This is a genomic window from Verrucomicrobiota bacterium (assembly GCA_016871535.1).
Taxonomy (GTDB): Bacteria; Verrucomicrobiota; Verrucomicrobiia; order Limisphaerales; family SIBE01; genus VHCZ01.
The window spans coordinates 1-43949 of the sequence record VHCZ01000021.1; the positions used below are offsets into that span (position 1 = coordinate 1).

Below are 43949 nucleotides of genomic sequence, written 5' to 3' on the forward strand. Positions count from 1 at the left end.
CCAGCCGCTTCACCACCGCCTCCACCTTCTCAGGTTTCACGGCCCAGATTGGTTCCGCTGCAACGCTCATGGCAAATAATGTGGCAAATCCCGCGTTTTCTGGCCATCCCTTCTTTTTGGCCTTAAATCATCTCAGCTTGCACCGGCCCGACCGCCTTCTGCTCCGTCACCAGGCGGATTAGGTCAGGCCAGCTCTGCACGAGGCCGTTGTAGGACAGCGCCTCGGTCGCGCGTTTGTTGCGCTCGCAGAGGGTGTAAAGGCGGTAGGCCAGCTCGCGGGCCGTCTCGGCTTTGGAGCCCAGCTTCGACACCAGCTCCGATGCGGCGCTCTCACCGCCCGTCGCGAGGACGCGGATGAGATGATGCACGGTCTCCCAGTGCGTGAGCCGTGCGTCCGTCGCGGGATCCCAGCCGTCGGGCAGTTCGTCGGGCTTGAGCAGCCTGACCTGGCCCCGGCTGGACTTCAGGATGCCGGCTTCCTCCAACCCGCTCACGCTCGTGTTCTTCGCTTTGCTCAAAATCGCCCAGGGGCGGAGCCAGCCGGCGATGTCCCACGTGTCAAGCCCTGCCGTCAAGACCTCGGTATTGGCCGGTATTGGCCTGCACGCCTTCCTTATAGACGGCGGTGGTCATGGCGGCGCCGTTGTAGGTGTAGGCCACATACGTCCATCGGCCAACGATCACATTCGTCACGCCGCCCCAACCGATGTCGGACGCGTCCCAACGTCCTTCATAGCATCGGACGCATTGGCGGGATTCAGGACGGCGCTATAGCGGCGCTCGAACCAGTCCGGGATTCCGTCGTTGTCTGTATCACCAAGCCGAAACGTGGCTTTCTCTTGATCGAATTTGGTCTGGATCGTCGCGCCATCCAGGGTGGTATCATGCACGCGAATTTTGCGCCGGTCGGCACCGAAAAGTTGCCCACGGTCGCGGCGCCGTTTGTCCAGGTTGGAAGCGGCCCCGTAGGAAGCTGAGATTTGAGATCTGAAAAGTCACTCCTTCGGCAGCAACGATCCATCCGGCTGCGCCAGAAACGCGAGCAAGTCCGCGATGTCCTGCATCGAGAGTCCTTGCTCCAATCCGTCCGGCATGAGCGATTTCCCGTCGGCGCGCAGCTCCTGGATCTGACTTCGCGGAATCGTTTCATCCGGCAAGCTTTGCCGCCGCAAAGTGACGCTGGCAGAAGTTTCAGCCACAAGCAGCCCGGTCACAGACTCTCCGCGCGAGGTCGTGACCGTGTAACTCAGAAAATCCGGCGTCACTTGCCGGCTCGGATCCAGGATATCAATGAGCACGGTCTCGGGCGGGCGGCTCGCGATTCCGGACAAGTCCGGGCCGATCTGTTTTCCGCGGCCTTGAATCGTGTGGCAAACAAAGCAGGTTTTGGCGAACACCTCCGCGCCGCGGCCCGCCTCCCGGTCGAGGGTCAGCGCCGGTTTGAACTTGCGCAAAACCTCTTCGCGATCGGCGGCGACGGTGCTTCGAAAAAGTTTCGTGGCGCGCATTCGTGCTTCGGCGTCGGGAACCTTTTGCAGCGACTGGCGCGCCGAAGCGTCCATTTCAATCGACGGAATCCGGTTTTGTTCGAGCGCATCGAGGAGAGCGACCGTGAGCGCAGGGGAACGCGATGCCACGTTCGCCAATTGCCGCCGCGTGCCTTGCGCATACTCCGCCCAGTTCGCGAAAATCCGAACCGCCAAGTCGGTGTCGGCCACTTTCACCAAAGCATGAATCGCGGCAGATTGGAGTTCCGAAGCCTGTCCGGGCCGCAGCCAATCGAGCGCGACGGCTCCAGCCTCCGGCGCGCGAGATTCAACCAGGACTCGAATGCCGGCCAGTCGCAGGCGTCGCCGTTCTGATTCTGATCTGACCAACCTCAGCGCACGTTCGAGGAAAGCCTGCGGAGAGTCCGCTGGAGTTCGGGCCGTTTGGCGCCGGCGCTCGATCCAATCGCGCAAAGAATGTCCGCGTTGTTCCAGTCCGTCTGCCATTCCCGCGAGAAACACGAGGCGAGCAGGCAGCGTCGCCTCGGAACCGGCCGCCATCGCCCAGGATAAGGACCTTTCCAGATCCTGGCCATCCGGGATCGATCCAATGAGGCGCGCGCACTTCTCGACAAAATAAACCGTGTCATCGTTCGGCAGCGTTTGCCAGGGTCTTTTACCGATCGTCCAATTCGCTCCGACCAATCGGGCGAAAAAGCCCCACGGCCGGGAATTCAAGCTGCTCAGAATCGCCAGGGTCTGCCAGCGATCTGCGACTCCTCGCCGAGCCAACTGCGCGAGCAAATTCTCTCTCTCTGCTGCGGCAAGTCCTCCGGCCGCCAAAGCGAGTTCAAGGCGGACTCGCGCATCGGCATCACCGGCCAGCCGGGTCACGCCTCTCTTGAGCTGCGCCGCGTTGGGCGAGTTTCCGAGGAACCGTTCACTGAGACGCACGGCGTGCTCCCGAATGCGCGGGTCCTTGTCGCGGAGCGCCGACAAAACCGTCCTTTCATCAAGCGCGCCAAGGCCGTCGAGCGTCCACGTCGCGTGCAGACGAGCCAGTGGGATTGCGGATTGCGGATTGCGGATTGCGGATTGCGGATTGCGGATTGCGGATTTGAGGAGTGAGATGGCGGCGCGATCCTGGCGTTCGACCAGAAGCCGCTGCGCCGTATCGCGCCACCAGCCGTTTGGATGGCCCAGCCACTGGACGAGTTCGGCCGTCGAAGCGCCACTCAAAGTAGGACAGGCTTCCAGCCTGTCTGACTTTGTGGCCGCCGCTTTTCCTCCGGAAGTTTGCGTTGCTTTTCGCTTGATCCGCCAGATGCGCCCGTGCTCCGCTCCCGTCCGCCAGGGAATCCGTTTTTCGACGCTTGGGTTATGGACGTACTCCGGATGCTCCACAAACTGGCGGTAAAAATCGACGACGTAAAGCGCGCCGTCCGGTCCCGTGGCGAAGTTCACCGCGTGGAACCAGGGATCGCTCGAAGCCAGAAACTCCTTCCCTTCCTCACCCCGGCGCGCCACGAAAGTCACCCCGTTCGGTTCCAGCACGCGGCGGTGGACGAGATTCCGCAGCGACTCCCCCATGAACGCATTGCCACAGTATTTTTCCCCGAGTGCGTCGCCGCGATAAATCGTCAACCCGGCCAGCGCGTTGAAATGACTGGATGACTCTTTGTTGAAGACCAGCGGCGGCGGCGTGAGCGGAAACACACGGCCGGTGTCGGCCGGCGCGAGGATATCGAGCACGCCTTCGTCCGGCCGCAGTTGCGGATTGCGATTCAAGTAGCGCTCTTCGATGACGACGTGCCGGACCGGAATCGTGTTCCACGACAGAAAGTGGTTTCCCCAATCGTCCCGCGCCCGGCCAAATTGGCTTCGCCCCGCGATGACCTCGAATTCGCCGGTGTCGGGACGGAAGCGCAAATCATGGTTGCGCAGCGACACGCCTTTCGCGGCTGGCTCGTCCGGTCGGCGGATATCGCCATCGCTCCGGCCATTCGCGGCGTAAATCCAGTTGTCGATCCCCCAGGTGAGCCCGTTCACGCGCAACTGCTGGTTGCCTTCGCGAAACCCGGTGAGGATCACGCGGCGTTCGTCGGCTTTTCCATCTCCATTGGTGTCTTTCAGGAACCAGATGTTCGGCGCAGACGTGACCAGGAGGCCGTCCTTCCAGGGCAGGACGCCGTTCGGAAAGGAAAGTCTGTCGGCAAAGACGGTGGCCTTTTCGTACTGGCCATCGCCGTCCAAATCTTCGAGCCGGCGAATCTGGCCCGTGCCCGGGCCCAGAGGATAGTCGATCATCTCCGCGACGAACAGGCGTCCGTCTGCGTCCCAGGCAATTGCCACGGGGCTGATCACGTTGGGTTCAGCGGCGACGAGCTCAACGGTCAGATTCGCATCCGCGAGGCAAAGGGTGGCGAGTTCGTCGGAGGGACTCAGCGGACGGCTTGCTTGACTCGCGGCCACCGCCGTCAGCCCGATGAGATAGAGCCACACTCCAAGCAAAGCGGGTTCTGCCCAGATTCCAATGACTAACAACCTGGTTGTCGGGGAACCACTTTTCCACTCACTCCGGCCCTCTCCCTTATGGCCCTTAGAGCCTGCCTGAAAATTGTCTTCTGGGTGGAACAGGCCACCGGCCTGTTGCGGCGGGCTACCAGCCCGCCGGGCCTTTTGGCGGCAGGTTGCCGCCAAACACAGGCTGGTAGCCTGGCTGGTAGCCCGTTCCACCCATTTTTCAGACAGGCTCTTAGGGAGAGGGAGCCTCGATCTAAGGATTTCGTGGGGTCGAGCGGCGCAGGTCGATCCTCGATCAGGATGGTCTGTTCCCTCCCCATAAACCTGACTCAACCGCGGATAACACGGATCACGCGGATAAGACCCTTCTCTATCTGCGAAATCCGCGGAATCCGTGGTCAAAGAATCTGTTCGGGGGGTCAATATGCGAGCTTCGATCGGAGAATTCTCCCCCTGAGAGAGAGGGCCAGGGTGAGGGGGAACGCGGTAACACAGTCGTTGGAGGCCGTCTGGCATAGTGTGGCGCAAGATCACAGGTCGCGGACTCTCGTCAAGGCTGGAGAGTGTTAGACTGCGAACGAGGCATCCAAAGTTTATCAGCGTCGGTGGTTCGCCGATGTTTTGGGACTGCGGTGGCAGAGCGCAGCGGCGACACCGAGAAGCTTGGCCAGCGCGGCCAAAGCGGCGTGGCGCTTCGCTTCCCGCCGCAGTCCAAAAAGCGAGATCAATCCGGCAAGGGTTGGTTCCTGGTTTCGGGAAGAAACAGAATGATAATCAGCCCGAGACTGAACAGAAGGCCCAGCAGGGTGACCGCCAGGCGCAGGTCCATTCCAGGAAGCGACTTTAGCCAGCCGGAAAACCAGAGCATCGGCGCCGCGAGAATGCGCCCGCCGTTGAAACAAAAGCCCGTGCCTGTGGCGCGCAAGTGCGTCGGGAAGAGCTCCGGAAAATATATCGCGTATCCGGCGTGCATGCTCAGCGTGAAGAATCCAAACACCGGGAGCAAGATCAGCAGTTGAAAATAATTCCGCGGGAGATAGCACGTGATGGGCACCATCGCCAGCGCGGCCAGGTGCAACAACGCGAAGGTTCGCTTGCGGCCCAGGCGGACGCAAATCGGCCCGAACGCCAGCAAGCCCAAACCGCCGCCCGCAGTCTCAACGATTCCGTAGGCGAACTTCGCCCTTTCTGCGGCGATCTTTTCCGCCACCCCGCCGTTGAGCATGATTTGTTTCGCGAGGTCTTGTCCGGCGACGGTCACTCCCCAGAATGTCGCCAATCCCACCGCGGCCAGGAGCATGCCCAGAAACGCCCGCGGCCCCCATTGCGGATGGAGGAGCAGTTCCCGAAAGCTGCCGAGCTTGACGGATTGCCCGCCTGCCGCCCGGTCGCTCCAACTTTCCGATTCGTTGACGCTGGCGCGGACCCAAAGGACGAGCAGCGCTGGAAGCACCCCAATCAGGAATGCGTAGCGCCATTGCGCGCCCACGGCCAGACCGGCCAGGGCTGCCATCCACGTGCCGAAGATGCTGGTGGCATGGAAAATCCCCGAGGCATGGGCCCGCGCAGATTTGGGAAAAACTTCAGCCACCAGACTGGCGGCGACCGCCCATTCGCCGCCCACGCCCATCGCGACGAGAAACCGCAGCACCGCCACTTGCCACAACGATTGCGCGAAGAACGTCAGTCCGGAGAAAATCGAATACATGAGGATCGTCACGATCATGGTGGGCCGCCGGCCGAAGCGATCGGCGAGCGAACCGAAAAGCAATCCGCCCGTCGTCCCGCCCACCAGGAAGATGCCGAGGAAAGCATCGCCGTACCGTTTGATGGCCGGATCGCCCGGGCCGACGTTCAGGATGTCGGCCAGGAGTTGGTTGCGGGTGATGTTGAAGAGCTGGCCTTCAAAGGTGTCGAAAGCCCAGCCGGCTGAGGCAATGGCGAGGACGAGCCACTGGTAGCGCGTCACGCCGGTGTACCAACGCGAGGCTTTCTCTTCGGTGGCGGCAAACATGGGGTCCGGGTTCGGGCGCAAGAACAACAGCCCTGCCTGCGACGGTCAAACTCAAAAGCCGGCGTAACGGCGCTAAAATGTTAAATGGGTTGAATCGTTAAATCGGTTAAATGAGCCTTGCACCTTCTTGCGGCAGATCGAATCGCTGCTGATGGCTGTCGTCAGGAGCGCAAATTCGTGAAATTCGTGTCGCTCGAATTTAACGCGCCGGCACAGCGAAGAATTCCGGGTAATGTTTGGCGAGAGAAGAAAGGAGCGCCAGGGCCACGCAAACGCCGAGGATGAATCCGATCAGCCAGAGCCAGAATCGAGCGGGGATGTAGAAGGGGGCAGCCGGGCTTCCGATTTCTTTTCGAGAGTACACACGCTGGCCCAGCCACAAGGCGCCCGCGCCCGCCACGAGCAGGAGCGGGAAAGAAAAAAAGCCGGTCAGCGATTCCCAGAGGTGTTGCTCGTACCAAAAGCCCAATTGCACGAGAAACAAGGCGGTCAGCGCCGCCCAAAACCACGCGGTCATCACCAGGGTCCGCGAATGGGTGTTGGCCGCCAGTGCGAACGAGAACGCAAACACCGCGAAGGGCAGGGCGCCCACCAGGCCGTAAAGCAACCCAGGCTTCAGAATCGGCAAAGGTTTGATGATGCCCGTGCCCACGTAGAAGCGTGCTAGAATCTGCGGCAGGTCAAATCCCAGCGCGAAGAGGTTCATCGCCGTCAGCAGGAGAAGCGTTCCGCCGCCCACGGTCGCGCGCGCCCAGTAGCGGGCGGAGCGGCCGGCGGGCAAGGCAAAGGAGAATTCCTCGCAGCCTTCCAGGACGTCTCCGCCTCCGTAAGCCGGGCCCGCCAGCAACGCGTACACCCCGCCCAGCAGAAGAATCCAGCCGGGACTGATGAAAAGCGGAGAGCCCCAGACCCCGATCAACCACAACGCCAGAAAGAAGAGCAATAGCTTGCTATGCGCGAACCACTCCGCCCAGAGCAATCCCCGCAACGGAGAACTTCTCGCGCGGAGACGTTCGCTCACCGCGCGCGCCGCTTCCACGCTCGCGCTGGCAAGTTTTGAGGAGAACAGTTCTTTACTGATGTGGTCCAGCATACATCAAGCATCCAGGTAGGGCGAGCCTGTCCCCAGCGAGCCGATCCGGACGTGTTCCAAGCCCGTGGAGCGGCTCGCCGGGACGGCTGGCCCTACCTTGAACCCGACGGTAGGGCTGCGTTCCCGCGCAGCCGCGTTTTTGACGATGCGGCGGCGCAGCAGCGCCGTCTGTGTTAGCCGTAGCGCAGATTTTCAATCTGCCGTATCGCGCATTCCGCAAGCGGCCCCAAGATCGAGCGCTCTGGAACTTGCCTGAACGCCGCCGATTACAAATCGGCGATACGGCAGAGTGCAACTCTGCGCTACAGCGGACACCTCGCTCACACATCCCCACCGCCGCCCGACCCTCGATGGGATCAGCCGATCTTTTCATACGCCGCGATGAATCAGGGACGCGCCCAGTCGCGCGTCCCTGATTTCGTCTTTTTGGACGCCCCACACGGGTGTCCACTCGTGTTTTCCCGCAAGATTGATACACCGGATTCACGGCACGGATTCGTCCGTGAACAAGCGCCACGGATAACTGCTCGGCGCGGGGGACATGGCCGGTGCCGCCTGCGGCGCCGTCAAAGCCGGGCCGGCCGCAAAAGCCGACGGCGGCGCCGCGGCGACCTCGGCGTCCACCACGCTTCTGGACTCGATGTTCGCTACCGGTTCCCAAAAGACCTGGCGTTTGACGACCGCCCCATCGCGTTGCGCGCGCAGGAGCAAGCCCTGGAAGTCGCGAATGCTGGGGGAATTCAAGTTTGGTTTTCCCAGCCCGTGAAGCTGACAGGCAGCGATGCCCGCGCTGGGATCCGCTTTGGCGAGGCGATTCCACGCTTCGTCATCCCAGGACAACGGGTGCAAATAGGAGTAAGGAATCTCCCGTATTGGGTCCGTGTGGCCCGCGACTTTCAGCGCTTCGGTTGCGGGAGCGGCTTTGAGCAAGGAAGTGGGTTCGCCAAAGCGCGATCCTTCCACCAGGCCGCCCCAGTTCCGAGTTTTGTCTTCGGGACAAAGCAGCACGGCGGGAGCGGGAAGGTATTTGGCCGTCACCAAAGCGCCCAGGTAGTTCGGACGCTTCTGTTCGTCGTCCAAATACATGTTGAAGGCGAGGCTGACTTGCCGAAGGTTCGAAGTGCAGGCCACCTGCCGGGCTTTTCGCTTCGCCGAACTCAGCGCGGTTGAGAGCAACGTGGCGAGCACGGCGATGATCGCGATCACCGTCAGCAATTCGACCAGCGTGAAGGCCTGAATCTTCCGGCCGCGCCCGGAGCCGACTCGAGGTCGAGTTTGCCTGGAAGGTTCCAACGGGACATTCGCCGAAGGCCGGCCTTGGGCGGCGCTGAGGATTTCCTTTTCTGCGCACCTCAAGTCGGGCGTCCAACCGCTCGCCTCGAACCGACCCAGCGGGATGGTCAGGCGCGGAGCTCTTTCCTGAACGTCCCGCTCATCCGTCCTACGGACACCCTCTCCCCCTCCGATGGGGAGAGGGACAGGGTACAATGCCATTGAATTAACTCTGTGGAGTTCTCCTGCTCCTAATCCTAATCCTAATCCTAATCGTTCAGAGACAAGCGCTCTTCGAGTAAGAGTAAGAGTAGGATTACGATGAAGAATCACGCTCAAAGTCCAATGCGCGAAGCCCTTCGCGGGATTCTCTCCTCGTTCTGGATGGGAATCAAACATGGATCAGGTCCAGCCTGGGGTAAGGCAGACCCGAAGGTCTGCCCTACCGGACCGTCGTCATTGATTGATCGCAATGCGCGTGACGCCGTATGGGCCCAGCGGAATCCACAGCCCGCGATCCCGCGTGCCGGTCGCGAACTCCAAATTGTAGCCGATGCATCCGAGCGGCGCGCCGGTTGCGCGCAGCTTCAACTCCGACGGATTGGAGGCGTCGTACAACTGGATCTTGTTGTTCACTTGCGCGGCCAGCAGATCTCCGAACTTCCGCAAATCGTTCGCCGGCGAGGTCAAGGCCGTGGAACTCAGCCGGGTGAATTTGCCCGTGTCGGCCAGGGTCCAGACTTCCAATGAGCCGGCAGTGCTTCCGGTGCTTCCCGGAGCGGGCGCCGGCTTCGTCGCGTCCACGACTTTCGGTTCCGTTGTCGGAGCGCTGGCGGCCCGGACATCGAGCACTTGCCCGATGAACAGATTCGCATCGTTTGCGAGCACGGGGTGCGGCCAGGTCTGAGGCAACTGAATCGAATCGACGCCGTGCGTCGCGACGCCGTCGTAAGCCACCGCATCGAGGTACTCCCTCATGTCCGTCCATTTCTCAACGTCCGTGTAACGATAGCCCTGCGTGTAGAGCAACTGGCCTTTGTGCGCGACGCCGATGAGCGCGCCCGGAAGGGCGACAGGTTTCCGCACGCTCGGCTCTTTCGGATCGGCGTAGTTGATCACGTCGAGGAAATAGCGCTGCGCCCAGACCCCGGGGGCCGGTTCGATCGTTGGTTTTGTGCTATCAATCCAATGCGGCGGCTTGAGGTAAGGCAAGTACTCCGAGGCCTGGTGACTGAGGTAAACCAGGCCATCGACCGCGAACGCTTTGCTGAAGCTCCACCAATAGTTGGTTCCGTTGACTTTGACTTCCGAGAGGAAGGCCGGCTGACCGGCGTTCGCCACGTCGTAAGCCACGAAGATCGCTTCGGAACTGCCCCGCCACGGCGCAAAGCCAATGCGTGAATCGATCGGGGCGGCGATCCTGGGCGAGCCGACCGCGGAGTCCTCAGCCAGAATCCGCCACGGTCCGCCGTAGCTGCTCGTATTCCAAACGAGCACGCCCGGTTTCGGCCAGAGCGCGGTGAGCGAAGACCAATAGCGGTTTTCGAATTGGGTTTTGGTTTGGCTCAGCAGCGTTACCTCCGGCAGTTTCGAGAGATCGTAAATCGAGAGGGTCAGAGCGGCTTCATTCGTCCTCACGAGACGCCAGGAGCTGGCCGCCGGATCTTTTTCCCACACGTATTCCGTGGACTTGCCTTGCGCGACGTAGAGGCGCTGGTGGCGGGCTGCTGCTCCCAAGAACGGCACGTCCGACAGGCTCACATGTTTCAGGACCTTGGATGGATCATCGGCCTGAACCACGCGCAGCGACACTGGGGTATTCCATTGCGAACTGATTTCGATCAGGTGTTGCCCTTCGAGATAAACTCGGTCCGCGGCCCAGGAGAGTTCCGTCGAGGAAACCACGCGCGGACGATCGCGATCCGTGGCATCAACGCTCAACAGCTCTTGCCCGGAGACGGAGAGGATGCGGTCCCGGTGAATGGTCGCGCGGCGGGGTTGAAGTTCGTGCTCGATCGCGCCGCGCTTGCGAAGCGTGTCGCGTTCCAGGTCGATCAGGTGAACGCCTTGGAAATAGCCGTCCGCTCCGTAAGTGGAGTAGGGCACCAGCAGCAGCTTCTCCTCCGGCAGGACGCCGAAAGCTTTCTCATCGTAGTTCGCCTCGCTGGATGAATATTGCTCGCCGAGGATGACTTTGCTCAGAAGCGAAGGTTTGGCGGGATTTTCAACGTCGAAAAGCTGGACGGCCGTCCGCCAGCCCGCCGTATTGTCCAGCCCGATGGTCACGAGCCGGCCATTCAGCGGCTGGATGTAGGTCGAGTAGCCCGGAATCTCCAGCTCGGAAACCTTCTTGGGATTGGCCGGATCGGAAAGATCGATGATCCAGAGCGGGTCGATCCGGAAAAACGTGACCGCGTAGAGCAAATCGCCGTCGAAGCGCGTGGCGTGCAGTTGCTCGCGCTCGATGATCTTGAGGACGGCCAGGTGCTTGGGGGATTTGGGATCGGCCAGCGAATACGTTTCGACCTGGGTGGAGGGATTGTTCCGCGTTAAATTCCAGGTCTCCGTGACCGCCGAGAACGTGGTGCCGTCGAGGTTCATCTTGAACTTGTCCTTGACCTTGCCCGTGGCCGGAATGCTCGAAAGCTTCCGCATCGTGCCGTCCGGCGCGGAGATGTCGAAGACGTGGATGAGAGAGTTTCCGTTCCAGGAATTCTGATTGGGCGCCGGGGCGGCCACAAAAAGGTATTGGTCGGTGGCCATGATGGCATTGATGTTTTGATACATCCCGCTTGAAACCCATTCCTTGGATTTGACGGCCGGTTTGGCGAAGTCGCTGAGATCGAAGGAAGTCACCTGGCTGCCCCATTCCCACGCTTCTTGAGGTCGGCCGCCAGGTTTAGCGGGCAGCAGCATGGGCTGGTAGCGTTCGGACACGACGTAGAGCGCGGTGCCGACGAGGCGGCTTTCGCGGATTTGTCCGGAAATGGCGAGTTCGGCGACGGGCGCGGGCTGTCCATCCTTCACTTCCAGGAGCATGAGTTCGCTCTCGGCGGTTGGGCCCCAATTGCAATTGTCTCGCGCGAGCAAAACCACCTGGCTCGATCCCAGCAGGTACATCTGCTCGCCGGCCGCCGGGAGGTTGAACGTCCCGCGAACCACCGGCTTGTCCGGCTGCGCAATGTCGATGACCTGAAGCCCGCGGTACTGATTGAAAAAGTAAAGCGTGTCACCGTTGAGCTTCCAGATGTCCGATTCGACGACGCTGCGCGCGGCCGACCCTGACGCGTTCTCAGCGGGGGCAGCCACTTTGGCGCGATCATCGAAAGCCGTCGCCATCGGCGGCGCGGCGGCGAGATTGTTGTTCCCGACGCCGCTAACCGCGAACTGGATGGAATTCGTGCCCTTGAAAAATGTGGCTGGGATGGTCTCGGTAGTGTCGCCGCGGGCGCGAATCAACTCCATCGTCTCGGTGCGCGGGATGCGGAAGGTGACCGCCTTCACGGGCGTTGTGAACTCGGACATGCGCTGGATCGCGCGTGGATCCCACGCGCCGCTGCCGACGCGAAGCCGGGATTCCAACACGACGGTTTTGACGTCAGCCGACACATCGACCGTCACCACGATATTCGTGCCGTCGAGCCGGATGGATTGGATGGCCACCAGACTGCCCGGGAGAATTCCTCCGGGGTTGCTGCCAGGCGTTTGGCCCTGGACGTGCTGAGCGGACTGAAGTGCCAGTCCGAGGAGCAATGCCAGGATTGAGTTTTGGAATTTGGTACGTCTCATATGCGATTCGGTTTGAATTAAGACTTCATCAACTACTCACAGTGGGATACCGCCAAAGGAATGGACGCGAAACCGAAGCGGCAGTCCCTGCGTTTGATTCGCGTGCATTGGCGTCCATTCACGGTTGAACCGAAAGATCTCTGCTGGCGTTTTCATCAGGAATCCGGTCGCTTCATCTTCGGTGTCACCTTCACTCGACTCGGGCCGCTTCAAAGTCCTCCCGCGTGTTTTGCCCGACGACCTCGATGAAGATTTCTTCGAGGCTCATGGGAAAAATCTGCACCCGCACACCGGGCCTGGTTTTCAGAGATTCAAAGTATTGATGGTCCGCATGCCGAGTAATCGCGGTCACGACTGGTCCTGCCGTTTCGGTTCTTGTCGCGCCGGGGATGGACAAATTCTGCGGTGGAGAATCACCCGGGAAAATGATTTGAACGCGCCGGGTGCTGGCCTGCAGTTCATCCAGCCGGGCGCTCAGCAACAGTCGCCCTCGATCCATAAACCCGATGCACTCCGCGATCCGTTCCACATCCGCCGTGACGTGCGTGCTGAAAAGCACGGTGCAACCTTCGCCCCGGCTGATCACGCTCACCAACTCTTCGACCAATTCCCGCCGCGCGATCGGATCGAGTCCGGCCGCCGGCTCATCCAGGAGCAACACTTCCGGTTGCGGGGCCAAAGCCAGAGCAATGGCGGCTTTTCTTTGTTCGCCGTTCGAAAGCCGGCCGACCGCGCGATTCCAGGGCAATAACCAGCGGCGCGCCAGGTCGGTGATCACGTCCTGATTCCAGCGCTCGTAGAAATGCGACACGTACCGGCAAAGTTCACCAAGGGTCATCCAACTGGGAAGCTGTTCGGTTTGGGAGACGTAAGCGATCCGTGATCTCGACCCGCGAGGCGCGTTCCAGAGATTCGATCCAAGAAGCAGAGCCGTCCCGTGGTCCGGCCTCAAGAGACCCATCAAGAGGCGCAAGGCGGTCGTCTTTCCGGCCCCATTCCGCCCCATGAGTCCGAACACAGCGCCGCGCTCGACCTGGAGATCCAGACCGCTGACCGCAACCGCACCGCCAGGGAATGCCTTGGTCAAATCGATCGCTTGAATGGCGTAGTCCTTCATCGCGTTTCAGCTTCTGTTATCGCCGCGTTTTTGGGCGAAGGTTCCCAGGTCCCGGCCTGCGATGTCGTTAAACTCTTCATTGAGCACGCGCAATACCACTTCCGGTGTAGCGCCCATCTGGGCGGCCTCGACGGCAAGCTGCCGGGCCAGGCGGCGCAACGCTTTTTCGCGTTCGCGGTCGGAAAGGCGGGTCGAGCCTTCGGCCACGAAGGCTCCTTTGCCGTGACGCATTTCGATGACTTGCTCATGTTCGAGTTCCGAGTAAGCCTTGACCACCGTCGTTGGATTCACCGCCAGCTTCTGCGCAAGTTCCCGGATCGAAGGCAACTGATCGCCCGGGCGCAACGTGCCAGACGCCACGTAATATTTGATCTGATCCATCACCTGCCGGTAAACCGGCAAACCGGAGTGCGGATCGATCTGGAAATGGAGCATGGTTGCCTTTTCTCAGTCCGTTGAGTGTATGATAACACCCATACAGTAAGTGTCAACTGGAACTTTTTTTGCCCCCCTGATCCTTGTTGTCTTGTCGGCAGCGTGAGCTTGAAACTGACAAACGACGGAGTTCTGCCTGGTGGCAGCGTGACGCCGAATCTGAATTTCGGAGGGCTGCAAGTGCCGATCTCATTCCGGGTGAGCTCAAGCGGCGTCGCTTCGTTCTCCGGCAACAAATCGGTCGATTCCGGCTGGGTGAGGTTCTGCGACTCGCCCGCGCCCTCGGCATCGTTCTTCAATCAGAACCCGCCGAATCCGCCGGAAGGCGACCTGGTGAATGCGTTCCTATCTGTGTGAATCCGTGTGATCCGTGGTCAAATTTCAAATCTCTTTCGCTAGGTTTCAGCCCTGACAGAGCGCTCAATCGCCATGCCAGAATGTCATCTGCATGGCCCGTGAACAGTGTGAGCCTCGAAAGTCGGTGAAGTTGAGGGAGCAGATTGTCGTCTTTGATCCCCAACTCGGCGAGCTCCACTCCGATTACGCGGACGTCCTGGAATGCCGGCCTGCTAATCGGACGGCCTCTGCGACGGCCGCGCGCGGCACTCGGCCACGCCATTCCTTCACGATCTTATCGTTTCATAGGACGACGCAAAGGATGCGCGCGACAAGCGGCGAAGGCAAATCGCCTTCGCGGCTGCCAGCAATTCTGCCCTTGAACCGGAGTGCCGGTCTCCGATCCGGCAAGGTTCCGCTTCGAGTCGTGCCGGGCCGGAGGCCGGCACTCCAATCCCGGTTCTGGAGTACCCTCCTAAAGTCCGTTTCGTTGCCGTAAGTCGTTGCTCACTTCGGAACGTTGTCCTAAGTTCGCGTCCCGATGCGCCGATCCGTCCTCAACGTAGGACAGGCTTGCAGCCTGTCTCACCGAGTTTCGCTCTTGGGACGCGTTTGGCTGAGCTTGTTGACGGTCCTGCCTTCGACTTGGGGTCAAACAGAGCCGGCCACCACGCGTGAATTTCAGCGAGGCAAGGAACTGGCGCAACGGTACTGCGCTACCTGCCACCTTTTTCCCGACCCAAATCTCCTGGATCGATCCACCTGGCAGAAAGGCACCATGCCGTTCCTGCGAGGCCGGCTGGGCATTGACCGCCTCGACCCAACCGATCCGGATCACCGCGTCGTCTTGGACGAATGGCAACTCGTCTGGAAGTACTACTTCGCCGCCGCGCCGGAGAAAGCCTTGCCGCTAGGACCGCGCGCGCCCATTCAAATGGACCTGAAGAGATTCTCCGTCGTGAATCCCGGATACCGGCCCGGCCAACGTTTCGTCACGCTCACGCAAATCGATCCGGCAACCTGCCGGATTTACGTCGGCAACGCCCAGACCAAAACGCTCGATGTGCTCGACGCCAGTGGGAAACTGCTTTCGTCGCTCGCGGTGGAAAGCCCTCCAGTTGGACTGGCGCGGCGTTCCAGCGGCTGGTTTTGCACGTTGATTGGGCGTGTGCCGCCGCACGATCAGCGATTGGGCAAAGTGATTCAGCTCGACAACAAAGGCGACACATTTGCCTGGCGCGCCGACGCGCTGGCCAACCTCGGGCGGCCCACTCACTCCGCATTTGGTGATCTGAACGGCGATGGCCGCGAAGACCTCGTGGTTTCTGGTTTTGGAAACATCATGGGCGAGTTGGCGTGGTACGAGCAGCGAAGCGACGGCGGGTACATTCCTCACGTGATCTATGATCGCCCGGGCGCCGTGCGCACTGAGCTGTTCGATTTCAACAAGGATGGCCACCTGGACATCCTCGTCCTGATGGCTCAGGCGAAGGAAGGCATTTACCTGTTGCTGAACAACGGCCACGGCCAATTCACCGAGAAACCCGTCGTGGAGCAGCACCCGGTTTGGGGCTACGCGGGATTCCAACTGGTTGATTTCAACAAGGACGGTTTCATGGATGTGCTGACAGCCAACGGCGACAATGGCGAATATCCGTCGTGCCTGAAAAATTACCATGGCATCCGGCTTTATTTGAACGACGGGCAAACTCGTTTTCGGGAAGCTTTCTTCTACCCGCTCAATGGCGCGTTCAAAGCCGTGGCGGCGGATTTCGACCTGGACGGCGACTCCGACATCGCGGCGATCTCGTATTTTCCGGACTACGAATCGTCGCCGGAAGAAAGCTTCGTCTATCTCGAAAACAAAGGCGGCCTGAAGTTTGACGCGTTCTCATTTCCGGAAAGCGTTTCGGGCCGCTGGCTCGTGATGGACGCCGGGGATGTCGATGGCGACGGCGATCCGGACATCGTGCTCGGCGCGGCCAACCGCACGCCGTATAAAGTGAACCCCGCGCTTTACGAGAAATGGCAGAACGACGGCCCTTCCATTTTGATACTGAAGAATGAAGTCATTTCAGGACGGCGTTCACCAGCCCGGCGGATCGATTGCGGTCTCTGATCGAGCCGGGCCGGAGGCCGGCGCTCCAGTGCCATGAAACGTCCACAACGGGAGCGATTCAGCTTTCGGTTCCCGTTCCGCCAAGTCGAGCCGGCAAAGGTTGTCGGAAAAATAGTTCGCGACATAGAGCCGCGAACCAGCCACAGCAACGGCGCGGGGACCTTGGCCGGAAAGCGGCACTCGTTTGCGGACGCGAACCGGGTGCTGGGGCGGCCGGGAGATGTTGCGTCCGTCATTGGCGTAGGCGCCGATTCTGAGATTGAAGAAGCTCGCCATCAATCACACACGGTTCCACGCCCCGCCGCCCCGCCGCCGTTTGGGCTCCTGGAGGACAAACTGGAGCCTTCTGTGCGTCCGAGCGGCCTTCAGGCATCGTTCAGGAATTGCGCAATGCGAAATCCGGGCCGTTACTTCACCTTATTGACGGGCTGATCCGGATGCGCGGGGTTGGGGATGACTCGGTTTCGCGCGCAGTCCATCCTTCTGTTCAGCGGTTTTCATGACGCCGGTATTCTCGCTCGCCTGAATCAAAACGCCAACCGTCAAGTGATTTGTTCAAAATCCAAGTCCACCGTGGTCTGCATTCGCAATGCGGTCGGGAGTTTCTCGCCCCTCGCACAACTTCAAGAACTCCTGTTCGTCCAAGATTTTCACGCCGAGCTTCTGCGCTTTCTCCAACTTGGAACCCGCTTCCTCGCCCGCAACAACGTAATCGGTTTTCTGGCTCACGCTGCTGCTGACCTTGCCGCCGAGGGCTTCGATCTTCGCCGCGGCTTGCTCGCGCGTCAGCGATGGCAGCGTGCCCGTCAGGACAAATGTCTTCCCCGCGAACCGGCCGCAAGCCGCTTGCGGTCGGTAAAGCGACGATTGGAAATTCAATCCCGCCGCCCGCAGCCGCTCGATCAAGTCCTGATTCCGCTTTTCGTCGAACCATTGCCGCAGGCTTCGCGCGATGACGCTGCCGACATCCTGGATCTCATTCAACTGTTCCAGACTGGCCCGGCGCAAATCGTCGAGCGTCGCAAAGCCGCGGCCCAGCGCTTTGGCCACTCCGGCGCCAACGTGCAAGATGCCCAGGCCGAAGATCAGCCGCCAGACATCGCGGCTCTTGCTCGCTTGAATGCCGTCGAGAAGGTTTTGCGCGGATTTTTCTCCCATGCGCTCCAGCGCCACGATTTGGCCGAGCTTGAGCGAGTAGAGGTCCGCCACATCGCGAACGAGGCCGCTTTTCACCAATTGTTCCACGAGCACCTCGCCCGCGCCTTCGATGTCCATAGCCCCCCTTGCACACCAGTGCCCGATGCGGCCGCGAACCTGCGCCGGGCAATCCGGATTCGCGCAGCGCAAGACCACGCCCGGATCGCCCACAGCCAGGCCGGTCGAACGCGAGACGGGCGCGCCGCATTCAGGGCACGTCCTGGGAAACTCGAAAACCTTCTCTCGCCCCGTCCGCTTATCCAACACCACGCCCACGACGGCGGGAATGACCTCGCCGGCTTTCTCGATGATCACGGTGTCGCCGGCTCGAATATCTTTTCGGCGCAGTTCTTCCTCGTTGTGCAGCGTCGCGCGGCTGATGGTGCTGCCCGCCAGGAAGACCGGCTCCAGCTCCGCCACCGGCGTCAGAGCGCCCGTGCGTCCGACCTGGATCGTAATCGCTTTGAGTTTCGTCTCGGCGCGTTCGGCGGCGTATTTGTAAGCGATGGCCCAGCGCGGCGCTTTGGAGGTGTAGCCAACCCGCTCGCGGAGCGTGAAGGAATTGAGTTTGACTACGGCGCCATCCGTTTCGTAAGCGAACTTCTCTCGTGCGCGATCCAGTTCTTCGATGGCGTGGAGCAATTCTTTCGCAGAACGGCAATGCCAGACTCTCTCCGGCGTTTTGAATCCAAGGGATCTCAACCCGGCCAGCAGTTCGACTTGAGAAGCGGGCTTCCAGGCCCCATCGATTTGGCCCGTGCCGTAAAGCACCACGTCGAGCGGCCGTTTGGCGACAAGTTTGGGATCGAGTTGCTTCAAAGATCCGGCCGTGGAGTTGCGCGGATTGGCGAACGGTTCCTCTCCCGCGGCTTCGCGCTCGGCGTTCAGCTTTTTGAAACCGGCGAGGGTCATATAAACTTCGCCGCGCACTTCAAGAAATTCCGGCAGCCGATGCGCGCCCGTCTTCAGCTTCAGAGGAATGCTGCGGATGGTTTTCAGATTGGCCGTGATGTCATCGCCGCTCACGCCGTCCCCGCGCGTGGCGCCCACCGTCAACACGCCGTTCTCGTATCGCAGACTGATGGCGACGCCGTCCACCTTGGGTTCAACCGTCCAGTCCAACGATTCCTTCGGCACGAGCTTCTGCACGCGATTCATGAATTCCTGGACATCCTCCTGCGAATACGTGTTGTCCAGGCTCAGCATCGGCGTGAGGTGATGAACCGACTTGAATTCGTTCAAGGGCTGTCCGCCGACGCGCCGGCTCGGAGAATCGGGCGTGATGAGTTCCGGAAACGTTTTCTCCAGCTCTAGCAACTCGCGATAAAGCTGGTCATATTCCCGATCCGTAACGACCGGCTTGGCCAGGACATAGTACGCGTAATCGTGGGCGCAGATTTGTTCTGACAATTCCGCGTGGCGAGTTTGCGCTTGGTCGAAAGTCATCGAAGAGATTCTCTACCACGCGCCGCAGATCGTTTGGAGCGGATTCTTCCGGCTATTGCCGCACGAATTCCTCGTAAAGCTTCGCGTAGTGGCCGCCCTGCGCGATCAGTTGTTCGTGATGGCCGCGCTCAATGATCCCGCCGCCTTTCAGAACCAGGATTTGATGCGCGTTGCGCACCGTAGAGAGCCGGTGCGCCACGACGAAGCAGGTGCGGCGCTCGAACAGCTTTTCCAGCGCGCGCTGAATCAGTTGTTCCGTGTGCGAATCCACCGCGCTGGTCGCCTCGTCCAGGATGAGGATCCGAGGGCGGGCCACCATCGCGCGCGTGAAGGTGATTAATTGCCGCTCGCCCGCGCTCAGGTTGTTTCCGCGCTCGGCGACCTTGGTTTCGTAGCCCTTTTCCAATCGCGAAATAATGTCGTGCGTGCCGAGGGTTTGCGCCGCTTCGATAACTTCCTGGTCGGTCGCGCCGGGCCGGCCAAACTTCAGGTTCTCCATCACCGTGCCCGTGAAGAGAAAATTCTCCTGCGTCACAATGCCGATTTGCGAGCGCAACGATTCGACCGTCGTCGTCTGGAGATCGACGCCATCCATCCAAATGCGGCCTTGCTGCGGTTCGTAGAAGCGCGCGATCAAACTGATGATCGTGGTCTTCCCCGATCCGGTGGCGCCGACCAGCGCGACCGTCTCACCGGGTTTTGCTTCCAAGCTCACGTCGCGCAGCACCCAGTGGTCCGGCGGCGTCGTCTCGTAGCGGAACGAGACGCGCTCGAACACGATATGTCCGCGCACCGGCGGCAACGCTTCGGCGTTAGGCCGATTGATGATTTGCTGTTGGGTATCGAGCAATTGGAAGATGCGCTCCGCGCTGGCCGCGGCGGACAACACCGAATTGTAAAGATCGCCCATCGTTTGGATCGGCCCGAAAAACATGCCCAGATAAAGAATAAAGGCCGCCAATTCTCCCACCGTGATCTCGTTGCGCAGGGCCAGCGATCCGCCGTAGCCCAGGATGATCGTGGTGCCGAGGCCCGACAGCAGCGCGACGAACGGCATGTAGGTGTGAAAAATGCGCGCCGCGGCCCGCACGGTCTCCGCGTAGAGCAGGTGAATCTTCTCGAAGCGCGCCAGGTTCTCCTCTTCGCGGGAAAACGCCTGAACGACGCGCACGCCAGAAATGTTTTCCGCCAGCGCAGAAGTCAGCCGGGCGCCTTGTTCGATCATTTTCCGATAGGCGCTCATCACGTGGATGTGAAAAAGCCGCGTGCCCACCGCGAGGAACGGCAGGACGGAGCCGACCGCAAGGCACAAGCGCCAATCATACTGCACCAGGATTACAATGGCGCCTGAGAGCGTCAGCACGCTGGAAAGCAGTTGATTGCCGCCCCAAGTCAGCACGTTATCCAGCGCGCTGATATCGCTGTCGGCGCGGCTGATGATGCGGCCTTGATGCGTCCGGTCAAAATAGTTCAAAGACAATCGCTGGATGTGCTCGAAGACCGCGAGCCGCAAATCGTTCATGGCGCGCTGGCCGATTGCGATCGCGCTTGTGACCTGGGCGATGGAAAGAAACCAGCCCAAGAGAAGGTTCCCCAGGTAAATCAAGCTCACCACGAAAATTCCTCGGAAGGCAGCCTGGGCAGAGGTGAACGAGGTCAGATGTCGGTCAATCCCGATCTGGATCAATTTCGGGCCGAGCAGCGAGGAGGCCGTGGCCAGGACCGTGAAGAGCAGATTGAGCGCAAACCGCCTTCGGTACGGCCAGATGTAGCGCATCAGCCTCAGAAAGGTCGCCTTCGTCATTCGCCTCTGAGCGAACTGTTCTTCGATGGCGAGGTTGTGAGCCATGAAACGTAAAACGTAAAACGTAAAACGTGATTAGGGCATCGGCATCTCTTCAAGCATCCAAGCGGTCGGCGCTCCTGGATCGATGCGATCGGAACTCGGAATTCGGTATTCGGGGGAATTCTCCTTCAAGACACTCTCTCGCTGCTGGGGTATCATGGCGAGAAGGAGACGAATCAATTGGGTCGTCAATCTTGTTCGGTGGTTCGTCACCGTGTCTGTCAGTACGTAGCGAGCTTTGTAATACCAATCGCGAGCTTCCCTCGCGGATCCCAGCGCGTACTCATAGAAACGAGATCTATCTCTCCCTGTCCCTCTCGAATAACCCTCGGCGAGATTGGCCGATATCGATCCCACTGACCGAAACAATTGCCCGGACAAGTCTTGGGTCCTCTTGTCCTGTATTAGTTTCGTAGCATCGTGCCACGCGAGATCAGAGAGAAACAAACCGAGTCGATACGCTTCCATCTTCCAGAGGGAATCAGCCGTGATCTCGGCTGGAACTGTCGCGAGCCATTCTTGGTAATTCATAAAGTTGTCCTGATAGAATCACGTTTCACGTTTTACGTTTTACGTTTCACATTTACGAATCTGCTGCTCAAAAATTTCACAATAGAAGCCCTGGCGCTGAATGAGCTCGCCGTGCTTCCCGCGCTCCACGATCCGGCCTTCTTTCAACACAAGTATCTCGTCCGCCCGTTGCACCGTGGAAAATCGATGCGCAATAATGAACGTCGTTCGGCCCGCGCTCAACCGCCACAGCGCTTCTTGAATCAGGCGTTCGGTCTGGGAATCGACGCTGGAGGTCGCGTCGTCCAAAATCAGAATGCGCGGGTTCATCAGAAAGGCGCGGGCGATGGCAATGCGCTGCTTCTGGCCGCCGCTCAAGGTCACGCCGCGCTCGCCAATGATCGTTTGGTAGCCTTCCTCCAGCCCCAGAATGAACTCGTGCGCCTGGGCCGCGCGCGCGCATGTTTCAATCTCCTCCCGCGTGGCCTCGGGCCGGCCATACGCGATGTTTTCCGCCACCGTCGCGCTGAACAGAAACGTTTCTTGAAAGATAACGCCGACGCTCCGGCGCAGTTGTGTCAGGTTCATCTCCCGCACATCGATCCCTTCTACCAAAACCCGTCCGCTCGCAACGTCATAGAAACGCGGGATCAAGTTCACGAAGGTCGTTTTTCCGGAGCCGGTCGGTCCCACGATGGCGTACGTGCGTCCCGGCTTGGCGTCGAAACTCACGTCCGTGAGCGAGGCCTTGCCGTCGCGGTAATTGAAACTCACGCTTTCGAAGGCCACCGCGCCCGGTCCGGCCGGAAGGTCGCGTTTGCCGCTCTTGATCGTTTGCGGCTCGTGGATGATTTCGAGAATTCGCTCGGCGCTGGCGCTGGCGTTCTGAAGGATATTTGTGAACTGGCCCACCATGCCGACGCGATGGCCAATGGCCATCAGATACAAAACCACCTTCGCCAGGTCGCCGATCAGGAGGTCGCCTCGAATGACGGCCTGGCCCCCGAGCCAAAGCGCGAGGGGCATGCTCAGGCCGTAGATGAATTGGGCGACCGGCACGCGCGCAGCCCAGTAATTGATGGCGTCCAGCACCGTGGTGACCAAGGTGTCGCGTTTCTGGATGAATTTGCTGATTTCATCCGACTCCTTGGCAAAGGCCTTGACGACGCGGACGCCGGCGATGTTCTCCTGGATCACGGTCATCATCGCGCCGTGCAGGTCGTGAATTTTGCGCCAGCGAGGCTGGAGTTGGCCGCCGAAATAAATCAGCAGGCCGATCGTCGGCCCCATCGTCCCGACCGCCACGATTCCGAGCGTGGGATCGATGGCGAAAATCAACCCGATCGTGACGATCAACGAAACCAGAATGTCGAAACTCAACAGCAAGCAGGCGAAGAAGAAATCCTGCAGCTTCGAGACATCCGACGTCGAACGGGAAATGAGTTCACCGGTGCTGGACTTGTCGTGGTACTGAAACGCCAGCCGCTGAATCGCATTGTAAATCGCGGCCCGGACATCCCCCAGCGTGTATTGAATCAGCCGATTCCGCGCGGGACCCAGAATGTGCGCCAGCCCGGCGCGAATGAAGACCAGCGAGCCGAACAACCAGACGAAATTCCAATGATCGAACGCCGCGCCCCATTCCAGGCGCCAGCGCAAATGGGTAATGGCGTTTCCAATGATTTGCGGCAACGTCAGGTCGATGCTGATGATGGCCAGCAGCAACGACACACAGAGCGCGACTCGTCTGGGATACTTTCCGAGGAACTGGAGGACGCCGATCAGATTGCGCGGTTTGACGCGCCGTTTGTCCGCAGACGGCTCAGCCATGCGCGCGGAGGATAAAGCTCAGGTTTTTCATGGGGCGATTGATTTCCCAAACGCCGCCGGATTTCCACCAAAAACTTTACCCACAGCCCACTCGCCAGTATTTTTTACCCATCTAACCCGTTCGCCCGTTTAACTGATTTAACGATTTAACGTTGTAACGCATTAACGACCTCGGTCGCGGCTTCGTCGCGTTGCGCGATTCGCGGTCTGAAGGTTCCGTCTTGAGAGTTTGCCATGACTCCCCAGAGCTATCAGATGCGCCGGGCGACGATTGAGGATTTGGACAGGTTGCGTTCTCTTTGGGCGCAAACGGCCGGCGCCAACTCCGGCCTGGAGAAGTCGTTGACCGAGTTTCAGGTCGCCGAAGCCGTCGATGGAACCCTGCTGGCGTGCATCGGACTGCAACTGGAAGCGCAGCAGGGCCGAATTCACGCCCCGTGCTTTCGCACCCCCGAATGCCGCGTCGAACTGGAGCAAGCCCTTTGGGAGCGCGTGCAATCCGTTGCCCGAAACCATGGTTTGTGGCGGCTCTGGACTCAAGACCCAAGCCCGTTCTGGCGCGCACACGGCTTTCAGGAGGCAGATGCCAATGCCCTCGAGAAACTCCCGCCGCGCTTTGGCCGGCAAGACAACGGTTGGTTCACGCTGCAGTTGCGTGACGAAGTGTCTCCCGAGATGTCGCTCGAGCACGAATTCGAGATGTTCAAGCAATCCCGGCAGGAATGGACACAGCGGAAGCTCCGGCAGGCGCGCGTTCTGAAGGTGCTGGCCATCATGGTCGCGGTGGCGCTCTTCGGCGTGGCGGGTTGGTTGCTGTTGCAGCTCATGCGAGGCCTGCCGACCGGCCCGAAGCCCAAACCAAAGCCGGCCCGGGAGCAGCCAAAACCGGGCAGAAATGAGGGGAAAGCAAGGGAAAAATAAAGATTGCGACGGAAGTTGGCTTTGTTATGTTGCCAGCCCTTTTCGCCGGGTTGGCCGAGGTTCGGACACCCGCGAACTGAGGACATAACGGCCCGAAATGACCTTCGTTCGAGTGAACGAGGCGGCCACAACAACATCAAATTGAATCCCGTGTTCCGCGGGATGGTTTGCGCAAAGGCAAACTAAGAACAAAGGAAAACTTGTGCTGAGCATTGGCATCAAAGAACTGTTGGACGCGGGCGTCCATTTCGGACACCAAACCAAGCGCTGGAACCCAAAGATGAAGAAGTTCATCTTTGATGCGCGCAACGGAATTTACATCATCGATCTGAGCAAGACGCTCGCTCAACTGGAAGCGGCTTGCGATTTCCTCGGAAAGACCATCGGCAAAGGAGGACGAGTTCTCTTCGCGGGCACCAAGAAGCAGGCCCAGGAATCGGTCAAGGAATCGGCGAAAGCTTGCGGCCAGTTTTACGTTACCGAGCGGTGGCTGGGCGGCACGCTGACCAATCTCAAGACGATCAAACGTTCCGTCGGCCGGTTGAAGCAGATCGAGAAAATGGAGACCGACGGGACAATCAACAATTACGTCAAACAGGAGCAATCCTCGCTCCGCCGCGAAGCCGCCCGCCTCATCAAGAATCTCGATGGCATCCGCGCCATGGACAGCCTGCCGGACGCCCTGTTCGTCGTGGACATCAAACGCGAGCACAACGCCGTGGCCGAAGCGCGACGCTTGAAGATTCCGATTGTCGCCATTGTCGATACGAACTGCGACCCCGACCTCGTCGATTTTCCGGTCGCCGGCAACGACGACGCGATCCGTTCCGTACGTCTCATCCTGAGCGTCATCATGCAGACCATCATCCAGGCTCGCGCAGAGTACGACGCGAAATACGGACGGCGGAAAGAAAGCGAGGCGGCGTCCACCGAAGCTGCCGCTGAGGCTCCTGCGGAGTCCGCGCCCGCTCCCGCTCCTGCGACGGAGTCTGTCGTGACGGCCTAGCGCGCCACATTCCGTGCCGTTTCTTCTCCGGAGAGATACGGTGGAATCCCTGAACCATTATCTAGAACTGATCCTTTATGTCTGAAATCACAGCAGCACTTGTCGGCAAACTCAGAGAAATGACCAACGCGGGCCTGATGGACTGCAAAAAGGCGCTGACCGAATCCAAAGGCGACCTGAATCTCGCCGTGGATATTCTGCGCAAAAGAGGCGTTGCGGCCGCCGCAAAGCGAGCCTCCCGCGAGACGAAAGAAGGGATTGTGGCGCAATACATCCAGCCTGGGGCCCGCCTCGGCGTTTTGGTGGAAGTGAATTGCGAAACGGATTTCGTGGCGAAAAATGAGAGTTTCCGCGCGTTCTGTGATGAAGTCGCCAAAACGCAGGCCGGCGATCCCGCTGCCGATTGCGAAGCGCTGCGGACTGCGGTCGTGGCCAAAACCGGCGAGAACATCAAAATCTCCCGATCGCAACGCCTGGAAGTCACTGGCAATGGTTTGATCGCCGGCTACATCCATACCGGCGCCAAAATCGGCGTCCTCGTCGAGGTCGGCGCGGGAAAGGAAGCGACCGTAGGGAACGACGACTTCAAGCAGTTGGTTCGTGACATCACGCTGCAAATCGCGGCGGCGAGCCCGATCGCCGTTTCGAGAGAGCAACTCGATCCGGCCGTGGTCGCCAAAGAAAAAGAGATCGCCGCCGAACAGGCCAAGAACAAACCTCCGCAGGCCGTGGCGAAAATTGTCGAAGGCAAGCTGGAAAAGTTTTACCAGAGCTTCTGCCTGCTCGATCAAGGCTTCGTGAAGCAGAACTCCGAAATCACCGTGAAGGAACACGCCGCCGCCGTGGCCAAACGCGTGGGGGACGACGTGGCCATCCGCCGATTCATCCGGTTCCAGGTGGGCGAAGTTTTTTCGGGATAGCGCAGGTCATTCGCAGATCCTAATCTCAGAGAAGGTGGGGCGAGCGTCCTCGCCAGTCACCATCGACACACGGCTCGGCGGGAGTCTCGCTCCATCGCCGTTCACAGACAGGCGTTGCGCAAGGCAATTGGACACCGTTGACTTGCCGGCAACAAATCGGAGAATACCACCAGTATGGCAACACCCGCCGTCAGCGAAATCGAAAGCGAATTCGCGCGCCTCTCGCCCGAAGCTCAGCTCACCCTTCTGAATTTCATGCTGAACTTCTATTCCTCTTCGGCTGGAAAAGCAACTTTGCCTTCGGTCTCATGGTCGATCGTGATGATTTTCCTTTTGGGAGTGCCGCACCGCCTGGCTTTCATTTGACGGGGGCGAGGCCGGTTGCTAGAACCTCCCGCTAATGTTGCTGGCCACCAACCGCCCCTTCGAGCTGAGGGACGCGCTTTCCCCATCGAACCCAGACACCCTTTCACGCCATGAAACGTGAGAACAAAGCCAGATACCGGCGGATCTTGATCAAGCTCAGCGGCGAAGCGTTGGGCGGTGAAACCGGCGTGGGCATCTGCCCCGAATCCATCCATGACATGGCCAAACAAATCCAGCAGGTGCGCGCGCTCAACCTGGAAGTCGTGATCGTGGTGGGCGGCGGAAATATTTTTCGCGGCGAACAAGGCAGCGAACGCGGGATCGACCGCACCACCGGAGATTACATGGGCATGCTGGCCACCGTGATCAACGCCCTGGCCCTGCAGGATGCCCTTGAAAAACTTGGCGTCGCCACGCGCGTCCAGAGCGCGATCAGCATGGCGCAAGTCGCCGAGCCGTTCATTCGGCGCCGGGCCATCCGGCATCTGGAGAAGGGGCGCGTCGTCATCTTCGGAGGCGGCACGGGCAATCCTTATTTTTCCACCGACACGACGGCCGCTTTGCGCGCCAATGAAATCGGGGCAGAAATCATTCTCAAAGCCACGAAGGTGGACGGAATTTATGACAGCGATCCCAAGAAAAACCCGGCCGCCAAACGCTATACGCGAGTCAGCTACATGGAAGCCTTGCGCAAACGGCTCAAGGTGATGGATTCGACCGCGTTCTCGCTCTGTATGGACAACAAAATGCCGATCATCGTCTTCGATCTGTTCAAGCCCGGCAATCTGAAGCGAGTCGTGCTGGGGGAGAATGTCGGGACACTGGTGAGCCATTAGATTTCGCGTAACTTCCTGGGACACTTCAGAGTCATACCCGGTGACGATGATTTGACGAACTCGGCTAAATCCCGCACTCTCGCTGCCCCATGCATTTGACCCGAATCCTTTCCTTGCTGGCCTTGATCAGCGCCGGCGCCGTTCAGGCCCAGAATCCGCCCGCCAAACCGAGCCGCGAAATCACCCTGGCGGAGGCCATTCAGATGGCGCTGGAGAACAACCTGGACGTAAAGATTCAACGCTTCAATCCGTTGATCGCCGAGCACAACTTGCGCAGTTCCTACGCGATCTACGAACCGGGAATCACCCTGCAAGGGTCGCACTTCTTCAGCTCCCAGCCCGGCGGCGTCGATCAGTTTGGCCGCGACATTGGGAATCGCGAATTGGAAGTGGATACCCTGCCCGGGATCAACTTCGGACTCGGCGCGATCTTGCCCACGGGAGCCCGTTACTCCATCACCGAGAGCCTTTCCCGGACCACCAGCCTCGTCGGCACGAATGAGAATTCAAACTACAACGCAAGTTGGTCGATCCAGCTCTCGCAACCGCTCTTGCAAAACTTCTGGATCGATCCGGGCCGCGCGACGATCCTGATCAACAAGAAAGTGCTCAAGCTTTCGGAAACGATGCTCAAGGGCCAAATCATGACCACGGTGCACAGCGTGGAGCAGGCGTATTACAACCTCATCTTCGCGCGTGAAAATGTGAAAGTCGTGGAAAAGGCGCTCGAACTGGCGCAGCGCACCCTGTTCGAAAACAAGAAAAAAGTGGAACTCGGCGCTCTGGCTCCGCTCGACGAAAAGCAAGCGGAAGCTCAGGTCGCCGCCAGCAAAGCCGACCTGATCGCCGCCCAGCAGAATCTCGCCTTTCAGGAGAACGTCCTGAAATCGTTGCTCACCGACAAATATGAGAGCTTCCATGAAGTGGAACTGATCCCGGCGGAAAAGCTCGTGCCAGTGCCGGTGGCCTTCAATTTGCAGGATAGCTGGCAGCGCGGCCTGGCGATGCGCCCGGACCTTCAGCAAGCCAAGTTGGACCTGGAACGGCGGGACATCACGCTCAGGCTCCAGAAGAACCAGATCCTTCCTTCCCTGGATGTGTTTGGCCGGTACGGAGTGAGCGGCAATCGGCTCAACACGTCGTATGGCGATGTCCTCAGCGATCTCACGCGCGACCGAAATCCCAGCTATTCTTTTGGAGGTTCCTTGACGATTCCGTTGGGAAACATCGGCGCCCGCAACCGCTACAAAGCCACCCGCGCTGAAAAGGAGCAGGCCCTCCTGCAACTCAAGAAACTCGAACAGGACATCATGGTCCAGATTGACGACGCCATCAAAGCCGTCCAATCCGCTTTCGAACGCGTGCAAGCGACGCGCGAGGCGCGTGAATTTGCGTTCACTGCGTTGGATGCCGAACAGAAGAAGCTGGAGAACGGCAAGAGCACCACCTTTCAGGTCCTCCAGCTCCAGCGGAATCTCACGGCCGCGTCGTTCGAGGAAATTCGTGCGCTCGCGGAATACAACAACGCCCAAGCTTTGCACGCGTTTCGCGAAGGTTCCACCCTCGACCGCCACCGCCTCAACTTGAATCTGCAGCGTTGATTCCGCGCCACACCCACGGCGGTGATTCGTCGCTACTTTCTGAGGCCACAGCCATCGGTAGTTGAACGCTTCGTGCCCCCTCACCTGGCCCCTTCCATGAACCTGACGGTAGGGCGAGCCTGTCCCCAGCGAGCCGGGTCGGACGTGTTCCACGCACGTCGAGCGGCTCGCCGGGACGGACTCGCCCTACCAGCGACGGGTTCATGGGCTGCGAGCCTGAGTCTGAAACCAAGGGAACTTCCCATGAACCTGACGGTAGGGCGAGCCTGTCCCCAGCGAGCCGAGTCGGACGTGTTCCACGCACGTCGAGCGGCTCGCCGGGACGGACTCGCCCTACCGGGTTCATGGGGAGAGTGCATGGTTCCGAGACCAAGGGAACTTGCCACGAACCTGATTCAACCACGGATGACACGGATGACACGGATAAGACCGCTTCCGCATCCGCGAAATCCGTAGAATCCGTGGTCAAGAAGATATGAGACACGCCCCCATTGATCCCCAACAATTCCGCGATACGGCAGATTCCAAATCTGCGCTCCGAGACCCTCAGCACCCGCCCTCATGCGGCGATACGGGCACCGCGCGCCGTGTGCATGCGTGATCTTGCGATGGTAGCCAATCGTGACGCCAAGACCTGTCACCAGGTAAAGAGCCAGGAGCAAAAAGAATCCTTCCCAAGTTGGGAACGCCACGCCTAGAACCAGGGCCAGGAGATGAACCGTGCCGAGAAAGATGACAATGAGGGATCCAAGGACTTCAAACCTCCCGGGGGACCTCGAGTGGCACGATCATCATTTTGTGTGTCCCGGTAATGAAGACCTCGCGTGGATCAGGGAGCATTCCGGGCGGTAGCGGGAAGCCCGGTTCATTCACTGCGGCGCTTCTGCAATGTAACAAGGAAGGCGGCGTGCTCGGCGCTGCTCAGGCCTTCGTGCAGCTTGGCCATCAGCTTCGCCCCGTCTTCGGCCAGGAGGGCCAATGCGTCCAGCCAAAGCCCTGGGAAACACCTTGCTGCGTAAAACCCCGCTCGGATCGGCGGGAAGCGGGCGATATTCGTCCTCTTCGAGCGACCACCAATCCACGGCTTGGTCCTCCGTTCGCCAAACCAGGTACTCGCGAACGCCGGCTCACTCCGGAATCTAACTTTGCCGCGGGTCACTGTCGAGAATGACCAGCAATTCTTAGTTCGACTGGTAGGGCGAGCCTGTCCCCAGCGAGCCGCCTCCAGCGCTCCCACACGTCGGACACGGCTCGCCGGGACGGACTCGCCCTACCGTGGAAACGTTCCCTTCTTGGAAAGCAGTCCATAACGAGAGTCGCTGGCCATTAGCCCAGGTAACGCGACAACGCGGCAACGACTTTAGTGCGCTTCCAGCCAATTCTTCCCCAGGCCTATTTCGACCGCGATCGGCACCTCCAGCGGAATCGCGGTTCCCATGCCTTCCTCGATCAGGGCTCGGACTTGTTGTTCCTCCGGTTTGAACAAGTCGAAGATGAGTTCGTCGTGAACCTGGAGCAGCATGCGTGTCGTCAGTCCGCGCCGCGTCAATTCCCGATGGATCTGGACCATCGCGATCTTGATCATATCCGCGGCGCTGCCCTGGATCGGGGCATTGATCGCGTTGCGCTCGGCGCCGCCGCGAACGGTCGCGTTCGACGACCGGACATCCCGCAGGTACCGGCGCCGCCCGGCGACCGTTTGCACGAAACCCTGTTCGCGCGCAAACGCGATCGTGTCCGACATGTATTTCCGGATGCCGGGAAACTGATGGAAGTATTGCTCGATGATCGCGGCCGCTTCCTGGCGTGCGATGCCCAGGCGCTGCGCCAGGCCGAAGGCGGAGATGCCGTAGATGATGCCGAAGTTCACCATCTTCGCCTTGCGCCGCATTTCCGCGTTCACCTGGTCGAGCGGCACGCCATAAACTTTCGCCGCCGTCGCCGTGTGAATGTCGTGGCCGCTGCGGAAGGCTTCGATCATCGCGGTGTCCCGGCTGAGCGCGGCGATGATGCGCAACTCGATCTGCGAATAATCGGCGGAGAGCAAAAGATGATTCTCGTCGCGCGGCACGAAAGCCTTCCGGATTTCCTGTCCCAGTTCGGTGCGGATCGGAATGTTTTGGAGATTCGGGTTTTGCGATTGCAGCCGGCCAGTCGCGGTCGCGGCCTGTTGGTAAGTCGTGTGGACGCGGCCCGTTTTCGGAAAGATCGCCGTGGGCAACGTATCCGCGTAGGTTGATTTCAATTTCGTCATCGCCCGGTATTCGAGGATGCGCGGGACGATTTCGTGTTCGCCCGCCAGCGCCAGCAGCGTCTGTTCGTCGGTGGCGTACTGGCCGGTCCGCGTCTTTTTGGGTTTCGCGGCGATCTTGAGACCGTCGAAGAGAATTTCCCCAAGCTGCTTGGGAGAATTCAAATTGAATTCGGTTCGCGCCAGGCGGTAGATCGCTTTCTCGCCCGCGTTGATCTCCTTGGACAACTGGTCGGCGAATTCGCCCAGGACCGCGGCATCCAGGCGGACGCCTTCGCATTCCATGGCCACCAGCACGGGCAAGAGCGGCGACTCGATTTCGTAAAACACGCGTTCCTGGCCCTTCTCTCTCAGCAACGGGGCCAGGACCGCGCGCAATTGCCAGGCGATGTCTGCGCCTTCGGTGGCGTAATCGGTCAATTGATCGAGCGGGACATGGCTCAAGCTGAGTTGCTCGGCTTCTCTCCCCCTGAACGGCCCCCTCTCCCGTCCTACGGACACCCTCTCCCCCTCCGAGGGGGAGAGGGGGCCGTTCAGGGGTTCAATGGGCGAAGTCGGTCGGAGAATTCCCTCTCCGATCAGTTTGGTGACGGGCACCGGACTGTAGCCCAGATAAACCTCGGCCAGATAATCCAGCGCGTGCCGCATGTCCGGCTCAATCAAGCTGTGCGCGAGCATCGTGTCGAACAGCTTCCCGCGCGCGGTCACGCCGCGCCATTGGAGAAGACTCAACTCGAACTTCAGATTGTGGCCGACTTTCTCGATCCGGTCGCTCTCGAACAGCGCGCGGAATTCTTCGAGGATTGCGCGCGCTTCAATTTCGTCCTGCGGCACGAGGACGAAATAACCGCTGCGCGGCGCGAAAGAAAAAGCGATCCCGATCCACTGCGCCTCTTTCGGGTCGAAGCTGGTCGTTTCGGCGCTGAAGCAAAAGGACGGCTGATTGCCGAGCGTTTGAATGAGTTTCGCGCGCTCTTCTCGAGTGCGGATCAACTGATATTCATGCGGAACGTCGGCGATGGTTTTGAGGTTCGAGGCGCTGGGCGCTGGGCGTTGGGCTTCAGCCTCGTGGACAGGGCCGCTCCCTTCCCCCTCACCCTGGCCCTCTCCTTCAGGGAGAGGATTTTCCGAAACGCTTCGCACATTGGATCCTTGAACAGACTTGTTAACCACGGATTTCGCGGATGGAGAAGCGGTTTTATCCGTGTAATCCCTGGTTGAATCAGGTTCGTGGGGAGGGGAGGATTGATCCTGCGTTGGAGCAAATCGAGTTGCCCTGGCTTTACCAGAGCGTGGCGACAGACTCTCCCTCCCTCTCTCTCCACGGGAGAGGGCCGAGGTGAGGGTAAACAGGTCGCCAGTTTCCCCCACATCGACAAGCTTTGGCGGAATGCCTCCGGCTTTCGTCTGTGATTCACCCGCGAAACCGCGACCGGCTTTGAATTCGTCCCCAAGCAACCGGCGTCCGATGGAATTGAACTCGAACTCGACGAAAAGACTCTTGAGCCTGGCTGCGTCCCATTCCCGCCGTTGGAGCGCGTCGAGGTCGATCGCGAGCGGGACGGCGCAATCGATTGTGGCCAGGCGTTTCGAGAGGAGTGCCTGGTCGCGATTCGCCTCGAGCGATTCCTTCAGCTTGCCTTTCAACTCCGCGGTGTGCGCGAGCAGATTTTCCACGCTGCCGTATTCCGAGATCAATTTGCCGGCGGTTTTTTCGCCGATGCCGGGCACGCCCGGAATGTTGTCCGTCGCGTCGCCCCACAGCCCGAGAATGTCGATGACCTGGCGGGTTTCCTTGATGCCCCATTTGCCGAGAATCTCGGCCACGCCCAGAATTTCGATGCCGTCGCCCTGGCGCGAGGGTTTGTAGAGGAAAGTTTTGGGGGTCACCAATTGCCCGAAATCTTTGTCCGGCGTGACCATGTAGGATTCGAAGTCCTCCTGTTCCGCGCGGCGCACGAGCGTGCCGATGACGTCGTCCGCTTCGTAGCCGTCGAGGGCGATCACGGGGATGTTGAACGCTTCGATCATGCGGCGCACGTGGGGAAGCGCCTGGCTCAGGTCTTCCGGCATGGCTTCGCGCTGGATCTTGTAGTCCGGAAAATCGCGATGCCGCTGCGTCGGCGCGTCCGTGTCGAACGCGACCGCGATATGCGTGGGCGATTGCTCGGTGAGGATTTCGAGGAGCGTTTGCGTGAAGCCGAAGAGCGCGGAGCTATTGACGCCTTTGGACGTGAAGATGGGCCGGCGGATGAGCGCGAAGTGGGCGCGGTACGCGAGCGCCATCCCATCCAGCAGGAAGAGTTTCTTCGGCATGCGCGCAGGTTAACCCGAATCCGCGGCGCGATTCCAATCTCGATTTCGGGTTCCTGATGCTTGCAGGAGCAGGACAATCTTACTGATCAGACCGTGGGATAGAATACACTTTGCCAGGAGGGATTTTGGCCAGCCGCGAGGAGCGCGTGAGGCGGTGTATCCCTGCGATCCACAACGAGCGAGCGACGAAGCGGCTGGCCAAAAGACCCCTGGCCCTGCGGGTTGCGCCGCATTTGGGCTCTGGCTTCGTTGCTCCTCAGTCGAAGATCCACCAGGGATATTCTCCTTCGTCGCGCCTGAGCCCAAATGCAACGCAACAAAGTGTATTCTATCCCACGGTCTGATCAGTAGGTGAGCCGAACCGCTAATTGCCAAGCACAGCCGCGTTCCGGAGAAATGCCTTGGGCGTGACGCCGTAAGCGCGCTTGAAATGAGTCGTCATGTGGCTCTGGTCGCAAAAACCCAGGCGCAACGCGACATCCGCGATGGATTCTGAGGATTGGAGGAGAAGTTGCTTGGCGCGTTCGGTGCGACACTGAAGCAGGTATTGATGCGGGCTGGCGCCGGTGGACCGTTTGAACAAGCGTGAGAAATGGAACGGACTCATCCCCACTGCCGCGGCAATCGCCTTCAGCGAGATGTCCTCGGAGAGATGGTCGTGGATGAAATCAATGGCGCGGCGGAGTTGGTATTTGGCCAGGCCGCGGGATTCTTCCCTGCAACGGAGGGTTTGACCGGAATACTTCCGGGCGACATGAACCGCGAGCCTCGTGGCCAGCGTCTCCGCGTACAAAGGGCCGCTGGCGCCGCCGGTCTCGACTTCGGCCCTTAGCGCCAGCGCCAGGCCATGGATGAGCGGATCATTCAGGCCGATTTGCGGAGTCAGTTCGAGCCGGTTTTGGGAGCCGATTCCATGCGCGGCGCACGCCAGGAATTTGGGTTCGAGCGAGATGAGCAAAAAGTCGCTGCGCCCCTCGCATCGCGCTGAGAACGGGAGATTTGAAGGCAGGAAATTGACTTCACCGGCCCGCATGGTGTGGGTGGGGGCGTGGCCGTTGAGTTTCATCTCCAGTTGCACGGGGTCCCCCAGATGCACGCCGCCGCCGTGGTTCAAAAAGAACACATCTTGAACCTCGGTGCTCGGAATGGAGTGCAGTTCGAGGAAGAATCCCTTCCAAGGGCCGTTCGCGCTCGAGAGCGCAGGGGCTTGGGCGACGGGGTGACGGGACGCGCGGCCTTTTGGTTACAGTATTCCCTCAAGGCGTGACTGGTTGCAGCACATTCGCGTTTACCGCAGCGGGTTTGATTCGCTATCTTCGGCCTCGTACGGGTTTCACCGAATCGGTTGGATCGCGGATGAGCAGCGGCTATGGACGACATTTTGAAGTGTTACCAAATCATCGGTGTTCAGTCGGGAACTTCTCCCAAGGCGCTCAAGAAGGCTTATCGCGATCTGGTGAAACGCTGGCATCCGGATCGTTTTCCGGACGATTCCAACGCGCGAAAGGAAGCGGAGGAAAAGCTCAAAGCCATCAATCTGGCCTTCGAACGCATCCAGGATCACCGCGAAACTCTCATTGCGCTCGCCGCCCGAAAGTCCGGGGCAGCCGACCGCGCGCCAGGCCCGCGCGCGGCCTCCACACCACCGCGCCCCCCGCCGAGGCCCAGACCGCAGGCGGAACCCAAGCCGCCTCCGGCATCGACAAACAAACCGCCGAGAACGCAAGCGGCATCGAGCCCCTCGGCCAAACCAAAATCAGCCTCACGGAAGGATTCCCACGCGAACTGGTTTGTGGGCCGGTTTCGTCCGGTCTCGATTGCGGCCGGCTGCGCCATTCTTCTCGCTGCCACGGCGGTGATTTTTTTGTCCGGAGGACGGAACGAAGATTCCTTTGACGCGGTCAGCGATGCCGAGCCGATGGCGCCCTTGTCGCAAATCGAGTTTCGCCGCAGCGCCGCGGCTCAAGCTCCGGATCGAACAGCGTTGTCTGGAGTGGGTGAAGTTCCGGATTCTTCGCGATTGTTGTTGCGCGAGGAGAGGGCCGACGGAAGCCCGACGCCGCCTGTTGCCGCGTTGGACTCTCCAAACTCGCAAACGGACCGCCGCAGTTCGTCTGCGCACACCAATCCGTTGCCGATGCGGATTGATGCTGTGGGACCAACGGCTGATCGCTCGCGCCCTGAATCTCAGCCGTTCGCTGCCGACCGCAGTGCGGCGGCCGAATCGCTGCCTGCGGACGCCACCGTTTCGCCACTCCTCAGCGGCTCACTGAAAGCGAAACTCATCGCGAAGGCCGAGGCCCCACGCCCGCTTCCCCCGAAGTTCGAGGAAACTCCCGAAGGCCGTTTCCGCTCCGCATTACGCTTGGCGCAGAGCGAAGGCGGAGCGCGGGATTACGCCGAGGCCGCGCGGTTGTATCGGCTCGCTGCGGAAGCGGGTCACGCGGAGGCGCAGAAGAATCTGGGTTTCCTTTACGTCGAGGGCAAGGGCGTGCCGCAGGATTCCGTCGAAGCCGAGAAATGGTTCAACAAAGCCGCGGCCCAAGGAATCGCCGGCGCCCAATTCGCCAGTGCGCTTCTGGCCCATGCGCAGGCGAATTCTTCGAAAGCCGCCGCGCCTCGCGAAGCGCTCCTGCGGCCTGCTGCCCTCTCCACGAACGGCCCCCTCTCCCTGTCCCTCTTCCCCTCGGAGGGGGAGAGGGCGTCCGGAGGACGGGAGAGGGGGCCCTTCAAAGAGACAATGCGCGAAGACCTTCGGAGGGCTATCCCCCAGGATGGGCCGCGTTCGCCGCTCCTGAAAGGTTTGGGCCGCTCAAATTCCCCGCAGCCGAGTCCGAAGGATTCTCCGCCGTTCCGGAGTTCCGAACCTGCAGACCCAGCCGCGCAATACGAACTGGGCCTCCGATGCGAAAAGGGCGACGGACTGAAGCCAGACTTTGCCGCCGCGGCGAAGTGGTATCGCCTGGCCGCTGATGCCGGACACTCCGCCGCGCAAAAGAAACTGGGCGACCTCTATGCATCCGGCCAAGGCGTCGCCCAGGACTTCAACGAAGCCCGGAAGTGGTATGACAAAGCGGCCGCGAGCGGACTGGCTGGAGCCGGTCTGCGGAGAGTCTCGTCCGGCGCGGCCCAAACCGACGGACCCATCGAATCTCCGGACTCGGTCAGATCGGATCCGCGAGAGAACCCGGACGCGAAGAAGAACTGAACGAGTTATGAACCGAAAAGTGCGGTCCTTGTCGGAGCATCTCTGCTACATCGCGCTGGCGAAATCGGACGTCTCCGCTTGCGTTCAACTGCTTGAGGGATCGTTCCAAAGGTTCGGACCGGTCGAGAAAACGCTGATGTCCGACCGCGGCGCGGCGCTGAAATTTCTGCTTCCGCTGAAATCGTTCACCACACGTTACCTGGTTTTCGAACTCAACGGCTGGTGCCTGTGCGTCACGGACATGATCGGCGAGAATTGTTTCGTCGATGTGTATGCGCTGAGCCGCAAGACGCGTTGCCCGGCCATGGCGGCGGAGTTTGGCGCGACGCAGAGATCGTTTCGTTTCATGGAAGGCGGCGAAGTCAAACGCTCGATCGATTGCTACCGCGACGGCAGCGACTGGTTTTTTGAGGAGATGGGCGCGCGGCTGGACTTCGAGTCCGCCGAACACTACTCCCGGCCGGATCGCTCGGAGCGATTGACGCCCGATCTGGTGACACGCTACCTCAGCCAGTGCTCGGAGATTCCGTTTCCGCTCGACGTGCGCAAGACCGCGTTCGCCTCCATTCACGGCATCCAGCGCTGCCTGGACCGCTTGCGCGTGCCTCTGGAACAATTCTTCGTGGACGACCAGCTTTGACTGCAGTGATTGCCAAAAGGGATTTCCGAAAAGGTGGAGCAAACCTGCCGGTTTGCTGCGACGCCCGGCAGGGCGTCGGCCACCTTTTCAGAAATCCCTCTTGCCAATGATCTATCGCGTCAATCGAGGCGGCGTGGGGGAGAACATTTTCCAACGGAGCCCTTGGGCGTTGGCGCTGCCGCTGTACACGACAAAATGGAAATACTTCGAAATCCGGTCAAACGCCGGCAGCAACGAAAAATCGAACCAATCTTTCAGTTCTTTGATTTCACCGCCCCCGCTCAGTTTGCTCTTGATCGTGGGAATCGAGAGCAGTTGCTCCAGCGCGCCCACGTTGTTTTTCAACGTCTCGAAGGCCACTCGCATGGTTTCGTTTTGGTTCTCGAAACCGAACAGACCCGTGCTCATGCCTCCGACGCGTTGCGCCGCCTCGCTCAAGCCGGAAGCCTCGCGCAGCGGCCGGCCCGCGTTCTCGTTGCTGCGGAGGAATTCTTCGAGCATAGCATTATCGGTGGACACGGCCACGTAACCGCCGCTGGCGGCAAAGCTGAGCGTGAGCTTCGGGCTCGGGCCGTCGGGTCCGGGCGGTGTGGGCAGCGTCAGGGAGTAAATCTTCCGCCCCAAAAACTCGCGCTCTTGCGGCGTGACGCCCGCGGCCGCAGAAAACATCGCGGCGCCCACGTTCACGGCCTGCGCCAGCTTCTCCGAGTTTGGCGAGCCGATCAGAAAGAGCGCCGGCGGAGAACTGAGGTCGGCAAGCGTGGTGCCGCGCGGGCTCTTTTCCACGGCGATGAAATCGTCGCCCAGGTTGCCAATGAGACTTTTCTTCAAATCGAAATTGGGATCTTTGTCCTTCCCGATCGTGGACAGCGTCATTTGAAAAAGGCCCGCGATCTCCGGCGACACGCTGGCGATCATGGCCTCCAGCGCGGCCCAGGCTTTCTGGCCATCCAGCCGCCATCGGCTGTATTTGGCCGCTTCGGCCGCGACAAACGGCGGCGGCCCGGAGTCCTTGGGTTCGGCGACCAGAATCTTGAAGAGGCCCTGGCGTTCAGACTCCGGCACGGCCAGGAAAATCTCCGCCGAACCGCCCTCCGCCGAACCGCTCAGTTTGAAGGCCACGGACTTCAGACCGCCCAACCCAAGCGCGGTAAGGATTTTTTCGGGACGCGGCCCCATCGGATTCTCGGCGGCGGCTCCTTTGGCGGATTCGCCGACTTCGCGCAGGATCAGTTCGTAGATCGGTTTGAAATTCACCCAGCCCAACAGGAGCGCATCGCGGAACAGCGCGGCGTGATTGGCTTCGTAGGCCGCCTGCTCGGCCAGCGGTGGCAGGGCGCCACCGGACTGCCGGATGAGGATTCTCTCCAGATCCTTCGCCGAGTTGCCCAATAAGAAGAGCGACTCGGATTGCCCGACGGTGATTTCGAACTGGCCGTCCTTTTTCTCCGCGCTGTCGTCCTTTGGCGCCGGGAAGGCTTTCTCAAGCGTGCGGCTCAGATCGCTGTGCCGCATCAGCAGCGTGGTGAATTCCACATCGCGGATTTTTTCCGATTTGATCTGTTTTCCGGCGTCCACCCATTTCTTGCGCAACGCCGCCCACTGCGTGCGCAAGCGATCGCTCTGGTCTTTGGCATCGATCAGCAGAAGAACCCCCGGTTTCGCGCCGGCCTTTCCGTCGGCTCCGCCGGACGTCACGGCGAAAGTCACCTGACCGTGAACGAGATTGGCGTAGTCGCTGAAAGCGATGCCCAACTCCTTCTCCAGCGGCTCGACCGCGTCCTCGGTAAACTGCTTGAGAAAATGGTCCTTGAACGGTTTCAAGGCCGGATCGCGCCAGAGCTGGCCCAAAGGCGACTGCCCGTAATAGGCGGCGGCTTTGTCCCAGTCCGGAATGGAGACCACGACAAGCGTGTCGGCCGGCAAGAGTTGTTCGGGAGGCGGGACGGCGGCCCGGCTGGCGCCCGCGAATGCGATGAGACAGGCGAGGATCGAAAGGCTTTGTGTCAACTTGCGAATCATATCCGCATTCATCGCACGGAGCGGGCAGGCATGAAAGCGAAATTCGTATCCTCTTTTTGCACGGACCCTCAGGTGGGGCGAGGCTCCAGCCGAGCCAATACCATCGAAGAAAAGCTCGGCAGGAGCCTCGCCCCACCGTCGTTAACTTAACTTAACTTAACTTAGAGGGGTTACCGAAATTCTAATCCGGATAGCCTTCGGGATGCGCCTGGTGCCAGCGCCAGGCCGAGGCGACGATGTCCTCCAGCTTCGGAAACCTGGGCTTCCAACCGAGTTCGCGGACCGCTTTGTCGGCCGAAGCGATCAGGCGCGGCGGATCACCCAGACGGCGCGGCTTTTCCACGGCCGGGATTTTCTTTCCGGAAACCTTTTCGCAGGCGCGGATGACTTCACGGACCGAGTAGCCTTCGCCATTGCCGAGATTGTAGATTCCCTCAGCGCGCGGTTCGAGCGCGAGAATGTGAGCCTGGGCCAAATCAGTCACATGGATGTAATCGCGGATGCAGGTGCCGTCGGGAGTCGGATAATCCGTGCCGTAGATTTCGCAATGCGCCGCCTGGCCCAGCGCGGGCTTGAGGACGTTGGGAATCAGATGGGTCTCGACCCGATGATTCTCGCCAAAGCGTTCGCTCGCGCCGCCGGCGTTGAAGTAGCGAAACACGACAAACTCCAGCCCGTGAATTTGCCGGTACCACGCGAGCATCTTCTCAAACATCCATTTCGATTGTCCGTAGGGGTTGACCGGTTGCTGAGGCAAATCCTCCGTGATGGGCACGCGCTCCGGCATGCCATGGACCGCGCAGGTCGAACTGAAAACGAACTTCTTCACGCCGGCTTCGTGCGCGGCGTCGAGGAGGTTCAACCCGTTGGCGACGTTGTTCCGGAAGTATTTTCCCGGATTGGCCATCGATTCCCCCACCAACGCGAAGGCAGCGAAGTGGATGACGGCGTCCGGCGCGAAGTCCTTCAACGCGCGGCTGACACTTTTGCGATCCTCGAGATCGCCTTCGACGAGCTCCGCCCGTTCATCCACCGCGGCGCGATGGCCTTCAACCAGGCTGTCATAGACCGTGACCGTGTGCCGGGCCTCGATCAATTCTTCCACGCAAACCGACCCGATATAACCGGCGCCGCCGGTGACAAAGACGCGCATGGCCGCAACCTAGTTCGTGTCCCGCGCCCGCTCAACGGGAAAGTTGGCTCTGACGTAATGGGCCCGTCTTGCCCGGCGGTAAAGCGCGAACCTCGTAGCGCAGATTTGTAATCTGCCGTATCGCAGAATTGAATTCTGCGGCGCGGCGGCCAGTTGGATGGCGTCAGAAGGACTGATGCCTTGCCACCTTCACGGAGTTTTGACGACCGTTCCACGGTGAGGTTTAATCGGCGAATGCCACACACCGTTGAATGGTTACGCCTCTTCCTTCCGTTGCCGTTGCTCCTGCTGCTTGCGGCCGGAGAGACGGTTCGTGCTGCCGACAACGAACTCATCGCGGCGGAAGCGAGCGGGGGTTGGATTTTGCTGTTCGATGGCCGATCCCACCGCGGCTGGATGAACAGCGACCGCACAGCCCCGCGGGTCCCGGTGAAGGACGGCGTGCTCAATCCGCACAAAGCCGGCCATTACATGCTCGTCCACACCCAGCAATGGGAGAACTTCGTTCTCGCGCTCGATTTCAAGATCAGCCCCCGCTGCAACAGCGGCATCTTCGTCCGGACTTCTTCCCTGACGCCGCGACCGGGCAAGGATGTCGGCTTCAACGGCCTGGAAATCGCCCTCGACGACACCCGGGGCGCTGGCTTCCACGACACGGGCGCGCTCTACGATCTGGTGAAACCCTCCAAGAACGCGATGAAACCCGCCGGCGAATGGAACCATATCGAGATCACCTGCAATCAGAACTTCATCGAAGTCGTTCTGAACGGGGAGAATGTCCTGCGCGCGGATCTGAGCCAATTCAATGAACCGAACAAACGCCCCGACGGCACCGAGCACAAGTTTGACGTGGCTTACAAAGATCATCCGCGCCGCGGTTACATCGGCCTTCAAGATCACGGCAGTCCGTGCTGGTTCAAAAACATCAAGCTGCGCCCGCTGGACAGACCGCAGGGCCGGTAGGGTAGGCCTGCCGGTCTGCCGACATCATTCTGGCCATCCTCCGCAGTGTCCGTTATCCATTCGGTTCTCCATGAAACGAATCAATCGCCGCACCGCCCTCAAGATCACCGCTGCCGGAGCGAGCGCGCTCGCGCTCAGGCCCGGCGCCCTCGTTGCAGCAAACGCCGCGCAACCCTTCGGCGCCGAATTTCCCACGCTTGAATCGCTCACCACTGGCGAATGGTGGACCCGCGCCGCTGCAAACGCCGCCCGACCCATAGGCAAGCCCAAGACGAAACCAGGCGGCCAACCTCCGGCCCCGCCCATGGACGTGCCGCGGGATCAGGTCGTTGTCTTCGCCATTTACACGCACCAGAACGGCGTCCTCAAGATGTCCGCACAACTCTACCCGCTGAAGCCCGGCGAGGAACGCGTCGCGCGGCTCGAGTTCAAGCGCGACGGCCAGTGGAAGGAAGCCGCGCGCGCCGAGGTGCACTATCCCGGCTGGGACGCGCATTTCCGCATCGAGAATTGGAACAGCACCCAGGCCGTGCCGTACCGCGTGCGCCACGGGGAGAAGGCGATGTTCGAAGGGCTAATCCGTCGCGACCCAGTGGACAAAAACGAGATCGTCGTCGCCAACCTGTCGTGCAACTCCAGCCGCACCGTCGGCCCGCGCACCGAGATCGTCGAGAACCTCCGGCGGCAGGATCCCGATCTTTTGTTCTTCGGCGGCGATCAGACGTATCGCCACACGGAGCACACGGCGGGCTGGATCGAGTTCGGCCTCCAGTTCCGTGACCTCATGCGCGACCGCCCGGCCATCTGCGTGCCGGACGATCATGATGTGGGCCACGGCAATGTCTGGGGTGAATCCGGCAAGCGTTCCACCCTCCAGGGCGACGCCGACGGCGGCTACCGGTATCCGGTCGAATACGTGAACCAGGTGCAGCGCCAGCAATCCTGGCATCTGCCCGACCCGGTGGACCCCGCGCCGGTGGACCGCGGCATCCGCGTCTATTTCACCCGCATGACCGTCGGCGGCGTGGACTTCGCCATCCTTGAGGACCGCAAGTTCAAGAGCGGGCCCGCGGGCAAGATTCCGCAGATGGGTCCGCGCCCCGACCACATCAACGACCCTGGTTACGATCCGAAAGCCATTGACCTGCCCGGCCTCCAACTGCTCGGGGCGCGCCAGGAGAAGTTCCTCCACGATTGGGCGCAGGACTGGACCGGCGCGGAGATGAAATGCGTCGTGTCGCAGACCGCGTTTTGCGGCGCGGTGCACCTGCACGGCTCGCCCGCGAACCGTCTGCTCGCTGACCTCGATTGCAACGGCTGGCCGCAAACGCCGGGCCGCCGCGCGCTCGAACTCATCCGCCGCGCCTGGGCCGTGCACCTTTGCGGCGACCAGCATCTCGCGGTCGTCGTGAAGCACGGCATTCATGAATTCGGCGACGGCCCGTACGGTTTCACCAGCCCGGCGCTCGTGAACACCATTTATGGCCGTTGGTGGCATCCGCTGGACGAGAAGCCGGGGCCCAATCCCGTCGCCGGCAGTCCGCTGCCCTGGACCGGCGATTTCAAGGACGGCCTCGGCAACCGCATTTCGATGCTCGCCTACGCCAACCCGGAGAACCTCAGCGACGAAAAGAAACGGGCCGACGGCTACGGCATTGCGCGTTTCAACAAGAAGGCTCGCACGATCACTTTCGAGTGCTGGCCGCGTTTCAGCGATGTGCGCCAGGGCGACAAGGCTCAGTTCCCCGGCTGGCCCATTACTGTGGCCATGGACGCCAACGACGGCCGCAAGGTCGCGGGTTACCTTCCGGAATTGATCTTCGAGGGGCGCGCGAATCCCGTCGTGCAGGTCATCGAAGAAGTGAGCGGCGACATCCTTTACACCGTGCGCGCGCCGGGAAACCGTTTCCAGCCGCGCGTCTATGCCACGGGCAAACACACCGTGAAGATCGGTCGCAACAAGCCTGACGCCCAAACCCTCGCCGGCTTGGAACCCAAACCCAAATCCTCCACCGGAACGCGCACGGTCAATGTGTGAGGGACGGCAAACGTGTGAAAAGAAGGCGTCACGTGGAAAGAAGAGGGCAGTCAATAGTATCGTGACGCCAGGGTGTCTCATCACGGAACCTCTGGCAACGATCAAACCAAACTCCCCACACTCCGATGAACCTCACTTGCACGCGGGGTATGTTTCTGGCAACGTCGTTGCGTGAGCGAAGCATTGGTGACGGCCGAAACTTTCCGCGTGACGCTGGCTGAGATGGCCCGGCGCAATGTGGAATCTACTTTGGCCGCGTGCGACCAGTTCAGGCGGTGGCACCGCGAAAGCTTCATTCTCAAAGAGCCCACGCTCGATCAGGTGTCCGAACATGCGATGGACGTTCGTATCTTGCTCCTGATGCTCCGGTGGCTGCAAGCGACCCTTGCCGATCCCGGCAGCCCGGCGCGCGAGCTTCTACCCCGCGTCGCAGCGATGATTCGCATCTTGGAGGACTGCTGGCAAAGCGTTCACGAACCCATGGACGAGGCCGAAGCTGAAAAGCTTTTGTCTGAAGTGTTCCCGGAATGAATCCGGAGCTTGAAGGGCTGATCCGAGCCTACGACGCGGTGACCCTCGCCGACAATGAACAGGAGCGCTTATCAATGACTACGAGGACTTCCGGAACCTGCTCCCAAGTGAAGCTCAACTTCAGCACGATTCGTTGGAGCGGACTTTGGTACCCCACGACCGG

At 60.4% G+C, this 43949-nt stretch carries 32 protein-coding genes and 1 pseudogene; 15 read left to right on the forward strand and 18 right to left on the reverse strand.

Going from position 1 to position 43949, the window contains the following annotated elements; translation table 11 throughout:
• Positions 1-122 precede the first annotated feature (122 nt).
• The 5 genes and pseudogenes from FJ398_04900 to FJ398_04920 form a co-directional block, all read right to left on the reverse strand.
• Positions 123-518, reverse strand: a pseudogene (locus tag FJ398_04900) (hypothetical protein).
• 171 nt (positions 519-689) lie between these two features.
• Positions 690-890 (reverse strand): hypothetical protein, encoded by a 201-nt coding sequence (locus FJ398_04905; protein MBM3837295.1) that lies wholly within the window; start codon positions 888-890, stop codon positions 690-692.
• A gap of 105 nt (positions 891-995) precedes the next feature.
• Positions 996-4526: a c-type cytochrome gene (locus tag FJ398_04910; protein MBM3837296.1), complete on the reverse strand. Its 3531-nt coding sequence runs from the start codon at positions 4524-4526 to the stop codon at positions 996-998.
• Positions 4527-4734: 208 nt separating this feature from the next.
• On the reverse strand, positions 4735-6024 hold the full coding sequence (locus tag FJ398_04915) for an MFS transporter (GenBank protein ID MBM3837297.1): 1290 nt from the start codon (positions 6022-6024) through the stop codon (positions 4735-4737).
• 199 nt (positions 6025-6223) lie between these two features.
• Positions 6224-7117: a hypothetical protein gene (locus FJ398_04920; protein ID MBM3837298.1), complete on the reverse strand. Its 894-nt coding sequence runs from the start codon at positions 7115-7117 to the stop codon at positions 6224-6226.
• Between FJ398_04920 and FJ398_04925 the strand changes: the two genes are divergently transcribed.
• On the forward strand, positions 7106-7294 hold the full coding sequence (locus FJ398_04925) for a hypothetical protein (GenBank protein MBM3837299.1): 189 nt from the start codon (positions 7106-7108) through the stop codon (positions 7292-7294). The genes FJ398_04920 and FJ398_04925 overlap by 12 nt on opposite strands.
• 306 nt (positions 7295-7600) lie before the next feature.
• On the opposite strand, the gene FJ398_04930 is transcribed toward FJ398_04925, so the two are convergent.
• The 4 genes from FJ398_04930 to FJ398_04945 form a co-directional block, all read right to left on the reverse strand.
• On the reverse strand, positions 7601-8611 hold the full coding sequence (locus FJ398_04930; protein ID MBM3837300.1) for a type II secretion system protein: 1011 nt from the start codon (positions 8609-8611) through the stop codon (positions 7601-7603).
• Between the two features lie 234 nt (positions 8612-8845).
• Positions 8846-12178, reverse strand: coding sequence for a hypothetical protein (locus FJ398_04935; GenBank protein ID MBM3837301.1), 3333 nt, complete (start codon positions 12176-12178; stop codon positions 8846-8848).
• A 190-nt stretch (positions 12179-12368) separates the two neighbouring features.
• Complete coding sequence (locus FJ398_04940; GenBank protein MBM3837302.1) at positions 12369-13295, reverse strand: ABC transporter ATP-binding protein; 927 nt, start codon at positions 13293-13295, stop codon at positions 12369-12371.
• A 6-nt stretch (positions 13296-13301) separates the two neighbouring features.
• A complete protein-coding gene (locus tag FJ398_04945; GenBank protein ID MBM3837303.1) occupies positions 13302-13730 on the reverse strand; it encodes a GntR family transcriptional regulator in 429 nt (142 codons plus the stop codon).
• A gap of 102 nt (positions 13731-13832) precedes the next feature.
• On the opposite strand from FJ398_04945, the gene FJ398_04950 reads away from it, so the two are divergent.
• Both FJ398_04950 and FJ398_04955 read left to right on the forward strand, forming a co-directional pair.
• The gene (locus FJ398_04950; GenBank protein ID MBM3837304.1) at positions 13833-14087 is read left to right on the forward strand and encodes a hypothetical protein; all 255 of its coding nucleotides are present in this window, start codon (positions 13833-13835) and stop codon (positions 14085-14087) included.
• Positions 14088-14607: 520 nt separating this feature from the next.
• Positions 14608-16185: a VCBS repeat-containing protein gene (locus FJ398_04955; GenBank protein ID MBM3837305.1), complete on the forward strand. Its 1578-nt coding sequence runs from the start codon at positions 14608-14610 to the stop codon at positions 16183-16185.
• Here FJ398_04955 and FJ398_04960 read toward each other — a convergent pair.
• The 5 genes from FJ398_04960 to FJ398_04980 all read right to left on the reverse strand — a co-directional run bounded on the left by FJ398_04960 (position 16153) and on the right by FJ398_04980 (position 23014).
• Positions 16153-16461, reverse strand: coding sequence for a hypothetical protein (locus tag FJ398_04960; protein ID MBM3837306.1), 309 nt, complete (start codon positions 16459-16461; stop codon positions 16153-16155). The genes FJ398_04955 and FJ398_04960 overlap by 33 nt on opposite strands.
• Positions 16462-16740: 279 nt before the next feature.
• A complete protein-coding gene (ligA, locus tag FJ398_04965) occupies positions 16741-18828 on the reverse strand; it encodes an NAD-dependent DNA ligase LigA (protein ID MBM3837307.1) in 2088 nt (695 codons plus the stop codon).
• A 52-nt stretch (positions 18829-18880) separates the two neighbouring features.
• The gene (locus FJ398_04970; protein ID MBM3837308.1) at positions 18881-20677 is read right to left on the reverse strand and encodes an ABC transporter ATP-binding protein; all 1797 of its coding nucleotides are present in this window, start codon (positions 20675-20677) and stop codon (positions 18881-18883) included.
• Between the two features lie 30 nt (positions 20678-20707).
• A complete protein-coding gene (locus tag FJ398_04975) occupies positions 20708-21205 on the reverse strand; it encodes a four helix bundle protein (protein MBM3837309.1) in 498 nt (165 codons plus the stop codon).
• A gap of 39 nt (positions 21206-21244) precedes the next feature.
• Positions 21245-23014 (reverse strand): ABC transporter ATP-binding protein, encoded by a 1770-nt coding sequence (locus FJ398_04980; protein MBM3837310.1) that lies wholly within the window; start codon positions 23012-23014, stop codon positions 21245-21247.
• Positions 23015-23248: 234 nt separating this feature from the next.
• On the opposite strand from FJ398_04980, the gene FJ398_04985 reads away from it, so the two are divergent.
• The 7 genes from FJ398_04985 to FJ398_05015 all read left to right on the forward strand — a co-directional run bounded on the left by FJ398_04985 (position 23249) and on the right by FJ398_05015 (position 29143).
• A complete protein-coding gene (locus FJ398_04985) occupies positions 23249-23935 on the forward strand; it encodes a hypothetical protein (protein ID MBM3837311.1) in 687 nt (228 codons plus the stop codon).
• A gap of 202 nt (positions 23936-24137) precedes the next feature.
• Positions 24138-24941, forward strand: a complete 804-nt coding sequence (gene rpsB / locus FJ398_04990; GenBank protein ID MBM3837312.1) for a 30S ribosomal protein S2 — start codon at positions 24138-24140, stop codon at positions 24939-24941.
• A 77-nt stretch (positions 24942-25018) separates the two neighbouring features.
• Positions 25019-25861: a translation elongation factor Ts gene (tsf, locus tag FJ398_04995; GenBank protein MBM3837313.1), complete on the forward strand. Its 843-nt coding sequence runs from the start codon at positions 25019-25021 to the stop codon at positions 25859-25861.
• A 174-nt stretch (positions 25862-26035) separates the two neighbouring features.
• Positions 26036-26227, forward strand: coding sequence for a hypothetical protein (locus FJ398_05000; GenBank protein ID MBM3837314.1), 192 nt, complete (start codon positions 26036-26038; stop codon positions 26225-26227).
• A 110-nt stretch (positions 26228-26337) separates the two neighbouring features.
• Positions 26338-27063 carry a UMP kinase gene (locus FJ398_05005; GenBank protein MBM3837315.1) on the forward strand — a complete coding sequence of 242 codons (726 nt, stop codon included), beginning with the start codon at positions 26338-26340 and terminating at the stop codon, positions 27061-27063.
• Between the two features lie 89 nt (positions 27064-27152).
• Entirely contained in the window at positions 27153-28664 is a 1512-nt protein-coding gene (locus FJ398_05010) for a TolC family protein (protein MBM3837316.1), read from the forward strand.
• Between the two features lie 203 nt (positions 28665-28867).
• The gene (locus FJ398_05015; GenBank protein MBM3837317.1) at positions 28868-29143 is read left to right on the forward strand and encodes a hypothetical protein; all 276 of its coding nucleotides are present in this window, start codon (positions 28868-28870) and stop codon (positions 29141-29143) included.
• A gap of 881 nt (positions 29144-30024) precedes the next feature.
• On the opposite strand, the gene polA is transcribed toward FJ398_05015, so the two are convergent.
• Entirely contained in the window at positions 30025-33231 is a 3207-nt protein-coding gene (gene polA, locus FJ398_05020) for a DNA polymerase I (GenBank protein MBM3837318.1), read from the reverse strand.
• A 364-nt stretch (positions 33232-33595) separates the two neighbouring features.
• A complete protein-coding gene (locus tag FJ398_05025; protein ID MBM3837319.1) occupies positions 33596-34354 on the reverse strand; it encodes a helix-turn-helix transcriptional regulator in 759 nt (252 codons plus the stop codon).
• 246 nt (positions 34355-34600) lie between these two features.
• On the opposite strand from FJ398_05025, the gene FJ398_05030 reads away from it, so the two are divergent.
• The gene (locus FJ398_05030) at positions 34601-36439 is read left to right on the forward strand and encodes a hypothetical protein (GenBank protein MBM3837320.1); all 1839 of its coding nucleotides are present in this window, start codon (positions 34601-34603) and stop codon (positions 36437-36439) included.
• Positions 36440-36446: 7 nt separating this feature from the next.
• Positions 36447-37079 carry a hypothetical protein gene (locus FJ398_05035; GenBank protein ID MBM3837321.1) on the forward strand — a complete coding sequence of 211 codons (633 nt, stop codon included), beginning with the start codon at positions 36447-36449 and terminating at the stop codon, positions 37077-37079.
• Between the two features lie 111 nt (positions 37080-37190).
• Here FJ398_05035 and FJ398_05040 read toward each other — a convergent pair whose 3' ends face one another.
• Together FJ398_05040 and galE are read right to left on the reverse strand one after the other, a co-directional pair.
• Complete coding sequence (locus tag FJ398_05040) at positions 37191-39101, reverse strand: hypothetical protein (protein MBM3837322.1); 1911 nt, start codon at positions 39099-39101, stop codon at positions 37191-37193.
• Positions 39102-39282: 181 nt separating this feature from the next.
• Entirely contained in the window at positions 39283-40254 is a 972-nt protein-coding gene (galE, locus tag FJ398_05045) for a UDP-glucose 4-epimerase GalE (GenBank protein ID MBM3837323.1), read from the reverse strand.
• A 234-nt stretch (positions 40255-40488) separates the two neighbouring features.
• Between galE and FJ398_05050 the strand changes: the two genes are divergently transcribed.
• The 3 genes from FJ398_05050 (at position 40489) to FJ398_05060 (ending at position 43786) form a co-directional block, all read left to right on the forward strand.
• Positions 40489-41217, forward strand: coding sequence for a DUF1080 domain-containing protein (locus FJ398_05050; protein MBM3837324.1), 729 nt, complete (start codon positions 40489-40491; stop codon positions 41215-41217).
• A 70-nt stretch (positions 41218-41287) separates the two neighbouring features.
• Positions 41288-43255, forward strand: coding sequence for a metallophosphoesterase (locus FJ398_05055; GenBank protein MBM3837325.1), 1968 nt, complete (start codon positions 41288-41290; stop codon positions 43253-43255).
• A 171-nt stretch (positions 43256-43426) separates the two neighbouring features.
• Positions 43427-43786: a hypothetical protein gene (locus FJ398_05060; protein ID MBM3837326.1), complete on the forward strand. Its 360-nt coding sequence runs from the start codon at positions 43427-43429 to the stop codon at positions 43784-43786.
• Positions 43787-43949 lie beyond the last annotated feature (163 nt).

Excerpts from the sequence above, each read along its gene's own strand:
- FJ398_04985 (MBM3837311.1), top strand. The coding sequence starts at position 23,249 with ATGACTCCCCAGAGCTATCAGATGCGCCGGGCGACGATTGAGGATTTG.
- FJ398_04940 (MBM3837302.1), bottom strand. The coding sequence starts at position 13,295 with ATGAAGGACTACGCCATTCAAGCGATCGATTTGACCAAGGCATTCCCT.
- FJ398_05035 (MBM3837321.1), top strand. The coding sequence starts at position 36,447 with ATGAACCGAAAAGTGCGGTCCTTGTCGGAGCATCTCTGCTACATCGCG.
- FJ398_04955 (MBM3837305.1), top strand. The coding sequence starts at position 14,608 with ATGCGCCGATCCGTCCTCAACGTAGGACAGGCTTGCAGCCTGTCTCAC.
- tsf (MBM3837313.1), top strand. The coding sequence starts at position 25,019 with ATGTCTGAAATCACAGCAGCACTTGTCGGCAAACTCAGAGAAATGACC.
- FJ398_05040 (MBM3837322.1), bottom strand. The coding sequence starts at position 39,101 with ATGATTCGCAAGTTGACACAAAGCCTTTCGATCCTCGCCTGTCTCATC.
- galE (MBM3837323.1), bottom strand. The coding sequence starts at position 40,254 with ATGCGCGTCTTTGTCACCGGCGGCGCCGGTTATATCGGGTCGGTTTGC.
- FJ398_05015 (MBM3837317.1), top strand. The coding sequence starts at position 28,868 with ATGGGCTGCGAGCCTGAGTCTGAAACCAAGGGAACTTCCCATGAACCT.
- FJ398_04930 (MBM3837300.1), bottom strand. The coding sequence starts at position 8,611 with ATGGCATTGTACCCTGTCCCTCTCCCCATCGGAGGGGGAGAGGGTGTC.
- FJ398_04920 (MBM3837298.1), bottom strand. The coding sequence starts at position 7,117 with ATGCTGGACCACATCAGTAAAGAACTGTTCTCCTCAAAACTTGCCAGC.
- FJ398_05005 (MBM3837315.1), top strand. The coding sequence starts at position 26,338 with ATGAAACGTGAGAACAAAGCCAGATACCGGCGGATCTTGATCAAGCTC.
- FJ398_05010 (MBM3837316.1), top strand. The coding sequence starts at position 27,153 with ATGCATTTGACCCGAATCCTTTCCTTGCTGGCCTTGATCAGCGCCGGC.
- FJ398_04975 (MBM3837309.1), bottom strand. The coding sequence starts at position 21,205 with ATGAATTACCAAGAATGGCTCGCGACAGTTCCAGCCGAGATCACGGCT.
- FJ398_04935 (MBM3837301.1), bottom strand. The coding sequence starts at position 12,178 with ATGAGACGTACCAAATTCCAAAACTCAATCCTGGCATTGCTCCTCGGA.
- FJ398_05030 (MBM3837320.1), top strand. The coding sequence starts at position 34,601 with ATGGACGACATTTTGAAGTGTTACCAAATCATCGGTGTTCAGTCGGGA.
- FJ398_04980 (MBM3837310.1), bottom strand. The coding sequence starts at position 23,014 with ATGGCTGAGCCGTCTGCGGACAAACGGCGCGTCAAACCGCGCAATCTG.
- FJ398_05055 (MBM3837325.1), top strand. The coding sequence starts at position 41,288 with ATGAAACGAATCAATCGCCGCACCGCCCTCAAGATCACCGCTGCCGGA.
- FJ398_04960 (MBM3837306.1), bottom strand. The coding sequence starts at position 16,461 with ATGGCGAGCTTCTTCAATCTCAGAATCGGCGCCTACGCCAATGACGGA.
- FJ398_04910 (MBM3837296.1), bottom strand. The coding sequence starts at position 4,526 with ATGCCAGACGGCCTCCAACGACTGTGTTACCGCGTTCCCCCTCACCCT.
- FJ398_04945 (MBM3837303.1), bottom strand. The coding sequence starts at position 13,730 with ATGCTCCATTTCCAGATCGATCCGCACTCCGGTTTGCCGGTTTACCGG.
- FJ398_05000 (MBM3837314.1), top strand. The coding sequence starts at position 26,036 with ATGGCAACACCCGCCGTCAGCGAAATCGAAAGCGAATTCGCGCGCCTC.
- ligA (MBM3837307.1), bottom strand. The coding sequence starts at position 18,828 with ATGACTTTCGACCAAGCGCAAACTCGCCACGCGGAATTGTCAGAACAA.
- FJ398_04970 (MBM3837308.1), bottom strand. The coding sequence starts at position 20,677 with ATGGCTCACAACCTCGCCATCGAAGAACAGTTCGCTCAGAGGCGAATG.
- polA (MBM3837318.1), bottom strand. The coding sequence starts at position 33,231 with ATGCCGAAGAAACTCTTCCTGCTGGATGGGATGGCGCTCGCGTACCGC.
- FJ398_04915 (MBM3837297.1), bottom strand. The coding sequence starts at position 6,024 with ATGTTTGCCGCCACCGAAGAGAAAGCCTCGCGTTGGTACACCGGCGTG.
- FJ398_05050 (MBM3837324.1), top strand. The coding sequence starts at position 40,489 with ATGCCACACACCGTTGAATGGTTACGCCTCTTCCTTCCGTTGCCGTTG.